Consider the following 46,384-nt stretch of genomic DNA (forward strand, 5'->3'; position numbering starts at 1 on the left):
GGTGGTGGAGCTGGGACGGGCGGTGAAGCTGGCGCGCGGCGCGGCGGGCGGCGCTTCAGGGATGTAAGCAAGCGTAACAACTTTTGTGCCGCGGGTTTGCTCGCGGTATTGTTTAGTTGACACTTGGAAATAATTTGTACACACTGCACATTAGGCGGGGGCAAATGGGCTACTTTACAACGGAATTGTTATATAATTAACTTTAACCGTTAATTAAAAGTGCGCACAGGCAGCTTAGCACAGAACTCGGTGTATAATTCTCACACAATGTTGCAGTCGGACAACAATACCCTGCGGGAAGCAGTTTTTTTTATTGCTGCTGAGTATTAGATCACGGAGTGTTGTACAATTGTGTATATATTATGAAACTTGTTATCCTGGAACCCGTGTCCGTGTGTGAGTCTCCTGGTAAGGATGGACATTGACGCAGCAAAGCCCCGAGTGTTGTACTTTGCAGGACAACTTTACAGAAGGAAAAGACGACATGACAAACCAAGTCGGCATAGACATGAACAACGATGCGGATGGCGATGATCTGCTGCAATACAATCCCAACCGCCTGCTCGACACCCTGATCGAGAACCTGCGCCTGAAAAACGACGCCGCGCTGTCGCGCGCGCTGGAAGTGGCGCCGCCGGTGATCAGCAAGATCCGTCACCACCGCCTGCCGGTCGGCGCCTCGCTGCTGATCCGCATGCACGAGGTGAGCGACCTGAGCATCCGCGACCTGCGTTACCTGATGGGCGACCGCCGCAACAAGTTCCGCATCAGCGACAAGCAGTTCAAACCGAAGGAAGGCGAGACCCCGGGCGGCGGCACCAGCAGCAACCAGGGCTGATCCGCCCACCGTCCCGCACGTGAAAATGCCCCCGTCCCCGCGCAAGGGACGGGGGCATTTTGCTTGGGGCGCTTACGCCGGGAACACGCCGGTCGACAGGTAGCGGTCGCCGCGGTCGCAGACGATGAACACGATGGTGGCGTTCTCCACCGTGCTGGAGAGGCGCAGCGCGATCTCGCAGGCGCCGGCGGCGGAGATGCCGCAGAAGATGCCCTCCTCGGCCGCCAGGCGGCGCGCCATGCGCTCGGCCGCCGCCTGCGACACCGCCTCCACGCGGTCCACGCGCGAGCGGTCATAAATTTTCGGCAGGTAGGCCTCGGGCCACTTGCGGATGCCGGGGATGGACGAGCCCTCCTCCGGCTCGGCGCCGATGATCTGGATCGCCGGATTCTGCTCCTTCAGGTAGCGCGAGGTGCCCATGATGGTGCCGGTGGTGCCCATGGCGCTGACGAAGTGGGTGACGCGGCCGTCGGTGTCGCGCCAGATCTCCGGACCGGTGCTCTCATAATGCGCGCGGGCGTTGTCCTGGTTGGCGAACTGGTCGAGGATGATGCCCTTGCCGTCCTTCTGCAATTGCTCGGCCATGTCGCGCGCGTACTCCATGCCGCCGGTCTTGGGCGTGAGCATGATCTGGGCGCCGTAGGCGGCCATGCTCTGGCGCCGCTCGACGCTCAGGTTCTCCGGCATCAGCAGCAGCATCTTGTAGCCGCGGATGGCGGCCGCCATGGCCAGCGCGATGCCGGTGTTGCCGCTGGTGGCCTCGATCAGGGTGTCGCCCGGCTTGATGTCGCCGCGCTCCTCGGCGCGCCTCAGCATCGACATGGCGGCGCGGTCCTTGACCGAGCCGGCCGGGTTGTTGCCCTCCAGCTTGCCGAGGATGATGTTGTTGCGGGCGGCCGCCTCGGCGCCGGGCAGGCGCACCAGCTGCACCAGCGGCGTGTTGCCGATCGTATCTTGCAAAGTCTTGTAAGCCATCGTCTTGTTGTTGGAGTTCGCGAAAACGACCATTTTAGCCGAGTTGACAGAAAGCAGCCGACTACCCCTTAAGACTTTGGACGGCGGGCACGCCATACGCTAGACTGGCAGCACTCCCGCAACCCGCTTCATATTTGGAACCGTCATGGCCACCACCCCCTTCGAACTGCTGCCCGAACTCACCCCGGACGACCCGGCGCCGATCACCGCGCACAACCTCGACCAGCGCCAGCACCAGATGTTCCCCACGCTGAGCGCGGCCGACGTGCGCCACATGCACCGCTTCGGCCACGTGATGTGCTTCCGGGATGGCGACATGATCTTCGAGGCCGGCAAGACCAGCTTCGGCCTGATGCTGGTGCTCAAGGGCGGCATCCGGGTCGACCGCTACGACGGCCTGGGCAACACCTCCTACGTGACCACCCACCAGGTCGGCCAGTTCAGCGGCGAGGTGGCGCAGCTGTCGGGCCGCCCGTCGCTGGGCAACGGCCACGCGGTGGGCGACGTCGAGGTGCTGGTGGTGCCGTCCGAATCGCTGCGCGCGCTGCTGGTGGCGCACGCCGACCTGGGCGAGCGCATCGTGCGCGCGCTGATCCTGCGCCGCGTCGGCCTGATCGAGCAGGCCTCGGGCGGGCCGGTGATCGTCGGCCCGCGCGGCCACGGCCGCATCCACACGCTGCAAACCTTCCTGCAGGCCAACGGCCATCCGCACGTGGTGCTCGATCCCGAGCACGACCGCCAGGCCGCCGACCTGATGGAACACTACCGCCCGCGTCCGGAGGAGCTGCCGCTGGTGGTGTGCCCGGACGGCGTGGTCAAGAAAAACCCGAGCGTGGTCGACATCGGCCGCTGCCTCGGCATGCTGCCCGAGCTCGACACCGACAAGGTGTGGGACGTGATCGTGGTCGGCGCCGGTCCTGCCGGCCTGGCGACGGCGGTGTACGCGGCGTCGGAAGGCTTGTCGGTGCTGGCGCTGGAGACGCGCGCCTACGGCGGCCAGGCCGGCGCCAGCGCGCGCATCGAGAACTACCTGGGCTTTCCGACCGGGGTGTCGGGCCGCGCGCTGGCCGGCCGCGCCTACGTGCAGGCGCAGAAGTTCGGCGTCGAGGTGGCGATTCCGGCGCCGGCCGGCCGGCTGATCTGCGACACCTATCCGCTCGAGGTGGAGATGTGCGGCAGCCTGCAGCGCCTGAAGGCCAAGTCGGTGGTGCTGTCGTGCGGCGCGCGCTACCGCCGTCCGTCGCTGGCCAACCTCAAGCAGTTCGAGGGCAAGGGCGTGTACTACTGGGCTTCGCCGGTCGAGGCCAAGCTGTGCAAGACCGAGGAGATCGTGCTGGTCGGCGGCGGCAACTCGGCCGGGCAGGCGGCGGTGTTCCTGTCGGGCTACGCGTCCAAGGTCCACATGCTGATCCGCAAGGACAGCCTGTCGTCCACCATGTCGAGCTACCTGATCGAGCGCATCCAGGCCACCCCGAACATCGAGCTGCACACCTGCACCGAGATCGTCGCGCTGGAGGGCGACGAGGACGGCCTCAAGCAGGTGCGCATCCGCAACAGCAAGACCGGGGATGAGTGCGATTACGACGTGTGCCGCGTGTTCCTGTTCATCGGCGCCGATCCCAACACCGGTTGGCTCAGCGACTGCGGCGTGGACGTCGACGCCAACGGTTTCATCCGCACCGGCTTCGACGTCATCAAGGCGCAGTGCAAGGCCAACTTCGCCAACGGCGTGTATCCGAAGGACCTGCCCACGCGCGCGGCGCTGGAGACCAGCGTGCCGGGCGTGTTCGCCATCGGCGACGTGCGCGCCACCTCCACCAAGCGCGTGGCCGCCGCCGTCGGCGAAGGCGCGGCCGTGGTGTCCCAGATCCACCAGTTCCTGGCCAACCTCCCGCTGGACAAGCTGAAGGTTTAAGCAGCGCTAGGCGCGTAGTGATCGAGATGCCGCCGCAGCGCCGTCAGGCGTTGCGGGTGGCGCGCGAGGAGTTGCTCAAAGAATTGGGTGACGGGCTTGGATAGCAGCAACTGCGCCTGCTCCTTGGCGGGCTGTTCATACCATTCCGTGGAAGCGAGCCAGCCACCTAACGCATCATCCAATCCCAGCCGGCGCGCTTCATCGACGCCGCGCCGCAAGCCCAGCCGCGCAACGCACTCCAGCCAGTTCCACCGATTGTTTTCCACCAACCGCAAAAGCGACGTGGCATCACCGCCCTCTTCAAGCCGGGCGCGCAGCGTGGCGAACGGGATGTATGCGCCATGCTTCCACACCAACCGGACCGCGAATTTGCGCGGGCCGACGGCTGGATCGTTCATGGCCGCCAACGCGATATCGTCCTTATCCGATTCCACCAGTTTGAACCAGGCGGCACGCGCAGCCAGCCTTACGCTCGGATAGGCGCTGGACTGGAACAAGCGCACCAACTCCACATCCGCCCCATCGCGCAAGGCGGCCAGGGCGATCAGGCAAATGCGCGTGCGGCGCACCGCCTGCATGTCTTGCCGCAGAAGGCTGCGATAGTGCGAGCGTACGTCAAAACCTCTCGCCAGCAGATAATTCGCCGCCACCTCACGCACCGATGCCTGAACGTCCAGCAAGGCAGCGACGGCGAACTCTTTCACGGATTCGCTGTCCATCGCCAGCAAGGCCCGGATTGCCACGATTCGCACCGGGCCAAAATGTGACTGCGCCGCAGCTTGGTAGCACGCGGCTTGCTGCGCTGGCGGCAGCTCCGCGCACAACAGCAGGGCACGCTGGGCAAGCACGATGTCATCGTTTCGCTCCAGAATCAGCGCAAGCAAAGCCGGGGGTTCGAGCAGGTGATGCTGGTCGAGCAAATGCACCGCCGCGCGCGCCGCCTGCATGTCCGGCCCGCGCGCGGCGGTGCAAAGATCATCGACCTTGACAAACCGCATCACCGCGCGCTCGAAGTTGATCAGCCAGTCGGCATAATCCCTTCTGCCGGGGCTATGCAAACGCAAGATCACCGGCATCACGGCTAACAACTTTGAGGCAGGAACGAATGGCAGCAACGTCATCAAGGCGATCCTTGCCGCGCGCTGCACCTCGGGCACCCAATCATTCAGGCGCCCAGCTACGGCCGGCAACAACTCAGGGTGCGCCAATTCCACGCATCGCTTGAGCACTGCCTCACGCACATAACCCGAACCATGCACCGCGTATTGGCTTAGCAGTTCCACCGAATCCGTGGCGCCCACTAACTGAAGGTGGTGCTCGTAATAATGCGCGCCCACATGAGCAGAGCTTCTTGGGCTAAACAAGGTTTTGAGTATCGTCATGTTCAAAGCATAACATCAGTCCTGCAGTTGCAAGAATGCAATGCGAGGATGTGGGGTGGTGCTATAGCTGCCGCGCCCTTGTGGGAGGTTTTCTCTTTTGCCGTTCTCTTTTTGTCTCTTTTTGTCTCTTTTGAACTCCTCCCGCTGATCGAGGTCTAAGAGACAGAAAGAGATAAAAAGAGAACGAAAGAGAAAGGAGAAAGAGAATGTGTCCCGCAAGCCCTGAGCAACTACCACCCCCACCTATACTCCCGGCAACGGTTTTTACCGAGCTGTGCAGCTATCTGCGCGAGAGCGGCAGCACGCTGTCGCCGAGCGAGGCCCTGATCAAGGCCGTGCAACTCTGGATCGCCAAGGGACGGGCGGACGCCATTCCGGCACAAGGCTATCAGTGGAAGCAGCTATTCCTGCCCGAGGGCACGCGGCTCCGCATGCAGGTCCGGGAATGCTGGCATACCGCCGCCATTGTTGGCGACGAGCTGATCTACAAAGGCAACCCGACTTCGCCGCATCAAATGGCCCGGCAAGCCGCCGGCGACGGCCGCAACGCGTGGCGCGAAATCTGGGTACTGATGCCGGGCCACAAACAATGGGCCAATGCCGACCGCCTGCGGGCGCAGTTGGTCAAGGAACGGGCGGCCATACCGCCCACGCCGGCCGAGTCGATGAAGATCGCGGCCAAGGCCATGAGCGACGCGCTGAGCACTGCCCTCACGCTGGTGGCGCACGCCAACGACCAGGCGCAGAACACACTCGAACGCCGGCTGCCCAAATACCGCCGCGCTTGGGACATGCTGGAGGACGTCGATTAAATAATCCTCCTGTTTTACAAGGGCGGCGTGGCGCGCGCTTTGATGCGCGCCAGCTGGGCGGCCTGGTAGGCGGCGAAGGCGTTGTCGAACAAGGTGCGGATCAGCGGGTCGTCGACGATGTCGGCGTCGGCCGGGGCACCGTCGATGCGCATGTACATCGAGGTCAGGGACTCGCCCAAGGCCAGCCCGGCATACAGTTTGGCTGCCGGGATTTCGGTCATCCAGGTCGGCGCTTCCTCGTCACCGCATGGCGCGATGCTGTCGCCGTGGATGCGGTAGCGGTAGTGCCGGGCGGCGCCTTCGTGATCGTACACCGACAACTGCCATACGCACGGCGTGGCGAAGTAGCTGTCTTCCGGCAGTTCCATCTCTTCATAGCGCGCCTGCAGGCCGCCCTGGCAGAACGCCCGCACCGATGCGGCTTGCTCCGCCGTCAGCGCGGCGAAGTGGCGCGCAATGTCGGCGGTGGGCGGCGGCACGATGTCGGGATCGTATTCGTAGTCGACATCCTGCTCGCCCACCGGCAGCACCCAAGGCAGCGGCGCCGCCGGCGCGAGCGCGGTCGCGCTCAATGCCACCGACACCGATGGATTCAGGCGCACCACCTGCGCGGCCGGCAGCCATTCCCTCACGGCTTGCGCGAACTGGCGATAGGTGATCGGGAACAGCGCGTGGTTGTACCACGACCACGGCTCCTGCCGGAACTGGCAGGAACTCGGCACCACGTAGCGCGGCGCCAGCGCCCGCAGCTGTTCCGGCCACTCCTCCGGCAAGACCACCGGGCCGCGTTCCGCGCGCGACGGCGCGATCACGTCCACCTCGCGCATGGTCTGGAATGGCCACAACACCATGTCCCACGGCGCGTAAGGCTTGAGCAGTTCCAGCGTCTCCGGGTCCATCCACGAATCGACCACGTTCAGCACGTTCAGCCCTTCCGCGCGGATCTGGAACATGGAATCGACGTCGGCCTCCAGCGCCCGCCGCGCGATCACCTCGAACGCACCCACCGTCACCACCGCGTCCAGTGCCAGCGGGCGCACGTCGGCGAAGCCCAGTTCGCGGATCATGGCGAACAGTTCATCGAACAGGCAATACAGGTAAATCGGCGTGGCGCGATCCAGCAGATCCAGGCTTTCCAGCGAACAGTGGTCGTCGTGGAAGTGCGAGATGAACACCGCGTCCGGCCGCAACGCCCTCACCTGCGCCAGATCGAAGCGCACGTCCGGATAGGCGTGGCAATTCCTGCTGAACGGGTTCTCGAACACCGGATCGAACACGATCCGCGTGGCGCCGCTCTCGAACACGTAGCCGGCGTGGAGGATGCGCGAGATTTTCATCTATGCCCCGTCATCAGCGCAGCGGCGCCGGATAGCTGGCCGGGCTGACGTTGCCGTCCACGTCCACCGCCTGCACGCCGAAGTAGACGTTGTCCTTCGACAGCGGCATGGTGAACTCGGTCACCTTGCCGACGAATCTGGCGTGCTGCCAGTCCGCCGCCGTGGTGTCGCGCCAGACGATGCGATAGCCCGCCAGATCCGGTTCGCTGTTGGCCTGCCAAACCAGCTCGGTATCGTTCTGCAGCTTGGCCGTGCGCACCTGCACCTTCTGCGGCGCGGCCGGCGCCAGCGCCAGCGACGACAAGGCCGCCGCGTTCACGCGCGCCACCTTGGCGATGTAGTCGTAGTCGTTGTACTGCGGCAGATCGCCTATCAGCACGCCGTTCTCGGTGCGGATGTTCTGGTGCTGGTGATTGAAATCCTCGGCCGGCTCGGTGAAGCGCAAGGCCGCATAGCCGCGCTCCAGGAACGGCATGTGATCGCCGCCGCGCAGATAGCGATCGCGCCGCTGGATGATGTTCACCTTGAACTTCGGCACATAGCGCTCGCCGGCCTCCTTCACCGCGCGCGCCAGCTGGCGCGACAGCGAATCGTTCTCGCCGCCGGTCTGGATCAGCGTGCGCACCGTCTCACTGTTCTCCTTCTGCACCGGCAGGCCTTCCGCGAACAGGCGCACCTGCGTGTCGTCCTTGCGGCCATGCTCGTCGCGCGAGCTGCCGATGATGTCGTTGGTGAACATGCCGGCGATGTTCCAGTTCTTCTGCTTCGCCTGCTCGGCCCAGTGCGCGGCGCCCAGCAAGCCCTGCTCCTCGGCCGCCACCGTCATGAACACCAGCGTGGCGTCGAATTTGTACTTGGCCATCACGCAGGCCATCTCCATCACCGCCGCCGTACCCGAGGCATCGTCGTTGGCGCCGGGCGCGTCGCCCACCGCGTCCATCACATCGGTATTGCGCGAATCATAGTGGCCGCTGACCACGTACATGCGGTCGACCGAGGCCGGCTGCGAGCCAGGCAAGGTCGCCACCACGTTGACGATCTCGGTCGGGCGGCTGATGCGCGCGGACACCGGCGCCACATGGCTGTCAAAGCTCACCTGCAGCGGCGTGCCGGCGCCGCAGCGCTCCAGCTCCGCCTTGATCCAGCGCCGCGCCGCGCCGATGCCTTCGGTCTCCGACACCGTGTCCGACATGGTGTGGCGCGTGCGGAAGCTGACCAGCTTGCGGATGGTGGCCTCGATCCGCGCCGGCGAAATCTCTTTGACGATTTGATCGATCTGCGCCTGGCGCCGGGCGGCGCCAGGTTCCGCCGCAACGGCAGGCAATGCCGCCAGGGCGGCGGCGAGGAGTACATACTGGTGTCGCATACGGCGTCTCCGATGAAAAGATGCAGTATCTTCTCACGGATCGGCCGGGGTGTGGACGGCGACTACTTGCCAGACTTGGCCGGTTTTTCGGCCGCCATCGGCGCGCCGTCTTTCGACTTGCCGTTCACCTGCAACCCGGCCTGGGACAGCCTCAGCGCACTTTTCTCGCCGATGCCCTTGACCCGCTGCTCCAGGTCCGCCCAGTCCTTGAATTCGCCCTTCTTGCGCTCTTCCAGTATCAGCTTGGTCTTGGCCGGCCCCAGGCCGCGGATGCTGTCCAGCGCGGCCGCGTCGGCCTTGTTGACATCCACCTGGGCCCAGGCCATGGTCATGCTTGCCGCCAGCGCGGCAATTGCCAGCAATAGTTTCTTCATCTTGGTCTCCATTAAGGTTAGGCAAGGGCGACAGTCGCACCTTGAACCACCTTAACGGCGCCCGCCGGCGGCGCGGTTGACGCCGCCGGTTTGAGCCAGATCAAGCGCCGAACAATTCCTCGCGCGTGACGGTGGCCGTGCCCAGCTTGCCGACCACGATGCCGCCGGCGCGGTTGGCGGTCTCCACCGCCTCCCGCCAGCCGGCGCCCGCGCCCAGCATGCAGGCCATGGTGGCGATCACCGTGTCGCCGGCGCCGGACACGTCGAACACCTCGCGCGCCTGCGCCGGCATGTGGAATTGCGCGCCGTCGGTGTACAGCGTCATGCCCTCCTCCGAGCGGGTCAGTAGCAGCGCGTCGAGTTTCAGTTCGGCGCGCAGGGCCTGCGCCTTGGCGGTCAGCTGCTCCTCGCTGTGCCACGAACCGACGATGCGCTTCAGCTCCGACTTGTTCGGCGTCAGCACGGTGGCGCCGGCGTAACGGGTGAAATCGTCGCCCTTCGGATCGACCATCACCACCTTGCCGGCCGCGCGCGCGGCGGCGATCATGTCGGCCACCGCCACCAGGCTGCCCTTGGCGTAGTCCGACAGCACGATCACGTCGTAATCGGCCAGCAGCGCCTTGAACTGTTCCAGCTTGTCGCGCAGGACCGTGTCGGTCGGCGCCTCCTCGAAATCGATGCGCACCATCTGCTGCTGGCGCCCGATCACGCGCAGCTTGATGATGGTGGAAATGGCTTCGTCGCGTTTCAGGTAGCTGCGGATGCCGCCCCCTTCCAGCAGCGAGGCCACCTCGTCGCCGGCCTCGTCGTTGCCGACGATGCCCAGCAGGCCGGCCTGCGCGCCCAGCGCCGCCGCGTTGCGCGACACGTTGGCGGCGCCGCCCAGGCGCGCCTCGCGCTTCTCGATGCGCACCACCGGCACCGGCGCCTCCGGCGAAATGCGGCTGACCTCACCGAACCAGTAACGGTCCAGCATCACGTCGCCCACCACCAGTATGCGTACTTTATCCAGATTGGTCGTCACGGTGCGGCCTCGTCAAGTGCGGGTCAGGATGGAACGGCCGATGCCGTGGTATTCGAACGCCGCCTCGGCCATCACCTGCGGCTCGAACAGATTGCGGCCGTCGAAGATCACCGCCTGCTTCAGCGCGGCGCGAATGCGTTCGAAGTCCGGGCTGCGGAAGGCCTTCCATTCGGTGACGATCACCAGCGCCTCGGCGCCGCTCAGCGCATCCATCGGGCTGTCGGCAAAGCGCACGCGCGCCAGTTCGTCGGCCGTCAGGTCCAACGCCAGCACGCGTTTGGCTTCCGTCATCGCGACCGGATCGTACACGGCCACCGTGGCGCCGGCGTCGATCAACTGGCGCAGCAGCACGCGCGACGGCGCCTCGCGCATGTCGTCGGTATTCGGCTTGAAGGCCAGGCCCCATACGGCGAAATGCTTGCCACGCAAGTCCTCGCCAAAGCGCTTGATCACCTTCTGGCCCAGCACCAGCTTTTGCTTGTCATTGACCGCTTCCACCGCGCGCAGGATCAGCAAGTCCTGGTCGTACTGGCGCGCGGTGCGCTCCAGCGCCTGCACGTCTTTCGGGAAGCACGAGCCGCCGTAGCCGGCGCCGGCGTACAGGAAGCTGTGGCCGATGCGCGGATCGGAGCCGATGCCATGCCGTACCGCCTCGATGTCCACGCCCACGCGGTCGGCCAGGTTGGCCAGTTCGTTCATGAACGAGATGCGGGTGGCCAGCATGGAGTTGGCGGCGTACTTGGTGAACTCGGCCGAGCGCACGTCCATCCAGAAGGTGCGCTCGTGATTGCGGTTGAACGGCGCGTACAGCTTCTTCATCATGGCGGCGGCCTTCTGCCCTTCCGCCGTGCTGTCATGGCCGATGACGATGCGGTCCGGGCGCATGAAGTCCTCGACCGCCGCGCCCTCTTTCAGGAATTCCGGATTCGACACCACCGAGAAGCTGGCATGGGCGCCACGCGCGGCCAGTTCCTCCTGCAGGGCCGCCTTCACGCGGTCGCCGGTGCCGACCGGCACGGTGGACTTGTCGACGACGACCTTGAAGCCGGTCATGTGCTTGCCGATGTTGCGGGCGGCGGCCAGCACGTACTGCAGGTCGGCCGAGCCATCTTCATCGGGCGGGGTGCCGACCGCGATGAACTGCACGTCGCCGTGCGCCACCGAGGCCGCGACGTCGGTCGAGAACTGGATGCGGCCGGCGGCGCGGTTGCGCGCCACCACCTCCTCCAGGCCCGGCTCGTGGATCGGGATGCCGCCGTTGTTCAGCAGATCGATCTTGCGCTGGTCGAGGTCGAGGCAGAACACGTCGTTGCCCAGTTCCGCCAGGCAGGCGCCGGTGACCAGGCCGACGTAGCCGGTGCCGATGATGGTGATTTTCATAGCTATTGCCTTTAATACCACCACCGTCGTCCCGGCGAAGGCCGGGACGACGGCGGAGTTGGTTAATTCATGACATTCAATTCTTCCGTGCGGCGCGGCGGGTAAGTCTCCCAGCGGCTGCAACCAGGACACTGCCAGTAAAACTGGCGCGCCTTGAAACCACAATGGCTGCACTGATAGCGCGCCAGCTTCTGCGTGTAGCCATGCACCAGATTCTTCACCATCGACAGCTCCGGCACCACGGCCGCCGGCGCGTCCATCAGGCGCGCCTCCAGGAACTTGTCCAGTCCCAGCAGGGTCGGCGTGCGGCGCAGCTGCTCGCTGACCAGCTGCTTGGCCGCCTCCACCCCATCCAGCTCCAGCACCGCCTTGTACACCACCTCCACCAGATCGATGGACGACGCCTGCTCAAGGTAGGATTTCAACAGATTGACGCCTTCCTGCGGCCGGCCCACCTTGCGGTAGCCATCCATCAGGCGCTGCGCCACCAGCGCCACGTGCGGCACGCTGATCTGCTCGACGCGGCGCCAGGTCAGCAGCGCGGCCTCGACGTCGCCCTGGGCCAGCTGCGCGTCGCCGGTCAGCATGGTGGCGCGCACGTTGACGCGGTCGGCCTGCAGCGACTTCTCCAGCAGCTCCAGCGCCTGCTCCGGATGCAGATGCACCAGCGCGTCCTGCGCCAGCTCGCAGTAAAACTGCGCGATCTCCTTCTGGCGCGACCCCGCGCCCGACTCCTGCAGGCCGATGGCCGCCTCGATCGCGCGCGGCCACTCCTTCTCGCGCTGGAAAATCTCCAGCAGCGCGCGCCGCGCCTGCGCCGAATACTGGCCGTTCAGCAGCGTGTTAAAGGTCTCCTCGGCGCGGTCCAGCAGGCCGGCCTTGAGATAATCCATGCCCAGCTCATACTGCGCCTGGTCCTTCTGCTCGGGCGGCAGGTCCGGGCGCGCCAGCAGGTTCTGGTGCACGCGGATGGCGCGCTCGGTCTCGCCGCGGCGGCGGAACAGATTGCCCAGCGCGAAGTGCATCTCGGCCGATTCCGGGTCCAGCCGCACGATCTCGATGAAGGCGTCGACCGCCTTGTCCGGCTGGTCGTTCAGCAGATGGTTCAAGCCCTTGTAATAGCCGCGCGGCAGGGTGCGCGACTCCGACAGCAGCTGACGGATGTCGACCCGCGCCGCGACCCATCCCAGGCCAAAGAAAACCGGGATGCCCAGTAACCACCAGAGTTCAAATTCCATGCTGTGTGCTTGTCGTTATTGTGTATTGACGCTGTCCGGCTGCGGCTGGCGGTTGGCCTGCTGCGCCGACGCCTGCAGCGTGTGGATGGTCGTCTTGTGCTTGTTGGCCTCGCGGCGATGACGGAACACCGTCGGCGTCAGCGCCAGCACGCCCAGCACGGCGCCGGCCACGAAAAAGCCCAGCAGCATCAGCACCAGCGGGCCGCGCAGCTCGTAGTGCAGGAACAGCTGCAGATCGACCTCCTGCGAGTTTTTCAGCGCGAAGCCGAAAAACAAGACGAAGATGATGAAGCCTATGAGGGTGGAGATGAATTTCATCAGCCAAGGTCCTGTGGTCTAGTTCCGAGGACGCCAGTATCGCACCTCGGGCAACAAAAAAAAAGCGGCACCCCGAAGGACGCCGCTTTGTTTTAACTATTGAATGCTTCAGTCCTCGATGATCGGTTGCCCGACCATCGCGTCAACCCGCTCGCGCAACTGCTTGCCCGGCTTGAAGTGCGGCACCCGTTTTTCCGGCACCATCACCTTGTCGCCCGACTTCGGGTTGCGCCCGATGCGCGGCGGCCGGCTGTTGAGGGCAAAGCTGCCAAAACCGCGGATCTCGATGCGCTGACCGGTCGCCAGGGCGTTGGTCATCGCATCCAGAATGGTCTTGACGGCGTATTCCGCATCTTTGGCCACCAGCTGAGAGTAACGCTCAGCCAGGCGGTTGATCAGTTCGGACTTAGTCATCGACTAGTTCTTAGTTTTTGTTGTCCAGCTTGGCTTTCAGCAGCGCGCCCAGGCTGGTGGTGCCCGAAGCGGCGTTGCTGTCGGCGGCGATGTTTTTCATCGCTTCAGCGGTGTCGGCCGAGTCTTTGGCCTTGATCGACAGCTGGATCGAACGTGCTTTGCGGTCGATGTTGATCACCAGAGCCTCGACGGTGTCGCCGACTTTCAGGTGGGTGCCAGCATCTTCCACGCGGTCACGCGAGATTTCCGAAGCGCGCAGGTAGCCTTCCACTTCTTCCGACAGCTGGATCACGGCGCCTTTAGGCTCCACCGATTTCACGGTGCCGGTGACCAGCGAACCCTTGTCGTTCATGGCGGCGAAGTTGTTGAACGGATCACCTTCCAGTTGCTTCACGCCCAGCGAAACGCGCTCGCGCTCCACGTCGATGGCCAGAACCACGGCTTCCAGCTCGTCGCCTTTCTTGAACTTGCGCACGGCTTCTTCGCCGGACTCGGTCCACGACAGGTCGGACAGGTGCACCAGGCCGTCGATGTTGCCAGCCAGGCCGATGAACACGCCGAAGTCGGTGATCGACTTGATCGCGCCCTTGACCTTGTCACCCTTCTTGTGGGTCACGCCGAAGTCGTCCCATGGGTTGGCCTTGCACTGTTTCATGCCCAGCGAGATACGGCGACGCTCTTCGTCGATCTCCAGCACCATCACTTCCACTTCGTCGCCCAGCTGGACAACCTTGTTAGGAGCGACGTTCTTGTTGGTCCAGTCCATTTCCGACACGTGCACCAGGCCTTCGATGCCTTGTTCAACTTCAACGAACGCGCCGTAGTCGGTCAGGTTGGTCACTTTACCGAACAGGCGGGTGCCTTGTGGGTAGCGACGCGACAGGCCGGTCCATGGATCGTCGCCCAGTTGCTTCACGCCCAGCGAAACACGGTTCTTCTCTTGATCGTACTTCAGGACTTTCGCGGTGATCTCCTGGCCAACGGTCAGCACTTCCGATGGGTGACGCACACGACGCCATGCCAGGTCGGTGATGTGCAGCAGGCCGTCGATGCCGCCCAGGTCCACGAACGCGCCGTAGTCGGTGATGTTCTTCACAACGCCGGTCACCACGGTGCCTTCTTTCAGGGTTTCCATCAGCTTCTGACGCTCTTCGCCCATCGACGCTTCGATGACGGCGCGGCGCGACAGCACAACGTTGTTACGCTTGCGGTCCAGCTTGATAACTTTGAACTCGAGGGTCTTGCCTTCGAACGGGGTGGTGTCCTTGACCGGACGGGTGTCCACCAGCGAACCTGGCAGGAAGGCGCGGATGCCGTTGGTCAGCACGGTCAGGCCGCCCTTGACTTTGCCGTTCACGGTGCCGACGACGATCTCGCCCGACTCCATTGCTTTTTCCAGAGCCAGCCACGACGCCAGACGCTTGGCCTTGTCGCGCGACAGGATGGTATCGCCGAAACCATTTTCCAGCGATTCGATGGCCACGGAAACGAAGTCGCCTACTTTGACTTCCAGTTCGCCCTGGTCATTCTTGAATTCTTCAACAGGGATGAAAGCTTCCGATTTCAGGCCTGCGTTGACGATCACGAAGTTGTGATCCAGACGAACGACTTCAGCCGAAATTACTTCGCCCGAGCGCATATCTTGACGCGACAGGGATTCTTCGAAGAGGGCTGCAAAACTTTCCATAATAATAAAACTTCCAGGTTAGCCAGTAAGGCCCGCACAATGCGGCTTCAACTGGGTTAGGGTTGATAAAGGTGTTACTTGGTGATGCCGGCGTACCATTGCAAGACCTGATCGACCGCTTGGTCAGCGTTCATATTCGAGGTATCCAGCACGAAAGCGCCCTCTGCTGGCGCGAGCGGGGCGATGGCCCGTTTTGTATCCCGGTCGTCGCGCGCCTGTAAATCCACCAGTAGGTCTTGCATATTAGCAGAAAATCCCTTGTCTATCAATTGCTTATAACGCCGCCCGGCGCGCGCCTCGACCGAGGCCGTCAAAAACACCTTGAGCGCGGCGTGCGGGAAGATCACCGAGCCCATGTCGCGGCCGTCCGCCACCAGGCCCGGGGCCTTGCGAAAACCCAGCTGCAGCCCCACCAGCGCGTGGCGCACGGCCGGGAAAGTGGCGATCCTGGAGGCGGTGTTGCCGACCTCCTCCGCGCGGATGGCGTCGCTGACGTTTTCCTGCGACAACACGATGTCGCCGCCCTGGAAACTGCACTGCAGGTGCTCGGCCAACTTGGCCAGCGCGTGCTCGTCGGTCAGATCGGTGCCGCGGCGCAACGCCGACAGCGCCGTCAAGCGGTACAGGGCGCCCGAGTCCAGGTAATGGAAGCCGAGCTTATCGGCAACGCGGTGTGCGACCGTGCCCTTGCCGGATGCGGTGGGGCCGTCGATGGTGATGACTGGAATCTGGGAAGTTGGCATATCAGTTACTTTGCAATTTTCGCAAATGCGTTGAAATAGTCAGGGAAGGTCTTGTTCACGCATTTCGGGTCGTTGATGCGCGTGACGGCGCCCTTGCGCAGCGCGCCGTCCAGCGACACCAGCGAGAAGCACATCGCCATGCGGTGATCGTCGTAGGTATCGATGGTAGCAGGTGCGATCACGGCCGGCGGCGTCACCTTGATGAAATCCGGGCCCTCCTCCACCGTGGCGCCGACCTTGCGCAGCTCGGTGGCCATGGCGGCGATGCGGTCGGTCTCCTTGACGCGCCAGCTGGCGATGTTGCGCAGCGTGCTGGTGCCGTCGGCGTACAGCGCGGCCACGGCGATGGTCATGGCGGCGTCGGGAATGTGGTTGAAATCGGCGTCGATGGCCTTCAGCGGGCCGTTGGCGCGCGCCTCGATCCAGTTGTCGCCCATGGTGATCTGCGCGCCCATCCGCTCCAGCGCGGCGGCGAAGCGCACGTCGCCCTGGATCGAATTATTGCCCACGCCCTCCACGCGCACGGGACCGCCGCCAATGGCGCCGGCGGCCAGGAAGTAGGACGCCGACGAAGCGTCGCCCTCGACGTGGATGGTGCCCGGAGACTGGTAGACCTGGCCCGGCTGGATGGTGAACGACTCCCAGCCATTCTGCTCGACCTTGACGCCGAAGCGGCGGATCAGATTCAGCGTGATTTCAATGTACGGCTTGGAGATCAATTCGCCAACGACGTCGATGGTGATGGCGTGCTCCCTGGCCATCAGCGGCGCCACCATCAGCAGCGCGGTCAGGAACTGGCTGGACACGTCGCCGCGCACCGACAGGCGGTCGGTGGTGATCCTGCCCTGCTTGATGTGCAGCGGCGGATAGCCCTTGTTGCCGGTGTACTCGACATTGGTGCCGGCGGCGTTGAGGGCGTCGACCAGATCGCCGATCGGGCGCTCATGCATGCGCGGCACGCCGTGCAGCGTGTAATCGCCGCCGATGACGGCCAGCGCGGCGGTCAGCGGGCGGATCGCGGTGCCGGCGTTGCCCATGAAGAGGTCGGCCGATTTATTCGGCAGCACGCCGGCCACGCCGGTGACGTGGTGGATGGTGCCGGTGGCGGTTTTCTCCTCGGTCCACTCCACGCCGAGGGAGCGCAGCGCGGCCAGCATCACGGCCGTGTCGTCGGAGGCCAGCAGGTCGACGATGGCGACCTGGCCCTGCGACAGCGCGGACAGCAGCAGGATACGGTTGGAGATGGACTTGGAGCCCGGCAGGCGCACCGCGCCCTCCACGTGAGGGACCGTTTGCAGGTCGAGGTATTCGTGAGTCATAAAATTTATCCTTTCGCCCTCCCCCGCCCCCCCGTCATTCCGGCGAAAGCCGGAATCCATGCTGAGTGTCCCGGCTTCGGCTGTCGGGTTATGGATTCCGGCTTTCGCCGGAATGACGGCGGAGGGGAGTCAACTAATCTGCTTTATCTTGCGACGCCGGCGCTTCGGCCGTTTCGATCGCGCTTATCCATTGGTGGCGGGCCTGCTGAGCGTTGCTATAGATCCGCTCCAGCCCCGCCCCATCCCCGGCCGCAAGTTGCGCGCGCAGCGTCGTCAGCTGCGCCATATAGGCATCCAGCTCCGTCAACAACGCCGACTGATTGGCCAGGCTGATATCCCGCCACATCTCCGGCGACGAGCCGGCGATGCGCGTGAAATCGCGGAAGCCGCTGGCCGCATACTGAAACAGCAAATCCGCATGCGGCTTCCTGGCGATATCATCCACCAGCGCGTACGCCAGCAAGTGCGGCAAATGGCTCACCGCCGCGAACACCTTGTCATGCTCCTCCGGCGTCAGCCGATGGATGATGGCATCGCAGGCGCGCCATGCGGCCGCCACGCGCTCCACGTCAGCCTCCGTATTCTCGGCCAGCGCGGTGATCACCACCTTCTTGCCGACATACAGATTGTCGATGGCCGCATCCGGCCCGTTGGTCTCGCGGCCCGCGATCGGATGGCCGGGCACAAACTGCGCCACCTTGCCGCCCAGCGCGCGCCGCGCGGCGGCCACCACGTCCGACTTGGTACTGCCCGCGTCCGTAACCACGGTGCCGGCCTGCAGATGCGGCACAATCGCCGCCAGAATCGCCTCCGTCTGCGCGACCGGCGCGGCCAGCAGCACGAGGTCCGCGCCGTGCAGCGCTTCCGCCAGCGAGGCCGGCTCGCTCGCCGCGCCGACCGCATCGACGATGCCCAGCTCCAGCGCGCGCGCCATCGAGGCGGCCGAGCGGCCGACGCCGACGATGCTGCGCACCGCGCCCGCCTTCTTCAGCGAACGCGCGAACGAGCCGCCGATCAGGCCTACGCCAAAAATAACGACCTTGTTCAGCATTTACTCCGCCAATGCTTTCGCCAGCGCTGCGATGAACACCGCGTTTTCCTGCGGCAGGCCAATCGAAATACGCAGCCACTCCGGCAGACCGTAGTTGCCGACCGGGCGCACGATCACGCCCTGCTTGAGCAGCGCCAGATTCACGCGCGCACCGGCGCCCGCGTCATTGCCCACCTTGACCAGCACGAAGTTGCCATACGAAGGCACATACTCCAACCCCATCTGCTCAAACGCCTCGACAAACTGCCGATAGCCAGCCGCGTTGTTGGCCGCGCTCTGCTTGAGGAACGCCTTGTCGTTCAACGCCGCGATGGCCGCCGCCTGCGCCAGCGAATTCACATTGAACGGCTGGCGGATACGGTTCATCAAATCCGTCAACGCCGGCTGCGCGATCGCAAAGCCCACGCGCAGACCCGCCAAACCATACGCCTTGGAGAAGGTACGCGACACCAGCAGGTTGGGATACTTCTTCACCCACTCCGCCGACTCAAACTGATTCTCTTCCGCCAGGAACTCGTTGTAAGCCTCATCCAGCACCACCACCACGTGCGAAGGCACCTTGGCCAGGAACGCCTCGATCTCCGCCGCCGGAATGAAGGTGCCGGTCGGGTTATTCGGATTGGCGATGAACACCAGACGCGTATCATCGCGGACCGCCGCCAGCATGGCCGGCAGATCGTGACCGTAAGCCTTGGCCGGCACCACGATATGCTGCGCGCCCACGCCCTGCGTCGCCAGCGCGTACACCGCGAACGAATACTGCGAATACACGATCGACTGGCCGCGCTCCACGAACGCATGCGCGGCGATTTCCAGGATGTCGTTGGAGCCGTTGCCCAGCGTGATCCATTCCGCCGGCACATCGTAGCGCTTCGACAGCGCGCCCTTCAGATCAAAACCGTTGGCGTCCGGATAGCGCCCCAGCTCCGCCACCGCGGCGGACATGGCCTGCTGCGCCGACGCCGGCACGCCAAACGGATTTTCATTCGACGCCAGCTTGACGATGGAAGCCTCATCGAGGCCGAATTCACGCGCCACTTCCGAAATCGGTTTGCCGGCCTGGTAAGGGGCGATGGCGCGGACGTACTCCGGGCCGTAGTTCTTGCTCATGTTGTCTCTCTTCGAAATCAGGTCAGGCTGACCGGGTAGGAACCCAGCACCTTGAAGAATGCGGCATTGCCTTGCAGCTCATCGAGCGCCTTGGCGACGGCGGGGTCCTGCACATGGCCTTCCACGTCGACGTAGAAGTAGTATTCCCACGTGCCGGTGCGCGCCGGACGCGACTCGAAGCGCGTCATCGACACGTTGTGCGCGGCCAGCGAACCAAGCAGGCGATAAATCGACCCCGCCTTGTGCGGCGCCGCCAGCGCCAGCGAGGTGCGGTCCTCGCCCGACGGGCCGGCCTGCAGCGAGCCAATCACCGCGAAGCGCGTGCGGTTGTGCGGATCGTCCTGGATATTGGCCTTGACCGTGCCCAGGCCATAGCGAACGCCGGCGCGCTCGCCGGCAATCGCGGCGATGCCATGGTCGTCGCGCGCCATGCGCGCCGCCTCGGCGTTGGACGAGACGGCGCGCCGCTCGATGTCCGGGTAGTTGTTGTTCAACCAGATCTGGCACTGCGCCAGCGCCTGCGCATGCGCGCAGATGGCGGTGATGCCGTCCATGGTGCCGGTCGCGGTCAGCAGGCTGTGACGCACGGCGATCGACACCTCGCCGCTGATGGTCAGCGGCGTATGCAGCAGCAGGTCCAGCGTGCGGCCGATGGCGCCCTCGGTCGAATTCTCGACCGGCACCACGCCGAATTCCGCCGTCCCCGCCTCGGTGGCGCGGAACACCTCATCGATCGACGAGCAAGGCAGCACGTCGACGGCGGTGCCGAACTGCTGGTACACCGCCTGCTCGCTGTAGGTGCCGGCCGGGCCGAGGAAGGCCACCGTCACGCGCTTCTCCAGCGCGCGGCAGGCGGACATGATTTCGCGCCAGATGGTCTGCAGCTCGCTGTTGCCCATCGGGCCGGGATTGCGTTCGGCCACGCCGCGCAGCACCTGCGCCTCGCGCTCCGGACGGAACACCGGGGCGCCGGTTTCCGCCTTCACATGGCCGACTTCCTGCGCCACCTTGGCGCGCTGGTTCAGCAAGTCCAGGATCTGCGCGTCGATCGAATCGATCCGCTCGCGCAAGGGTTTGAGTTTATCGTTCATTACAGGCCTGCGAATTCGTTCAAGTAGTCTACGAGCGCTTGCACGCCCTCGATAGGCATCGCGTTATAGATCGATGCGCGCATACCGCCGACGGACTTGTGGCCCTTCAGTTGCAGCAGGCCGCGCGCTTTGGCGCCGGCCAGGAATGCTTCGTTCTTGCTTTCGTCCTTCAGGTAGAAGGGGACGTTCATGCGCGAGCGGTTGGCCGGCGCAACCCGGGTTTCGTAAAAATCGCTGGCGTCCAGCGCGTTGTACAGCAGCTCGGCCTTGGCGATGGCGCGGCGCTCCATCTCGGCCACGCCGCCCTGCTTTTTCAGCCACTGGAACACCAGGCCGGCGATGTAGATGCCGTAGGTCGGCGGCGTGTTGTACATCGATTCGTTGTCCGCCACCAGCTTGAAGTCGAACGCCGAGGGGCAGATCGGCAGCGCCCTGCCCAGCAGGTCGTCGCGGATGATGACGATGGTGACGCCGGCCGGGCCGATGTTCTTCTGCGCGCCGGCGAAGATCACGCCGTATTTCGCCACGTCGATCCGGCGCGACAGGATGTGCGACGACATGTCCGCCACCAGCACCAGATCCTTGAAGCGCGGATCATTGAAGTCCGGCTGGTACTCGACACCGCCGATGGTCTCGTTGGTGCACATGTGCAGATACGCCGCGCCGGGCGTCAGCCGCCATTCCGCCTGCGGCGGCACTTGCGTCGCCGACGAGGCGGCGACGTTCACGTTGGCGTATTTGCGGGCCTCCTTGATGGATTTGTCCGACCACGAACCGGTGTGGATGAAATCGATGGTTGCGCCCTCGGGCTTGTGGCCCAGCAGGTTCAACGGGATCAGGGCGTTCTGCGACAGTCCGCCGCCCTGCATGAACAAAATCTTGTAATTGTCCGGTACCGCCAGCAGCTCGCGCAGATCGCGCTCGGCCGCCTTGTAAATCGACATAAACTCCGGTCCGCGGTGGCTCATCTCCATGACCGACATGCCGCTGCCATGCCAGTCCAGCATTTCAGCGGCGGCCTGCGCCAGCACTTCCTTCGGCAGCACCGCGGGGCCGGCGGAAAAGTTATAGATGTGAGTCACGTTGCGTTCCTTCTGATAGAGGTGTTACTTGGCTTGTTCCTGCTGCAGCTTCTGGATCATCGGGCCGATGCGGCGCTGCACGATCTGCTGGCCCAGCTGCATGCCCTCGCCCATCAGCTTGGGCATCGAGTTCAGCATCTTGGCGCCCACCGGCGTGCGGTAGAAGGCGGTGATCTGCTTGAGCTCATCGGCGCTGAAGGTGCGCGCGTACAGCGGCACCGTCTCGGCCAGGATCTCGTCCACCAGCGTCGGGTCGCTCATCATGTCCTGCAGGGTCTTGATCACGCGCGGCAGCTCGGCCTCCATCTTGGCCAGCGCCTTCTGCTTGTCCTCGGCGCTCAGCTTGGGATTGTTCTTGATGCCGGCCTCGGCGCCGGCGCGCATCGACACGCCCAGGCTCTGCGACATCTGCTGCATCGCGCCCGCCATCATCTGGCGGTAGTTCATCGAATCGAACAGTTCCTTGGCGGCGGCGGTGGCGGCCGGATCGGCCGCCGCGGCCTGCGCCTGCGCGTGGGACGGGGCGGCGCCGATCAGGGCCAGGGAGGTCACCAGTGTAGCTACGATTTTTTTCATCAGTACGCACCTTAAAATAAATACGGGGCCAGTCCCCGTCGCAGTGTGCCGCGACAGACCTGGCCCCGCTGGAGTGGGACTCGCGTCCCGCCTGTCAGCCTGTTACTCGGCTGCCGAATCCGGGCCCGGTTCCAGCTCGACCTCGTCGATGTCGGTCTCCACCACGCGCTGCAGGCCGGACAGCTTGGTGCCGTCCTCCACCGCGATCAGGGTCACGCCCTGGGTGGCGCGGCCCATCTCGCGGATCTCCGACACGCGGGTGCGGATCAGCACGCCGCCGGTGGTGATCAGCATGATCTCGTCGGTCGAATCGACCAGCGTGGCCGCCACCACCTTGCCGTTACGCTCGGAGGTCTGGATCGCGATCATGCCCTTGGTGCCGCGGCCGTGGCGGGTGTACTCGGTGATCGGGGTGCGCTTGCCGAAGCCGTTCTCGGTGGCGGTCAGCACCGACTGCTGCTCGTTCTCGGCCACCAGCAGCGCGATCACGCGCTGGCCCTCGTCGAGGTTCATGCCGCGCACGCCGCGGGCGTTGCGGCCCATCGGACGCACGTCGTTCTCGTCGAAGCGCACCGCCTTGCCGGCGTCGGAGAACAGCATCACATCGTGCTCGCCATCGGTCAGCGCGGCGCCGATCAGGAAGTCGCCCTCGTCCAGGTCGACCGCGATGATGCCGGCCTTGCGTGGATTGCTGAAGTCCTTCAGCGGCGTCTTCTTCACGGTGCCCAGGCTGGTGGACATGAACACGTAGTGGTCCTCAGGGAAGGTGCGGTTCTCGCCCGACAGCGGCAGGATCACGGTGATCTTCTCGTTGTCCGCCAGCGGGAACATGTTGACGATCGGCTTGCCGCGCGAGTTGCGCGAGCCCTGCGGCACCTCCCACACCTTCAGCCAGTACATGCGGCCGCGGTTGGAGAAGCACAGGATGTAGTCGTGGGTGTTGGCGATGAACAGCTGGTCGATCCAGTCCTCGTCCTTGGTGGCCATGGCCTGCTTGCCGCGGCCGCCGCGCTTCTGCGCGCGGTACTCGGTGATCGGCTGCGCCTTCATGTAGCCGGTGTGCGACAGGGTCACCACCATGTCCTGCGGCGTGATCAGGTCCTCGGTGTTCAGGTCGCTGGCGTTGTGCTCGATGTTGGAACGGCGCGGATCCTTGGCCGGATCGCCGAACTCGCCCACCATCGAGGTCATCTCGTCGGTGATGATGGTGGTCACGCGGGCCGGCTTGGCCAGGATGTCCAGCAGGTCGGCGATTTCCGCCATCACGTCCTTGTACTCGTTGACGATCTTGTCCTGCTCCAGGCCGGTCAGGCGCTGCAGGCGCATCTGCAGGATTTCCTGCGCCTGGTCGTCGGACAGCTTGTACAGGCCGTCGGCCTGCATGCCGTAGTGCTTGGGCAGGTGCTCGGGGCGGAAGGCGTCGATGCCGCCGACGGTGTCGCCCTCGCCGGTGCGCGCCAGCATCTCGCGCACCAGCGACGAATCCCACGATTTCTCCATCAGGGCGGTCTTGGCCACCGGCGGCGTCGGCGCCGCCTTGATGATGGCGATGAACTCATCGATGTTGGCCAGCGCCACGGCCAGGCCCTCCAGCACGTGGCCGCGTTCGCGCGCCTTGCGCAGCTCGAACACGGTGCGCCGCGTCACCACCTCGCGGCGGTGCGACAGGAAGCACTGCAGCATCTCCTTCAGGTTCAGCAGGCGCGGCTGGCCGTCGACCAGCGCCACCATGTTCATGCCGAAGGTGTCCTGAAGCTGGGTTTGCTTGTACAGGTTGTTCAGCACCACTTCCGGCACTTCACCGCGCTTGAGCTCGATGACCACGCGCATGCCCGACTTGTCGGACTCGTCGCGGATGTCGGAAATGCCCTCGAGCTTCTTGTCGCGCACGTTCTCGGCGATGCGCTCCAGCAGCGACTTCTTGTTGACCTGGTACGGCAGCTCGTCGACGATGATGGCGGTGCGGCCGCCATCCTTGCCGTATTCCTCGTAGTGGGTCTTGGCGCGCATCACCACGCGGCCGCGGCCGGTGCGGTAGCCGTCGCGCACGCCCGAGACGCCGTAGATGGTGCCGCCGGTCGGGAAGTCGGGCGCCGGGATCAGCTCGATCAGCTCGTCGATCGAGCAGTCCGGGTTGTTCAGCACGTGCAGCGCGCCGGCGATCACCTCGTGCAGGTTGTGCGGCGGGATGTTGGTGGCCATGCCCACCGCGATGCCGGACGAACCGTTGATCAGCAGGTTGGGGATGCGGGTCGGCAGGACGGTCGGTTCCTTTTCCTTGCCGTCGTAGTTGGGCTGGAAGTCGACCGTGTCCTTGTCGATGTCGGCCAGCAGTTCGCTGGAAATCTTGTCGAGGCGGCACTCGGTGTAACGCATGGCCGCCGCGCCGTCGCCGTCGACCGAGCCGAAGTTGCCCTGGCCGTCCACCAGCATGTAGCGCAGCGAGAAGTCCTGCGCCATGCGCACCAGCGTGTCGTAGATCGAGGCGTCGCCGTGCGGGTGGTACTTACCCATGGTCTCGCCCACCACACGGGCGCATTTCACGTACGGACGGTTCCACACGTTGTTCATTTCGTGCATCGAGTACAGGACGCGGCGGTGCACAGGCTTCAGGCCGTCACGCACGTCCGGCAAGGCGCGGCCGACGATCACGCTCATGGCGTAATCGAGGTAGCTCTTGCGCATCTCTTCTTCGAGGGAAATAGGGATTGTTTCTTTTGCGAATTGATCCATTGGCCGGTCGTTTTACTGTGGTTTGTTAAGCCTCTCCCAAGAGACAGGCAAGCGTACGATTTTAGCATGGGCGCAAGGCAACTAGCGGAAATCCGCGGCGGCCCTGCAATCATGCGGTGTGGCGGCATGCCGCACGGAGTAACAAGTTGTAATATTCATGACACATTACTCAATTATTATCGACAATCACGTTGCAACAAAACAACATTTTGGTTGAACGCGGAATAGCGCCGTGTTGGCGCTATTTAAACGACTTTCATCGAATGTGGCAAAATGGACGAGAAGTCAATTGCTTGAATCACAAGCGGAAAACGAGCCTGACGCCCCTGCGTGGTAGAATTCGCCCCACGCAAAGAACTACGTCACGCAGTTTTCTGCAGATATCACCCCCGAAAGGAACAAAAATATGAAAAAACTGATTTCGATGCTGGCCATCTCGGCTGCATTCGCTGGCTCTGCCATCGCCCAGACCGCACCAACCGCGCCACCGTACGCGCCCGTCACCCAGGACATCAAGGCCCCGACGCCGAAAAGCGCCTACGTGCAGGACGCCCGCGGCGTGATCGCGCGCGACCCGTTCGGCCTGTGCTGGCGCACCGGCTACTGGACCCCGGCCGACGCCGTGCCAGGTTGCGACCTGCCGATCTGCGTTGAGCCAGAGAAGCTGGAAAACGGCAAGTGCGTAGCACCGCCGCCACCACCGGTCGCGCCAGCCCCGGCACCGGCGCCAGCCCCGGCCCCGGCACCGACCCCGGCACCAGTGCCAACCGCGCAAAAAGTGAGCTTCGCCGCCGACGCCTTCTTCGACTTCGACAAGGCCGTGCTGAAACCGGAAGGCAAAGCCAAGCTGGACGACGTGACCTCGAAACTGGGTTCGATCAACCTGGAAGTCATCATCGCCGTGGGCCACACCGACTCCGTGGGCACCGACGAGTACAACCAGAAGCTGTCGGTACGCCGCGCTGAAGCCGTCAAGGCCTACATCGTCTCGAAAGGCGTTGAAGCCAACCGCGTGTACACCGAAGGCAAGGGCGAGAAACAACCTGTGGCGGACAACAAAACCGCCGAAGGCCGCGCCAAGAACCGTCGCGTGGAAATCGAAGTGGTCGGCACCAGCAAGTAATTGCTGACGCTCCACTGAAGAGCCCCGCTTCGGCGGGGCTTTTTTATGGCCGCTGCATTAAAATAGCGGAATTAGTCTTTTTCAATCGTTGCCATGAACGCCGATCCATTAGAACTGCAAAAATTCTCCGAACTCGCGCACCGCTGGTGGGACCCGACCTCGGAATTCCGCCCGCTGCACGAAATTAACCCGCTGCGGCTGGAATGGATCAACGCCCGCGCGCCGCTGGCCGGCAGGAATGTGATCGACATCGGCTGCGGCGGCGGCATCCTGTCCGAGTCGATGGCGCGCAAGGGCGCCACCGTCACCGGCATCGACCTCGGCGAAAAGGCGCTGAAGGTGGCCGACCTGCATTCGCTGGAGTCGGGCGTGCAGGTGCGCTACAAGCTGATCGCCGCCGAGGACATGGCCGCGCAGGAGCCCGGCCAGTACGACGTGGTCACCTGCATGGAGATGCTGGAGCACGTGCCCGATCCGGCCGCCATCGTGCGCGCCGCCGCCGCCCTGGTCAAGCCGGGCGGCCATGTGTTCTTCTCCACCCTGAACCGCAACCCCAAGTCCTACCTGTTCGCCGTGATCGGCGCCGAGTACATCCTGCGCATGCTGCCCAAGGGCACGCACGACTATGAGAAGTTCATCACCCCGGCCGAGCTGTCGCAGTTCATCCGCGGCGCCGGGCTGGAGGTGCAGGGCTTCAAGGGCATGGGCTACAACCCGCTGACCAAGATTTATTCGCTCAACGACGACACCAGCGTCAACTACCTGGTGGCCGCGCGCCGCCCACTGTGATCATGACCGCCACCCCACGCGCCATCCTGTTCGACCTCGATGGCACCCTGGCCGACACCGCCCCCGACCTGGCCGCCGCCGTCAACCTGCTGCGCACCGCGCGCGGGCTGGAGCCGACCGCCTACGACATCCTGCGCCCGACCGCCTCGGCCGGCGCGCGCGGCATGATCGGCGCCTCCTTCGGCCTCACGCCGGACGACGAGGGCTACGCCGAGCTGCGCGACGGCTTCTTCAGCAACTACGAGGCCGCCATGGCCGTGCACAGCGGCCTGTTCGACGGCATCCGCGAGCTGCTGGACGGGATCGAGGCGGCCGGCCTGCGCTGGGGCATCGTCACCAACAAGCCCATGCGCTTCACCGACCCGCTGCTGCCGCGGATCGGCCTGGCGCACGCGGCCTGCGCCATCTCCGGCGACACCACGGCGCACGCCAAGCCGCACCCGGCGCCGCTGCTGGAGGCGGCCAGCCGCCTGCAACTGGCGCCGGAACAGTGCTGGTACGTGGGCGACGACCTGCGCGACATCCAGGCCGGCAAGGCCGCCGGCATGCTGACCATCGCCTGCGGCTGGGGCTATTGCGGCCCGCTCGAGCCGCTCCACTGGCAGGCCGATCACGTGTGCCAGCAACCATCCGAACTGCTGTCGCTGCTGCGATCGACCCTGCCGGCCGGCGCGCTGGCGGCCTGACCCACCGAGATTCTTGTTGCTGTACGGACAGAGTCGGCGTACTCTAGCCGTACTCAACAATTCAGGTGGATCATGCATATCCCAGCGCCGGGCACGCCCATCCCGCAGCCGCAGGCCGACACCGGCGCCGCGCTGCCGCAACGCACCGGCGCGCCGCAAAGCTGGATGGTGCGCGTGGCCGACGCCAAGTATTACTGGTACGACCCGCTGGTCGAGATCGGCGACAAGCCGGACATCCGCGACCCCGTCGGCCGCTACCTGCGCCGCATGGAATTCGAGCTGGACGCCACCGCCGCCCGCCGTCACCTGTTCCTGGCCGTCAGCCGGCCGCGCGTGCGCTTCGACATCGCCGGCGCGCTGCACTGGGGCTTCTTCTCTCTCAAGCTGAGCTTGCCATTGCTGCTGGGCGCCGAGCGCCGCAAGGACGGCGTCACGGTCGAACTCAAGGCGCCGTTCGGGGCCAAGCTGAAAAAACCGACCATCGCCATGACCGAGAGTTTCCTCACGCTCGACTGGGGCGGCCCGGTGGAGGTGCTGTCGGTGCACGACCTTCTGCGCATCTACGCGCCCGCCGTCCAGCCGCCGGGCACGGTGGCCCTCGTCGGCCAGACGCACGACCCCGAGGCGCGACTCGGCAGGGGCCGGCTGCCGGCCATGCGGCAGCTGCGCGAACAGGCGGGCGCCGCGCACGACACCCTGCTGCTGGTGCTGGGCGTCCAGGTCGAGGTCAACTGCGCCGAGGGGGATCCGGCCGCCCTGCCGTTCAACACCGACCCGCTGGTCGCGGACACCCTGCTGGCCGAGCGCGTGGACCTGATCGAGGCAGCCCTCGCCCGCCACTTCGAGGGCGGTCAGGCGCGCGGCCGCCAGCGCGGCGAGCGCCTGACGGCGGTGCAGCGGGCCAACCAGCTGGCGCAGTACACCATCGACCTGGCGTTGCCGCCGGCGTGCGGCAGCTACAATCAGCTCGGCTCGGCGTCGGCCGGCGCCGCCGCGCGCCACCTGCTGAGCTGCTTCATCGCCGATGGCCAGGCCCAGGTTGCGTCCATGCCACTGCCAACCGTGCTCAAGGCGGGTAAAAGCTGACTGGTGTTACATTGGGTGATATTCTTTGCCGAGGCCGATGTTTCCACATGGAAATATCACACCAGAGGCACTATAATCACATCACGATGAGACACTTGGAGCGCGCAACATGAGCAATGACGACGACGATTACCCAGATCCGTCGCCGGAAGAGCTGGGCATCGGCGCGCTGTTCGAGGAGGCGCCCGAGCCTTTCCACGACCTGCTGGCGCCGCCGCCGGACGCGATGGAGGAACTGCTGCCGCTGATGCCGCAGCGCACCGCCGCGCCCCAGACCTGGGTGGTGACGGTGGCCGACGCCAAATTCCACTGGTACGACCTGATCGCCGGCTTCCCCGAGGTGCCGGACATCCGCGACCCGGTCGGCCGCCACCTGCGCCGCATGCAGTTCGACCTCGAGGCGACCAGCGAGAAGCGCCTGCTCTACTTTGCCGTCACCCGCCCGCGGGTGCGCTTCGACACCGCGCGCGCCACCAGCTGGGGTTTCTTCTCGCTCAAGCTGACCGTGCCGCTGCTGGTGGGGCCGGAGGAAAAGAAGGACACGCTGACGCTGGAACTGACGGTGCCGTTCGCCGCCACGCTGAAAAAACCGTCGGTGGTGCTGACCGACCGCTTCATCACCCTCAACTGGGGCGGCCTGATCGAGGCGCTCTCGATCCACGACGTGCTGCAGCAATACGAGAACAACCTGAACTACAAGACCGAGGTGCAATACGTCGGCCAGACCAAGGACCCGCTGGGCCGGCTGGCGCGCGCGCGCCTGGTGCCGGTGCAGCGCGTGCACCAGAGGTTCAGCGAGGACAACGACATGCTGCTGCTGATCCAGCGCTTCAACGTGGAGGTGCTGTCGGACGACGGCGACCCGGCCGAGCTGGAAGCCAACCAGAACCCGGTGGCGGCCGACATGCTGCTCAAGGACCGCATCGACATCATCGAATGCGCGCTGATCCGCTACTTCGAGGGGCCGGAGATGCACGGCCGCAGCGACAAGGAGGCCGAGGTGCGCAAGCAGCGCCTGCGCGAGGCGCAGGCCGCCAACCAGCTGCAAAGCTTCCGCATCGACCTGCGGCTGGAGGACGCCGGCCAGTACCACGAGCTCACCTCGCGCCACACCGGTTCCTCGCGCAGCCACATCATCGACTGCAGCATCGTCGACGGCGAGGTCCTCGTCACCCGCGTGCCGGACAAGACCGCCAAGCCGTGACTTAGCCCTAAACCGCCGCCAGCGCCTGCTCCAGGTCGGCCAGCAGGTCGTCGCTGTGCTCGATGCCGATCGACAGCCGCACGGTGTCGCCGGTGACGCCGGCCTTGGCCAGCTCCTCCTCGTTGAGCTGGCGGTGGGTGGTGGACGCCGGATGGCAGGCCAGCGACTTGGCGTCGCCGATGTTGACCAGCCGGGTGAACAGCTTGAGCGCGTCCTGGAAGCGCGCGCCGCCGTCGACCCCGCCCTGCACGCCGAAGGTCAGCACGCCGGACGGACGGCCGCCCAGGTATTTGCGCGCCAGCGCGTGGTCCTTGTGGTCCTCCAGCCCGGCGTAATTGACCCACTTGACCTTGGCATGCCGGCCGAGGAACTGCGCCACCTTGCGCGTGTTGTCGACAATCCGCTCCATGCGCAGCGCCAGCGTTTCGATGCCCTGCAAAATCAGGAAGGCGTTGAACGGCGACAGCGCCGCGCCGGTGTTCCGCAGCGGCACCACGCGCGCGCGGCCGATGTAGGCGGCCGCGCCCAGCGCCTCGGTGTAGACCACGCCGTGATAGGACACGTCCGGCTCGTTCAGGCGCTTGAAGCGCTGCTTGTGCCGCTCCCACGGGAACTTGCCGGAATCGACGATCGCGCCGCCGACCGAGTTGCCGTGGCCGCCCAGGTACTTGGTCAGCGAGTGCACCACGATGTCGGCGCCGTGCTCGAACGGGCGCAGCAGGTAAGGCGTGGCCACCGTGTTGTCGACGATCAGCGGCACGCCGTGCTGGTGGGCGACGGCGGCGATCGCCGCGATGTCGGTGATGTTGCCGAGCGGGTTGCCGATCGATTCGATGAACACCGCCTTGGTGCGCTCGTCGATCAGCTGGCCGAAGGAGGCCGGATCGCGCGCGTCGGCGAAGCGGGTGCTGATGCCGTACTGCGGCAGCGTGTGGGCGAACAGGTTGTAGGTGCCGCCGTACAGGGTGGCGGCAGAGACGATGTTGTCGCCGGCCTCGGCGATGGTCTGGATGGCGTAGGTGATGGCGGCCTGGCCCGACGCCAGCGCCAGCGCGCCGACCCCGCCCTCCAGCGCGGCCAGCCGCTCCTCCAGCACGTTCTGCGTCGGGTTCATGATGCGGGTGTAGATATTGCCCTGCACTTTCAGGTCGAACAGGTCGGCGCCATGCTGGGTGTCGTCGAAGGCGTAGGCCACGGTCTGGTAAATCGGCACGGCCACCGCGCGCGTGGTCGGGTCCGGGCTGTAGCCGCCGTGGACGGCGATGGTTTCCAGTTTCATGCGGTCTCCTTGTTGGGTGATGCGTGAAACGGTAGCGGGAAACGAGCGGCACGGCCACGAATGATTCCAAAAAAGCAAATGCGCATTTCGGATAAGGTATGCTGTCACAAACCAGCCAGCTGGCACGTCTGAGTGTCATGATGACCGATACCCCTATTTTTACCGCGCTGCGACCGCGCCTGTTCTCGATCGCCTACCGCATGCTGGGCACCCGTGCCGACGCCGAGGACGTGGTGCAGGACGCCTGGCTGCGCTGGCACGGCAGCGCCCGGGACGCCGTGCAATCGCCCGAGGCCTGGCTGGTGACCATCACCACCCGGCTGGCCATCGACCGCCTGCGCGCCCGCGCCGCCGAGCGCGAATCGTACGTGGGCTGGTGGCTGCCCGAGCCCATCGTCGAACTGGACGAGCACACGCCGGAAAGCCAGGCGGAAATGGCCAGCGAGGTGTCGATGGCGTTCCTGTGGGTGCTGGAGCGGCTGTCGCCAGAGGAGCGCGCGGCCTTTCTGATGCGGCAAGTGTTCGAGCACGATTACGCCGATATCGCCGCCATCCTCGGCAAGAGCGAGGCCGCCTGCCGGCAGATGGTGCACCGCGCGCAGGAACGTGTGCAACAGCAAAAACCGCGCTTTCCGGTGGCGCGCGAGCAGCACCACGCGCTGCTGGGCCGCTTCATCGCGGCGGCGCAGGTGGGCGACCGCGCGGCCATGAAATCCATGCTGGCCGACGACGTGCAGCTGGTGGCCGACGGCGGCGGCAAGGTCAACTCCTACCTGCACATCCTGCGCGGCGCCGGCCGCGTGGCGGGCTCGTTCTGGTCGCTGGAACATCATTTCCCGCGGCAGGTGGTGTACCGTCAGGCGCGCGTCAATGGCCAGCCGGGGCTGGTGCGCTATGTCGACGGCAAACTGGAATCGGCGCAATCGTTCGTGATCGAGGATGAGCGCATCGTGGCCGTGTTCATCGTCCGCAATCCGGACAAATTGACCGGCGTGCCACAAACTATTTCCTGAAAGCTGTCACAAGCGGCGCGGACGGCCCGTCTAACAGGTATGGATGGCGCAATGGTGCGCCTTCCGCTGACACTGAGAGGCAATCATGACCCAAGCTCGCATTCCCTTCTTCCAGCTCGCCCCGGCCAACCTGCAGGCCATGATCGCGCTGTCCGGCTCCGTCAAGAAAAGCTCGCTGGGCGCGCGCCTGGTGGAGCTGATCAACCTGCGCGTGTCGCAGATCAACGGCTGCGGCGTGTGCGTGGACATGCACTGGCGCGACCTGATGAAACAGGAGGTGGCGCCACGCCACCTGAACGCCATCGCCGGCTGGCGCGAAGCCCCGGCCTCCTTCTTCAGCGAGCGCGAGCGCGCCGCGCTGAACTGGGCCGAGGCCGCCAACGCCCTACCCCACAAGCAGCCGAGCGACGCCGATTTCGACCTGCTGAAAGCCCACTTCAGCGACACCGAAATCGCCGAGCTGAGCTACGCCATCGCCACCATCCGCGCGTGGAACCTCATCAACGCCAGCCTGCACAACCAGATCCCGGAAGTGCCGCCGCCAGGCTTCTAATCGAGCTTGGCGAACAGCTCGGCGGCCCAGTCGATGAACACGCGCAGCCGGTTGCTCACGTAGCGGTTGGACGGGAACACCACGTAAAACGGATACGGCGCCGGCTGCCACTGTTCGAGGATGGGCACCAGCGCGCCGCTGGCCAGGTGCGCCGCCGCCGCGTATTTGAAGGTCTGCAGGATGCCGAGGCCGGCCAGGCCGGCGGCCACGTGCGCGCTGCTTTCATTGACGCCCACGCCGCGCGTGCCGTGGATGGCCAGTTTTTCGCCATCCCGCTCGAAATTGAGCGGCATGCCACGGCCGGTGCGCGTGGACAGGTAGTGCGCCACCACATGGCCCTCTTCCAGCTCCGATGGATGCCGCGGCGTGCCATGCGCGCGCAGATACGCCGGCGTGGCGCACGTCACCCACGAAGCGCTGCCGATCTGGCGGCCGACCAGCGACAGGTCGGTCAACTCGCCGCCGCGTATCACGCAATCGACATTGTCGCCGATCAGGTTGACGTGCTTGTCCGACACGCCGAGGTCGACGCGGATGTCGGGATAGCGTTCAAGGAAATCCGGCAAGGCCGGCAGCACCACCAAGCTGGCGGTTGAACTGCCCATGTCGATCCGTAAATGGCCGCGCGGGCGCGACTGTAAAGCGCCAAAGCTGGCATCCACGTCCTCGAGCTCCTTTAGCAGGCGCTGGGTCTTTTCATAATACTGCGCGCCTTCCGGCGTGACCGACACCCGGCGTGTGGTACGCAACAACAGCTTGACGCGCAGATGCGCCTCCAGTTGCTGGATCGCCTTGGTCAGGCTGGCGTTGGGCATGCCCAGCGTATCGGCCGCCTTGGTGAAGCTACCCCCCTCCACCACACGGGCAAACGCGCGTATCGACTGTAATTGATCCATTATTCATCCGCAGAAATAATCTATTTAATTATCACTACTTTATCCAATAGTTCGCGGAGCGTAAAGTGGCCTCCATCAACCACACATTACGAGGAGTTCCATCATGAGCAACGCACACAAACTGGCGGGCAAAGTAGCATTGGTTACCGGCGGCACCACCGGCATCGGGCTGGCGTCGGCGCAAGACTTCGCGGCACAAGGCGCGGTGGTGTACATCACCGGCCGCCGCCAGGCCGAACTGGACGCGGCGGTCGCCACCCTGCGCGAGGGCGGCGCCACCGCCTACGGCATCCGGGGCGACGTCGCCAGCCTGTCCGACCTGGACCGCATCTTCGCTGAAATCGAAAGCCGCTCGGGCCACCTGGACGTGCTGTTCGCCAACGCCGGCGGCGGCGACATGATGGCGCTGCAAGACGTGACCGAGGAGCACTTCGACCGCATCTTTGACAGCAATGTGAAAGGCACCCTGTTCACCGTGCAAAAAGCGCTGCGCCTGCTGAAGGATGGCAGCTCGGTGATCCTGACGGCGTCGACCACCTCGGTGCAGGGCACGGAAAACTTCAGCGTCTACAGCGCCAGCAAGGCGGCCGTGCGCAACTTCGCGCGCAACTGGCTGCTGGACCTGAAACCACGCAACATCCGCGTCAACGCCATCAGCCCCGGCCCGGTGCACACGCCCGGCCTGGCAGGTCTGGTGCCGCAGGAACAGCAAAGCGGCCTGCTGGGCCACCTGGCCTCGCTGGTGCCGATCGGCCGCCTGGGCCAGCCGTCGGAAGTGGCGAAGGCCGTGACCTTCCTGGCCTCCGACGACAGCAGCTTCATCAACGGGATTGAGTTGTTTGTGGACGGTGGTATCGCGCAGATTTAAGGCGCTGGCCTGAGGTGGCGGTGGCGCGTTCCCTGGGGCGGGCACCGCCGAGGGCGCGGCGATCTGGTGGAAGGCGCTCAGCGAAGCGCCCCTGGACGCGCAGATGGCCGGAGACGACTGGCTGCACGGCCGGTAGTGCCCCAGGATGGCTACTCGGCCTATGGGGTCGCTGGCGGCATTGCGCCAGCCGCAGGCGCGGGACCTGTGGGAGCTGCGGCAGCAGTTATGACCGGGGCCGGGGTCCATGTTTTCACCTCGACGCCATTGACGACAGTCTTGGTCCATTTCCCCTGATATGGCGCCACCACCGTGATGCCTGTGCAGTTCTTGAAGTCGCCAGGGTTTCGGGTGAGCAAGATGCGATCTGTGACCACAGCGGTGGCGCCAATGATCGCGTCGGGCAGGTGCTTATTGCCCCGGCCGCGCCAGGTATTCGGGTCTTGGTTGAAGGCGGTGGCCAGCTGTGTGATCTTGGAATTCGTGTCAATAATTTCGACGCCGTTTTCAAGCATCAAGTCGAAGACGGCTTTTTCCGAAGGGGAACAGCCTGACGCGACCTCCATGTATGTGATTGCGCTAATGGCCGCGTCCTCTACGTTCTTGATTGTCGCGGTTGCCTCCGGCGCGCTGCCGAGCCAGTCAATCCAGATATTTGTGTCGATCAGGAATTTCGATCCCATGCGGCACGCATCTTATTCTGGTATTCCACACCATCGACGGGTTCGCCCAAGCGCTTCGCCCAGGCGCCAGCCAGCTTGTCGATCAATTCGTTACGGCGAGCCAGCTTTTTGGCGCGTTCCTCGCTCTGCTGCTTTTCAACTTCGGATGGGGTTTTGACTCGATCGCGCGTGATGACGTTTAGAATGCCGTGGTCGCCGAGCTTGGTGAGGTCAGTGGCAGCCATGTCCGCAACCTGCACCTTGCCAATGTTATACGGCACCGGTCGCGTGGCGCGAGGCAAGTCAGCGTATGGGCCACCTGACACCAAAAGGGGCAGCGCCGTGAGTTGTTTGTGTTCCTTTTCTGTGGCCACGATAGCCTCCATACTCTTTGTGATTGCAGGGCATACAATAGCATTTCCCCGCTAAATATGCACTGCGGTGATTAAATTTTAAGCACTTCATCGAACGATAGGCTTGCGCTACCACTGCGCCCGCTGTTCCAACTCAAAAGCCGGGCATCCACTGCTAAAGCGCGCCTACATGAGATGAATAATCATGTCGTTGAGGAAAGTGTCCCGCTTAGACAGGCACTACTAGAGATGTATATCGCTAAGAGGCCAACTAATTGGAATAGAAAAGAAAACGCCGTCACTTGGACGGCGTTGGATGCTGCCAGATTGTTCGTTGGTGGAGACGGCGGGAATCGAACCCGCGTCCGCAAGCACTCCACAGACAGTTCTACATACTTAGCACTATCATTTAATTTAACCTGTACAACACGGATGTGCACGTTTTGGACAGGCGATTCACCTTAGATTTAGCGCTGCTTCAAGTGACCCGTTACAGCGCGATTCCCTGTAAATGACTCCTTAGCTTTTAACGGCCCGCCCCAGGGAAGAAGCGTTTAGGAGCTAACAGCCCTTAGGCTGCCAGTGCGTACGAGTTATCGTTTGCAGTTATTGATTTCTGGGTGTATTTACGAGGTAACCAGGCCTCGGTATGCCCTGCTCTGCTTTGCAACCCACGTCGAAACCAGGTCGTCCCCACAGACTTCCTATTCTACAGCACTTTGCCCGCCCCCGCCACGTACGTCAAACGCCGGTCATATTCGGGCGTTATGATGCTCACAGTTCTCACATGGAACGACCACTTAGCGCCCCTCGCGGGCGGCTACTACCGGCGCCGGCGGTCGGGAAATATACCGGCACCAACACCCCTTATGGCATTTTGATCAATAGGCCGGCAATGCCCAGCAGACTGGCTGCGAGCAGGCCCACCAGCCAGCGGAACTGCACATCGCCGCGATCCATGCGTTTGCCGCTTTCGCTGAACAAGGTGTCGATCCGGATCGTGGTTTCCCTTGTCAACGCTTCGAGACGCGCGGTGGTTTCCCGCGCCATCGCATCAATACGGGCCGTTGTCTCCCTGTGTGTTTCTGAAATTTTGGCATCCACCAGACGGAAGTTGTCGAGCGACTCCTTGTGCGATTCGACAATTCGCGCTTCAACTGCTCGGAAGTTATCGCTAGTTTCCCTGCGCCCTTCGGCTATCCGCGCCTCGACTGCGCGCAGATTGCCGATGGTTTCCCTGCGCCCTTCGGCTATTCGCGCCTCGACCGCCCGGAAATTGTCGCTGGTTTCCTTGCGAGAATCGACAATTCTGGCTTCGACCGCCTTGAAATTGTCGCTGGTTTCCTTGCGCGAATCGACAATTCGGGCTTCGACCGCCTTGAAATTGTCGCTGGTTTCCCTGCGGGAATCGACAATTCTGGCTTCGACCGCCTTGAAATTCTCTTGCGTTTCGCGCCGGAATTCGCTGATCCGGGCTTCCACCTGCTTGAGATTGTCCTGCGCCTCGCGCCGCGTTTCGGCAATCTTGGCCTCCACCAGACGGTAGTTGTCGTTCGCCTCCTTGCGCGAGTCGGCGATCCGGGCGTTGACTTCGTCGAGCCGGGCGTTCAGGTCTTGCCAGAGCATGTCGATCGCGGTATCCATTTCTTCATCCTCCGCGGCACGATTGAGGTTGTCAAGCTGAGCCGGTGCGTTCATGGTCGTCCCCTTGTCATCCGTCGAGCTTAAGACGACAGCCCGGCTGTGGCATGATCCAGATCAAACGTGCGCTGTTGTTGCGCCGCAGCACACGACTCAGCAGTTTAATGAATTCATGCCAGCCCTGCATTAGAATGAGACTGTCATCATTCCAGCTACCGACCTCGCCATGCACGATGCCGCTGTCCATGCTGTGCCCCCGCCGAAGAAACGCGGACGCCCCCAAAAGGGCGAAGGCGGCGGCCTGCGCGCCGAGTTGATCGAAAAATCCGCCGAGTTGTTCCGCACCAAGGGCTATGACAACACCACTGTGCGCGATATCGCCGCCGCCACCGGCATCCAGGCCGGCAGCTGGTTTTATCACTTCAAGACCAAGCAGGACATCCTGGCCGCCATCATGGAACAGGGCCTGCGGCACGCGCTGGCCGAGATCGAGGAGATCGCCGCCCAGCCGCTGGCCCCCAGCGCCCTGCTGCAGCGCCTGGTCGAGCAGCACCTGCAAGCGCTGCTGGCGCCCGACCGCCATTTCATCGCCGTGCTGCTGTACGAGTGGCGCTCGCTGGACGAGGCCTCGCGCGCGCGCATCGGCGCGCTGAAGGACCGCTACGAGGCCATTTGGGACAATGCGATTGCTGCCCTGCACCATTCGGGCGACTGGAGCATGCCCTCGCAGTTCGACCGCCTGCTGGTGTTCGGCGCGCTCAACTGGACAGTGCAGTGGTACAAGCCCGGCAACGGCGCCGACGTTCAGCAGCTGGCGCAACAGGCCATGCGCTTCATCCTGCGCACGCCGGCCGCAGTTGAGGCACAATAGAGCATCGCCCACTGTCCAGGAATGTCCATGATTTACGAGATCGCCGAGCTGTACATCAAGCCCGAAGCCCACGACGCCTTCCAGGCCGCCGTCGCTGAAGCGGTGCCGATTTTCAAGGCCGCCAAGGGTTGTCTGTCGATGCGACTCGACCGCGATATCGAAACGCCGGACACGTATCACCTGGTGATCCAATGGCAGACGCTGGAAAATCACACGGTCGATTTCCGCGGCAGCAGCGGTTTCCAGGATTGGCGTGGGCTGGTCGGCGGCTATTTCGCGCTGCCGCCGAAGGTAGAGCATTTCCACACCGTGGTGGCCGGCTTCTGACCGCCGCCACGCACATGTGTCTCAGCAGGAGGCCATCATGACCCGCAGCATCCATCGCAACTTCGAGCAGGTGACGGACGCCGAAAGCGCCCGCAGCGCCTTGCTGTCCAACGGTTTCCCGCTATCGAGCGTGAAGCTGACCAAGCACACCTCGCTGCCGCCCAACGTGGCGACCAGCACGGTCGGCAACCTGCTCGACGCGCTCACGCCGGGCGGGCCCGCCGCGGCGGCGGCCGCGCGCCAGCGCAGCGGCGCCATGCTGACCGTCGATATCTACGACGACGACGAACGCGACAAGGCCGATTCCATCATGGGCGGCTACGGCGCGCGCGAAGCCTGAAGCGCGCCGCCGCAAGCTAGCCGGCCAGCGCGGTCTCGTCGTCATCGGCGCCATGCACCTCGCCACGGTTGAACCGACGCCGCAGCCAGCCGCCGGCGTCGGCCACGGTCAGTGGGCGCGCGTAGTAATAGCCTTGTAACGCGTGACATCCAGCGTCACGCGCGGCAATCGCTTGCTCCAGCGTTTCGATGCCCTCGGCCACCACCTGCAAGTCCAGGGCGCCCGCCAGCTGGCAGATCGCCGTCACCACCGCCACCGCGTCGGCCGCCGGCAGCGGCGCGATCAGGCCGCGATCGATCTTGAGTGTGTTCAGCGGCAGCTCGCGCAGCATGCTCAGCGAGGAAAAGCCGGTGCCGAAATCGTCCATCGCCACCTCGATGCCCAAGGCGCGCAATTGCTGCAGCTGGTTTTGCGTGTCCTCGAGGTTTTCCACCGCCGCGCTCTCGGTGATTTCCAAGGTCAGGCAATGCACCGGGATGCCGGTCTCGCGCAGTATGCGCTGCACCAGTTGCGGGAAGCCTTTGTTCAGCAGCTGCATCGGCGAGACGTTGACCGCCACCGGCACGCAGTCGCCCAGCTCGCGGCGCCAGGCGGCGATCTGGCGGCAGGCGCGTTCCAGGAACATGGCGCCCAGTTCGGGAATCTGGCCGGTGCGCTCGGCAATGGCGATGAATTCCACCGGGCTGACCATGCCGATGCCGGGCCGCTGCCAGCGCGCCAGCGCCTCGAAACCCAGCAGCCTGCCGCTGACGGCGTCGATCTTGGGCTGGTAGTCGAGATACAGCTCCTGGTTGCGGATACCCTTGCGCAGCGCCTGTTCGTTTTCCAGCGCGGTGCTGGACATTTGCGCGAAGCGCCGCTCGGCCATCGACAGCGCGGTGCCGGGGATGCGCTTGGCCTGGTACATGGCGGCGTTGGCCGCGCGCAGCAGCGCTTCCGCGTCCACCGCGTGATCGGGGAAGATGGCCAGGCCCATGGAGGCGTCGATCACGTACTCGCCGCCGGCCAGTTTGACCGGCCGCGCGCAGGCCTCCTCCAGCTTGGACGCGAGCTCGCGCGGCGCGCCGCCGTCCGGGTCGACGATGGCGAATTCATCGCCGCCCAGGCGCATCATCTCGGCGCGCGTGCCCAGCACCTCGCGCAGCTGCGCGGCGAAGGCTTTCAGCAGCTGGTCGCCAGCCACCAGCCCCTGGCTCTGGTTGAACAGTTTGAAGCGGTCGATGTTCAACACCACCAGCGTGCACGGCGGCGAGCCGTCGGTCAGGTAGCAGTATTCGTTCAGGCGCTGCATCAGCACCGCGCGGTTGGGCAGGCCGGTCAGCTTGTCGTGGGTGGCCTGGTGCAGCAGCTCGCGCGCGTTGGCGTTGCGCTCGGTATCGTCCGTGATCAGCACTTGCGTGGCGGGCGAGCCATCCCACTCCACGCGCCACGCCTCGAAACGCAACTCCAGCTGGCGCCCATCCGCCACCTGGCGCCGCCCTTCCCAACTGGCGACCTCGGTCTGGCCGCTCTGTATCTGCTGGTGATGGTGCTGCAGCAGATCGGCGCTGAAGGCGGATGGCGGCAGCTCGGCCAGCGCGACCGGGCTGTCGAGGCCAAGCGGCACGCCGTAGATGCGCCGCACGGCCGGATTGGCGTACAGGATGCGCGCGCCATCGGTCACGACCACGCCCTGCTGCGAATGTTCGGTCAACAGCTGGAAACGGGTCGCCATCTTGCTGGCATCGCGCAGCGCGCCATCCAGCGCGGACAGCATGAACACCGAGCCGATCAAGGCCCGCAACATGGTGGCGATGATGATGTTGGGCGCCAGCGCCTGCTCGCCGTAGGCGATCAACAGCAGCTGGTTAAGGCCCAGCGCGATCAGCAATGGTCCGACCAGCCGCACGGCGGCGCCGGTGCGCCACAGCCAGTTGATCGCCAGCGCCCCCATCGTCAGCAGCACGCTCATATTGAACAGCGGCCAGTACAGCAGCTTGTCGTCGCGATGCGGCAGCACCAGCGCGGCCAGCGCCAGCACGATGAGCAGCGCGGCGGCGCCCTGCGGCAGCTTGCGGCCGGACAGTTGCATCACACCGGAGGTCAGGAACAACAAATTGGGAATGGCGCCCAGCACCACCAGCGGCATGCCCAGCGCCTGCCACGGCGCCGGCGCGGCGGTGGCCACCAGGTAGCCGAACGGCAGCAGCGCGGTGAACATGGTCGAACAACCCATGTCGCGCGCGAAGGTCTGGGCGCGATGGCGGCGCCACACCAGCAGCAGCACCAGGCCGATCACCAGGTACATGCCGGTGCTGATCAAGTACAAGTAATTCATGCGGCGGCCGGATGGTTGAACACCTGGCGCAGGTAGGCCAGGAAGGTCTCGTCCTTGCAGACGGTCTTGCCGGGCGAGTCGGACAGCTTGGCCACCGACTGGCCGTTGCAGCACACCAGCTTCATGACGATGTTGAGCGGCGCCAGGCCGACGTCATTGGTCAGATGGGTGCCGATGCCGAAGCCGGTCATGATGCGGTCGGCGAAGTGGCGGTACAGGGCGATGGCGCTGTCCAGGTTCAGGCCGTCCGAGAACACCAGCCGCTTGGTCCCGGCGTCGATGCGCAGCGCCGCGTAGTGGGCGATGGCTTTCTCGCCCCACACCACCGGATCGCCGGAGTCGTGGCGCAGGCCGTCGAACAGCTTGGCGAAGTACAGGTCGAAGTCGTCGAGGAAGGCGTCCATGCCGACCACGTCGGTCAGCGCCACACCGAGGTCGCCGCGATACTCCTGCACCCACGCCTCCAGCGAGGCCTTCTGGAAATCGCGCAGCCGCACGCCAAAGGCCTGGAACGACTGCATGTACTCATGCGCCATGGTGCCGATCGGGATCAGGCCGAACCGCATGGCCTGGTAGACGTTGGACGTGCCCTTGAAATACTCCGGCACCTCGCGCGCCAGGCGCTGCACCACCTCGTCATGCCAGGCGCCGGAAAAGCGGCGGCGCGTGCCGAAGTCGGAAAACTCGAACGGGAAGCGGCGCGCCGGTTCGGCGCTGAAGGCTTTCAGAGCGGCGATCTTGGCGGCCAGCCGCTGGCGTCCCTCGGCCAGCGCGGCCGCCTGGTCGAAACGACGGAAATACAGCTCGTTGACGATGTACAGCACGTAGATTTCAAAGCCCATCACGTGCACTTGCGGCCCGCTGGCGTGGATCACCAGCGTGTCGCCGTCGCTGCGCACCTCGATAAACTTGCGCTGGAAACGGAACACTGTGAGGAAGTCGACGAAGTCGCTTTTCATGTAGCGCAGCGAGCGCAGGTAGTTCAGTTCATCGTCGCGGAAGCTCATCGAGCACAGGTGGTCGAGCTCGCGCTCGACTTCCTCGCGCAAATCGGCCAGCGGGAACGCCGGCGTGTTACGGCAAACGAATTCGTATTCGGTGTGGGAGTTGGGATGACCGTGCAGCAGCGCCTGCCACATGGTGAACTTGTACAGATCCGTCTCCAGCAGGCTACGGATGATGGGCTGATTCATGCACTCTCCACACTGCGGCTGGCATTGTCCAGCAATTCGGGCAACACGTCGGCCGACTGCATCAGTTGCACGCCGCGCGCGCGCATCGCCTGCAGGAAAGCCTGGTATTGCGCCTCGAAGCCGCTCACCGGGCTGATACAGTCGGTGACCAGCACCAGCTTGCTCAGCGATCCGGCGCCGTATTCCCGCGCGAAGTAATCGGCGATGTGTTCGACCGTGGCCTTCACGCAGTGGCTGCCGGCCTCGCCGGCCACGTAGATGCGGTCGGCCTCGGCCAGCGAGCGCACGAATTTGACGTTGAACTGGGTGTCGGGATCGTCGGCGTCCGGCACCTCGGCCTGCACGGCGGAATAGTGCTCGGTCCAGGGATTGGAACCCTTGGCCAGCTTGGCGACGATGCCGAGCGACGCTTCCTCCCAGTGGCTGTAGGCGGCGCGCACGTCGGCATGGACGTTGTGGCCCCAGCTGCCGATCTCGCAGTGCACCGGCCACACCATCAGCTTGTAGCGGCCGGCCGCCTCCAGACGGTCGAGGTAGTTGAGCGCCAGCGGCAGGCCGGCCGGATGGCGCGGCAGGTATTTTTCCGCACGCACGTCGGCGGCGGTGATTTCAGTGAACGGCGCGACCGGGGCGCCGTCGGCGGCGATCCAGAAGGTCGGGTGGGCGATGTCGAAACGGTGATGGGAATCGAGCGTGACGCTCATCGCCGTCAGGCCGGCGCGGCCGCGGTTGATCAGGCTGGCCAGGCGCAGCATGTCCTGGTGGGCGCCCGGCACCGGCAGGGATGGCGCCAGGGGCTGGCGGCTGACCGGATCGAGCGGACGGTAGATTTCCGGCAGGTCGCAAAAATCGTTTTGCGGGTCTATCATCAAGAGATGCAGATTCCGTTTCATGGGGACTCCGTTGCAAAGAGTCCCCATGATACCGCACGGAGCGCGAATTGCTTAGGCGGCGATCGCCTCGATCTGCGCGCGGCTCTTGGCCAGGGCGGCGTTGACCGCCTCTTCGCCCATCGCCACGCCTTCGGCCACCACGAAGGTGACGTCGGTCATGCCCAGGAAGCCCAGCACCGAGCGCAGATAGGTGGTGGTGTGGTCGTAGGCGGCGGCCGGGCCTTCGCTGTAGGCGCCGCCGGTGGCCACGAACACGATCACTTTCTTGCCGTGCACCAGGCCTTCAGGGCCGTTGGCGCCGTACTTGAAGGTGCGGCCGGCACGGGCCACGTGGTCGATCCAGGCCTTCAGGCCCGAGGTGACCGAGAAGTTGTACATCGGCGCGCCGATGACGATGGTGTCGGCGGCCAGCAGTTCATCGACCAGGGTGTCCGAGGTCTTGATGGTGAAGGCTTGCTCGGCGTTGCGCTGCTCGGCCGGGGTAAAGTAGGCGCCCAGCATTTGCTCGGTCAGGTGCGGCACCGGGCTGGCGGCCAGGTCGCGCGTGACCACAGTGGTCGATGGGTCGGCCGCCTTCAGCTTGGCGATGAATTCGGCGCCCAGCTGGCGGGTCAGGGAACCAGTGCTACGCACGCTGCTGTCGATGTGAAGTACTTTTGCCATGATGCGGTGTCCTTTCGGTGAGGGAATGGCCGCATCATAAAACGATTATAATATCGAGGAAATACAGTTTATTTCTATTTTACTTATCGATAAAATCGATCATGAGAGATCCCGGCCTCCCCTCGCTCGACCAGCTGCGCGTATTCATCGCCGTCATCGACCATGGCGGCTTCGCCCACGCGGCGCGGGCCCTGCACCGCACCCAGTCGGTCATCAGCTACACCATCGCCAACCTTGAAGAACAGCTCAACGTCGCGCTGCTCGACCGCAGCAAGCGCAAGCCCACGCTCACCGAGGCCGGCAAGGCCTTGCTGGCCGACGCGCGCGCGGTCTCGCTCAAGGTGGACGGCATGCGCGCCCGCGCCAAGGCGCTGTCGGCCGGGCTGGAGGCGGAGGTGTCGCTGGTGGTCGACGTGATGTTCTCCACCTGCAAGCTGGTGCGCATCCTGCACGCCTTTCAGAAGGAATTTCCAACCGTCTCCATGCGCCTGCGCACCGAGGCGCTGGGCGCCGTGACCCAGCTGGTGATGGACGGCACCTGCCGCATCGGCATCAGCGGCTGGGTGCCGGGCACGCCGGACGTGATCGAGCGCCAGGCCTGCGGCTTCGTCACCATGGTGCCGGTGGTGGCGCCTGACCATCCGCTGGCGCAGATCGAGGGCATCGTGCCGAGCGCCGTCCTGCGCGAGCACACCCAGCTGGTGCTGACCGACCGCAGCACCCTGACCCAAGGCCAGGACTTCGGCGTGCTGGCCCTGCGCGACTGGCGCCTGGGCGACCTCAGCTCCAAGCATGCGCTGCTGCGCAACGGCATCGGCTGGGGCAATATGCCGGTGGAATTCGTGCAATGGGATCTGGACGCGGGCCGCCTGGTGCAGCTGCAGATCGCCGAGGGCAGCTCGTTCAGCTTCCCGCTGTACGTGATCCGCCGTGGCGACGAGGAGCCGGGACCGGCCACGCGCTGGCTGATGCAGCAATTCCTCGACCTGGAACAGGGCGCTGGCGACGCCCCGCTCAAAGAGCGCGAGACCTGCGAATTGCAGGCCCACGCGGCGCAAGCCTACCACCAGCCGACCGAGCGCGACCGCCGCGCCATGCCAACCCCGCCGCACGCCGACGCGCCGGCCGGGCTGGCGGTGGCCCCGGCTATTTCACTCCGGCCGCGTTGAGCTTGCCGCGCAGGCGGCGGATCTCCTCCGACAGGTCGACCACCAGCGCGGCCACGTCGTCATTGGCTTCGAAGTCGCGCTCGATCTGGCACAGGCGGCGCGCCCGCACCAGGTCGGCGCTGGTGAAGCGCCAGCCGGCGCTGTGCTCGGGCGCATCGTCGAGCAAGATGCCGGTGCGCACATGCTGCACCACCCATTCCGGTTCCACCGCGCACGCCTGCGCCAGTTCCTCCAGCGTCAGCGCGGCCTCGTCCACCAGTACGGCAGTTACGATCGCTTGTCCCATGCTCATCCTCCCGCGCGCGGATTGAAGGCCATCTCGCGCGCCATCGTTTGATACAGTTCGCGCTGCTTGTCGGTGGCGGCCGGCGGCAGCACCACTTCCAGCAGCAGATACAGGTCGCCGGCCTCCTTGCCGGGAATGCCGCGTCCGCGCAGGCGCAACTTGCGCCCGCTTTGCGAACCGGCCGGCACCGTCACGTTCACCTTGCCCGAGGGCGTGGCCACCTCGATCTCGCCGCCCAGCGCCATCTCCCATGGCGCCACCGGCACCGTCTGGTAGACGTCGCGGCCGTCGACGCGGTAGCGCGCATGCGGGCGGAACTGGATTTCCAGGTACAAATCGCCCGGTCCGGCCGCGCCCGGCTGGCCCTGGCCCGACAGCCGCAGTTGCTGGCCGGCCGTCACGCCCTTCGGAATGTTGACGCTGAGATTGCGCTCGCGCGTGACGATGCGGTCCTGCGCGTCGCGCTCGGCCACCATCAGGCTGATGGTGCGGGTGGCGCCGGTGTAGCTGTCGGCCAGATCGATGGTGATGCTGGCGTGGCTGTCCTCGCCGCGCCGCGGCGCCTGACGCCGGCGCCCGCCGCCCAGGTTGGCGAACAGGTCGGCAAAAAAATCGCTGCCGGGATCGCCGCCGCCGAAGCCGCCGGCGCCACCGAAACCGCCGCCGGCGCCGCCGCCGAAGCCACGCCCCCAGTCCGGCGGCGGACGGAACTCCTGGCCGGCGCGGTATTGCTGGCCGCGACCGAGGTCGTCATAAGCGGCGCGTTTCTCCGCGTCGCCCAGCACGCCGTACGCTTCGTTGATTTCCTGGGTTTTCTTTTGCGCGTCCGCCTCCTTGCTGACGTCCGGATGGTATTTGCGGACCAGCTTGCGGTAAGCCTTCTTGATTTCCTCGTCGCTGGCCGTCTTGGCCACGCCCAAGGTCTGGTAGTAATCCTTGTATTCCACGTTGCCCGCTCCCGTATGCTATGACTATCAGTCTACCGAAAAAGCTCGAAACGTGTAGGCAGATACTGTCACCCTTAAGTCGTGGCCAAGACGTCCAGCAAGGATGAGATCAGGCAGGCTACCGCAAGCTGTCAACTTCTAAGTTAATTCGATTTTTCCAACTTTGTCGGGCAGGGGCAGCTTTACGAGCTCTCACAGTTGAGTAACATCATTCTTTTGTTGATTAAAAATCAACTAGAATGCATCCTCCACGGCCTCCGCAATACTGTTTTTGTATGCGGCTGCTACTGCTTTTTGTACGTATTTTGTACGCAGCCGTAAAGCACAAAGGTCACGATTAAATGGCATTGGAATTTCGCAACGGCTCCTTGTAATGACCCAGTGAATTCCTGCTCAGGTGATAATACTGAAAGGACATCACGTGAGCATGGTTATGGAAGAGGAAGTTAAACGTTGGACTGCA

Annotated in this window: 47 protein-coding genes and 1 other RNA gene (1 of these 48 only partly in view); 16 read left to right on the plus strand and 32 right to left on the minus strand. The window is 64.6% G+C overall.

Annotated elements, in window-relative coordinates; genetic code table 11:
* Positions 1 to 67: the end of a lytic murein transglycosylase B gene (mltB, locus tag FHW83_RS23060; protein WP_176648695.1), read on the plus strand. The gene continues 1,079 nt to the left of window position 1, outside the view; 67 of the gene's 1,146 nt are visible here — the last part of the coding sequence; the start codon falls outside the window, past its left edge; the stop codon is at positions 65 to 67.
* 417 nt (positions 68 to 484) lie between these two features.
* On the plus strand, positions 485 to 838 hold the full coding sequence (locus tag FHW83_RS23065; protein ID WP_176648696.1) for a hypothetical protein: 354 nt from the start codon (positions 485 to 487) through the stop codon (positions 836 to 838).
* 72 nt (positions 839 to 910) lie between these two features.
* Here the strand turns inward: FHW83_RS23065 and cysM are convergent, their stop codons facing one another.
* On the minus strand, positions 911 to 1,813 hold the full coding sequence (gene cysM, locus FHW83_RS23070; RefSeq protein WP_176648697.1) for a cysteine synthase CysM: 903 nt from the start codon (positions 1,811 to 1,813) through the stop codon (positions 911 to 913).
* A 145-nt stretch (positions 1,814 to 1,958) separates the two neighbouring features.
* Here cysM and FHW83_RS23075 point away from each other — a divergent pair, with 145 nt between their 5' ends.
* Positions 1,959 to 3,728 carry a cyclic nucleotide-binding domain-containing thioredoxin-disulfide reductase gene (locus FHW83_RS23075; protein WP_176648698.1) on the plus strand — a complete coding sequence of 590 codons (1,770 nt, stop codon included), beginning with the start codon at positions 1,959 to 1,961 and terminating at the stop codon, positions 3,726 to 3,728.
* Here FHW83_RS23075 and FHW83_RS23080 read toward each other — a convergent pair.
* Positions 3,725 to 5,110, minus strand: a complete 1,386-nt coding sequence (locus FHW83_RS23080) for a hypothetical protein (RefSeq protein WP_176648699.1) — start codon at positions 5,108 to 5,110, stop codon at positions 3,725 to 3,727. The two genes, FHW83_RS23075 and FHW83_RS23080, sit on opposite strands and share 4 nt — an antisense overlap.
* A gap of 206 nt (positions 5,111 to 5,316) precedes the next feature.
* Here FHW83_RS23080 and FHW83_RS23085 point away from each other — a divergent pair, with 206 nt between their 5' ends.
* Complete coding sequence (locus tag FHW83_RS23085) at positions 5,317 to 5,922, plus strand: hypothetical protein (protein WP_176648700.1); 606 nt, start codon at positions 5,317 to 5,319, stop codon at positions 5,920 to 5,922.
* A gap of 14 nt (positions 5,923 to 5,936) precedes the next feature.
* Here FHW83_RS23085 and FHW83_RS23090 read toward each other — a convergent pair whose 3' ends face one another.
* The 17 genes from FHW83_RS23090 to gyrA form a co-directional block, all read right to left on the minus strand.
* Complete coding sequence (locus tag FHW83_RS23090; RefSeq protein WP_176648701.1) at positions 5,937 to 7,259, minus strand: MBL fold metallo-hydrolase; 1,323 nt, start codon at positions 7,257 to 7,259, stop codon at positions 5,937 to 5,939.
* A 13-nt stretch (positions 7,260 to 7,272) separates the two neighbouring features.
* Positions 7,273 to 8,625: a M20/M25/M40 family metallo-hydrolase gene (locus FHW83_RS23095; protein WP_176648702.1), complete on the minus strand. Its 1,353-nt coding sequence runs from the start codon at positions 8,623 to 8,625 to the stop codon at positions 7,273 to 7,275.
* A 62-nt stretch (positions 8,626 to 8,687) separates the two neighbouring features.
* Positions 8,688 to 8,999, minus strand: a complete 312-nt coding sequence (locus tag FHW83_RS23100; protein WP_176648703.1) for a helix-hairpin-helix domain-containing protein — start codon at positions 8,997 to 8,999, stop codon at positions 8,688 to 8,690.
* 100 nt (positions 9,000 to 9,099) lie between these two features.
* Positions 9,100 to 10,023 (minus strand): D-glycero-beta-D-manno-heptose-7-phosphate kinase, encoded by a 924-nt coding sequence (rfaE1, locus tag FHW83_RS23105; RefSeq protein WP_176648704.1) that lies wholly within the window; start codon positions 10,021 to 10,023, stop codon positions 9,100 to 9,102.
* A gap of 12 nt (positions 10,024 to 10,035) precedes the next feature.
* The gene (locus FHW83_RS23110) at positions 10,036 to 11,403 is read right to left on the minus strand and encodes a UDP-glucose/GDP-mannose dehydrogenase family protein (protein ID WP_176648705.1); all 1,368 of its coding nucleotides are present in this window, start codon (positions 11,401 to 11,403) and stop codon (positions 10,036 to 10,038) included.
* Positions 11,404 to 11,465: 62 nt separating this feature from the next.
* On the minus strand, positions 11,466 to 12,641 hold the full coding sequence (gene lapB, locus FHW83_RS23115) for a lipopolysaccharide assembly protein LapB (protein ID WP_176648706.1): 1,176 nt from the start codon (positions 12,639 to 12,641) through the stop codon (positions 11,466 to 11,468).
* A 15-nt stretch (positions 12,642 to 12,656) separates the two neighbouring features.
* The gene (locus FHW83_RS23120; protein WP_176648707.1) at positions 12,657 to 12,959 is read right to left on the minus strand and encodes a lipopolysaccharide assembly LapA domain-containing protein; all 303 of its coding nucleotides are present in this window, start codon (positions 12,957 to 12,959) and stop codon (positions 12,657 to 12,659) included.
* Positions 12,960 to 13,067: 108 nt separating this feature from the next.
* Positions 13,068 to 13,373 (minus strand): integration host factor subunit beta, encoded by a 306-nt coding sequence (locus FHW83_RS23125; RefSeq protein WP_008446215.1) that lies wholly within the window; start codon positions 13,371 to 13,373, stop codon positions 13,068 to 13,070.
* Between the two features lie 10 nt (positions 13,374 to 13,383).
* Positions 13,384 to 15,060: a 30S ribosomal protein S1 gene (gene rpsA, locus FHW83_RS23130; RefSeq protein WP_176648708.1), complete on the minus strand. Its 1,677-nt coding sequence runs from the start codon at positions 15,058 to 15,060 to the stop codon at positions 13,384 to 13,386.
* 74 nt (positions 15,061 to 15,134) lie between these two features.
* Positions 15,135 to 15,803 (minus strand): (d)CMP kinase, encoded by a 669-nt coding sequence (gene cmk / locus FHW83_RS23135; protein ID WP_176648709.1) that lies wholly within the window; start codon positions 15,801 to 15,803, stop codon positions 15,135 to 15,137.
* A 5-nt stretch (positions 15,804 to 15,808) separates the two neighbouring features.
* The gene (aroA, locus tag FHW83_RS23140) at positions 15,809 to 17,122 is read right to left on the minus strand and encodes a 3-phosphoshikimate 1-carboxyvinyltransferase (RefSeq protein ID WP_176648710.1); all 1,314 of its coding nucleotides are present in this window, start codon (positions 17,120 to 17,122) and stop codon (positions 15,809 to 15,811) included.
* Between the two features lie 133 nt (positions 17,123 to 17,255).
* Complete coding sequence (locus FHW83_RS23145; protein ID WP_176648711.1) at positions 17,256 to 18,173, minus strand: prephenate dehydrogenase/arogenate dehydrogenase family protein; 918 nt, start codon at positions 18,171 to 18,173, stop codon at positions 17,256 to 17,258.
* Complete coding sequence (gene hisC / locus FHW83_RS23150; protein ID WP_176648712.1) at positions 18,174 to 19,283, minus strand: histidinol-phosphate transaminase; 1,110 nt, start codon at positions 19,281 to 19,283, stop codon at positions 18,174 to 18,176.
* 17 nt (positions 19,284 to 19,300) lie between these two features.
* A complete protein-coding gene (gene pheA, locus FHW83_RS23155; protein WP_176648713.1) occupies positions 19,301 to 20,374 on the minus strand; it encodes a prephenate dehydratase in 1,074 nt (357 codons plus the stop codon).
* Positions 20,374 to 21,456, minus strand: a complete 1,083-nt coding sequence (gene serC, locus FHW83_RS23160) for a 3-phosphoserine/phosphohydroxythreonine transaminase (RefSeq protein WP_176648714.1) — start codon at positions 21,454 to 21,456, stop codon at positions 20,374 to 20,376. The genes pheA and serC overlap by 1 nt, the downstream gene beginning before the upstream one ends.
* 24 nt (positions 21,457 to 21,480) lie before the next feature.
* On the minus strand, positions 21,481 to 22,032 hold the full coding sequence (locus FHW83_RS23165; RefSeq protein ID WP_176648715.1) for a DUF2059 domain-containing protein: 552 nt from the start codon (positions 22,030 to 22,032) through the stop codon (positions 21,481 to 21,483).
* 102 nt (positions 22,033 to 22,134) lie between these two features.
* On the minus strand, positions 22,135 to 24,765 hold the full coding sequence (gene gyrA, locus FHW83_RS23170) for a DNA gyrase subunit A (RefSeq protein ID WP_176648716.1): 2,631 nt from the start codon (positions 24,763 to 24,765) through the stop codon (positions 22,135 to 22,137).
* A 406-nt stretch (positions 24,766 to 25,171) separates the two neighbouring features.
* Here gyrA and ompA point away from each other — a divergent pair, with 406 nt between their 5' ends.
* The 5 genes from ompA to FHW83_RS23195 all read left to right on the plus strand — a co-directional run bounded on the left by ompA (position 25,172) and on the right by FHW83_RS23195 (position 29,653).
* Positions 25,172 to 25,888 carry an outer membrane protein OmpA gene (ompA, locus tag FHW83_RS23175; protein ID WP_176648717.1) on the plus strand — a complete coding sequence of 239 codons (717 nt, stop codon included), beginning with the start codon at positions 25,172 to 25,174 and terminating at the stop codon, positions 25,886 to 25,888.
* A 93-nt stretch (positions 25,889 to 25,981) separates the two neighbouring features.
* The gene (ubiG, locus tag FHW83_RS23180; protein WP_176648718.1) at positions 25,982 to 26,677 is read left to right on the plus strand and encodes a bifunctional 2-polyprenyl-6-hydroxyphenol methylase/3-demethylubiquinol 3-O-methyltransferase UbiG; all 696 of its coding nucleotides are present in this window, start codon (positions 25,982 to 25,984) and stop codon (positions 26,675 to 26,677) included.
* A gap of 2 nt (positions 26,678 to 26,679) precedes the next feature.
* Positions 26,680 to 27,363 carry an HAD family hydrolase gene (locus FHW83_RS23185; protein WP_176648719.1) on the plus strand — a complete coding sequence of 228 codons (684 nt, stop codon included), beginning with the start codon at positions 26,680 to 26,682 and terminating at the stop codon, positions 27,361 to 27,363.
* 72 nt (positions 27,364 to 27,435) lie between these two features.
* Positions 27,436 to 28,449, plus strand: coding sequence for a hypothetical protein (locus FHW83_RS23190; RefSeq protein WP_229224320.1), 1,014 nt, complete (start codon positions 27,436 to 27,438; stop codon positions 28,447 to 28,449).
* Between the two features lie 109 nt (positions 28,450 to 28,558).
* Positions 28,559 to 29,653, plus strand: coding sequence for a hypothetical protein (locus FHW83_RS23195; protein ID WP_176648720.1), 1,095 nt, complete (start codon positions 28,559 to 28,561; stop codon positions 29,651 to 29,653).
* 7 nt (positions 29,654 to 29,660) lie between these two features.
* On the opposite strand, the gene FHW83_RS23200 is transcribed toward FHW83_RS23195, so the two are convergent.
* Positions 29,661 to 30,932, minus strand: coding sequence for an O-acetylhomoserine aminocarboxypropyltransferase/cysteine synthase family protein (locus FHW83_RS23200; protein ID WP_176648721.1), 1,272 nt, complete (start codon positions 30,930 to 30,932; stop codon positions 29,661 to 29,663).
* 140 nt (positions 30,933 to 31,072) lie between these two features.
* Between FHW83_RS23200 and FHW83_RS23205 the strand changes: the two genes are divergently transcribed.
* Both FHW83_RS23205 and FHW83_RS23210 read left to right on the plus strand, forming a co-directional pair.
* The gene (locus FHW83_RS23205) at positions 31,073 to 31,945 is read left to right on the plus strand and encodes an RNA polymerase sigma-70 factor (RefSeq protein ID WP_176648754.1); all 873 of its coding nucleotides are present in this window, start codon (positions 31,073 to 31,075) and stop codon (positions 31,943 to 31,945) included.
* Positions 31,946 to 32,030: 85 nt separating this feature from the next.
* Positions 32,031 to 32,498: a carboxymuconolactone decarboxylase family protein gene (locus FHW83_RS23210; protein ID WP_176648722.1), complete on the plus strand. Its 468-nt coding sequence runs from the start codon at positions 32,031 to 32,033 to the stop codon at positions 32,496 to 32,498.
* Here the strand turns inward: FHW83_RS23210 and FHW83_RS23215 are convergent.
* Positions 32,495 to 33,394 (minus strand): LysR family transcriptional regulator, encoded by a 900-nt coding sequence (locus FHW83_RS23215; protein ID WP_176648723.1) that lies wholly within the window; start codon positions 33,392 to 33,394, stop codon positions 32,495 to 32,497. The genes FHW83_RS23210 and FHW83_RS23215 overlap by 4 nt on opposite strands.
* Positions 33,395 to 33,497: 103 nt before the next feature.
* Between FHW83_RS23215 and FHW83_RS23220 the strand changes: the two genes are divergently transcribed.
* Entirely contained in the window at positions 33,498 to 34,262 is a 765-nt protein-coding gene (locus FHW83_RS23220) for an SDR family NAD(P)-dependent oxidoreductase (protein WP_176648724.1), read from the plus strand.
* A 158-nt stretch (positions 34,263 to 34,420) separates the two neighbouring features.
* Here the strand turns inward: FHW83_RS23220 and FHW83_RS23225 are convergent, their stop codons facing one another.
* The 5 genes from FHW83_RS23225 to FHW83_RS23245 form a co-directional block, all read right to left on the minus strand.
* The gene (locus FHW83_RS23225) at positions 34,421 to 34,942 is read right to left on the minus strand and encodes a PIN domain-containing protein (RefSeq protein WP_176648725.1); all 522 of its coding nucleotides are present in this window, start codon (positions 34,940 to 34,942) and stop codon (positions 34,421 to 34,423) included.
* Positions 34,924 to 35,295: a hypothetical protein gene (locus tag FHW83_RS23230; RefSeq protein ID WP_176648726.1), complete on the minus strand. Its 372-nt coding sequence runs from the start codon at positions 35,293 to 35,295 to the stop codon at positions 34,924 to 34,926. Before FHW83_RS23230 ends, FHW83_RS23225 begins: the two co-directional genes overlap by 19 nt.
* Positions 35,296 to 35,609: 314 nt before the next feature.
* Positions 35,610 to 35,969, minus strand: a transfer-messenger RNA (tmRNA) gene (gene ssrA / locus FHW83_RS23235).
* Between the two features lie 172 nt (positions 35,970 to 36,141).
* Positions 36,142 to 36,972, minus strand: a complete 831-nt coding sequence (locus FHW83_RS30885; RefSeq protein ID WP_229224321.1) for a hypothetical protein — start codon at positions 36,970 to 36,972, stop codon at positions 36,142 to 36,144.
* Positions 36,973 to 36,985: 13 nt separating this feature from the next.
* Positions 36,986 to 37,162, minus strand: a complete 177-nt coding sequence (locus FHW83_RS23245; RefSeq protein WP_176648727.1) for a hypothetical protein — start codon at positions 37,160 to 37,162, stop codon at positions 36,986 to 36,988.
* On the opposite strand from FHW83_RS23245, the gene FHW83_RS23250 reads away from it, so the two are divergent.
* The 3 genes from FHW83_RS23250 to FHW83_RS23260 are packed head-to-tail and all read left to right on the plus strand — an operon-like array spanning position 37,142 to position 38,453.
* Positions 37,142 to 37,786, plus strand: coding sequence for a TetR/AcrR family transcriptional regulator (locus FHW83_RS23250; protein ID WP_176648728.1), 645 nt, complete (start codon positions 37,142 to 37,144; stop codon positions 37,784 to 37,786). The two genes, FHW83_RS23245 and FHW83_RS23250, sit on opposite strands and share 21 nt — an antisense overlap.
* 27 nt (positions 37,787 to 37,813) lie before the next feature.
* Entirely contained in the window at positions 37,814 to 38,113 is a 300-nt protein-coding gene (locus FHW83_RS23255; protein WP_176648729.1) for an antibiotic biosynthesis monooxygenase, read from the plus strand.
* 37 nt (positions 38,114 to 38,150) lie between these two features.
* Complete coding sequence (locus FHW83_RS23260) at positions 38,151 to 38,453, plus strand: hypothetical protein (RefSeq protein WP_176648730.1); 303 nt, start codon at positions 38,151 to 38,153, stop codon at positions 38,451 to 38,453.
* A gap of 16 nt (positions 38,454 to 38,469) precedes the next feature.
* Here FHW83_RS23260 and FHW83_RS23265 read toward each other — a convergent pair whose 3' ends face one another.
* The 4 genes from FHW83_RS23265 to FHW83_RS23280 are packed head-to-tail and all read right to left on the minus strand — an operon-like array spanning position 38,470 to position 43,519.
* The gene (locus tag FHW83_RS23265; protein ID WP_176648731.1) at positions 38,470 to 40,770 is read right to left on the minus strand and encodes a bifunctional diguanylate cyclase/phosphodiesterase; all 2,301 of its coding nucleotides are present in this window, start codon (positions 40,768 to 40,770) and stop codon (positions 38,470 to 38,472) included.
* Positions 40,767 to 41,963 (minus strand): nicotinate phosphoribosyltransferase, encoded by a 1,197-nt coding sequence (pncB, locus tag FHW83_RS23270; protein ID WP_176648732.1) that lies wholly within the window; start codon positions 41,961 to 41,963, stop codon positions 40,767 to 40,769. The genes FHW83_RS23265 and pncB overlap by 4 nt, the downstream gene beginning before the upstream one ends.
* Complete coding sequence (locus FHW83_RS23275; RefSeq protein ID WP_176648733.1) at positions 41,960 to 42,856, minus strand: cysteine hydrolase; 897 nt, start codon at positions 42,854 to 42,856, stop codon at positions 41,960 to 41,962. The genes pncB and FHW83_RS23275 overlap by 4 nt, the downstream gene beginning before the upstream one ends.
* A gap of 51 nt (positions 42,857 to 42,907) precedes the next feature.
* Positions 42,908 to 43,519: an FMN-dependent NADH-azoreductase gene (locus FHW83_RS23280; RefSeq protein ID WP_176648734.1), complete on the minus strand. Its 612-nt coding sequence runs from the start codon at positions 43,517 to 43,519 to the stop codon at positions 42,908 to 42,910.
* Positions 43,520 to 43,620: 101 nt separating this feature from the next.
* On the opposite strand from FHW83_RS23280, the gene FHW83_RS23285 reads away from it, so the two are divergent.
* Positions 43,621 to 44,688 (plus strand): LysR family transcriptional regulator, encoded by a 1,068-nt coding sequence (locus FHW83_RS23285; RefSeq protein WP_176648735.1) that lies wholly within the window; start codon positions 43,621 to 43,623, stop codon positions 44,686 to 44,688.
* Here the strand turns inward: FHW83_RS23285 and FHW83_RS23290 are convergent.
* Positions 44,666 to 44,974, minus strand: coding sequence for a chaperone modulator CbpM (locus FHW83_RS23290; protein ID WP_218106415.1), 309 nt, complete (start codon positions 44,972 to 44,974; stop codon positions 44,666 to 44,668). The two genes, FHW83_RS23285 and FHW83_RS23290, sit on opposite strands and share 23 nt — an antisense overlap.
* A 2-nt stretch (positions 44,975 to 44,976) precedes the next feature.
* Positions 44,977 to 45,921: a DnaJ C-terminal domain-containing protein gene (locus tag FHW83_RS23295; RefSeq protein ID WP_176648737.1), complete on the minus strand. Its 945-nt coding sequence runs from the start codon at positions 45,919 to 45,921 to the stop codon at positions 44,977 to 44,979.
* Positions 45,922 to 46,384: the final 463 nt, after the last annotated feature.

Origin of the sequence: Duganella sp. SG902, from assembly GCF_013376005.1 — a bacterium.
Classification (GTDB): Bacteria; Pseudomonadota; Gammaproteobacteria; order Burkholderiales; family Burkholderiaceae_D; genus Rugamonas.

Excerpts from the sequence above, each read along its gene's own strand:
- FHW83_RS23065 (WP_176648696.1), top strand. The coding sequence starts at position 485 with ATGACAAACCAAGTCGGCATAGACATGAACAACGATGCGGATGGCGAT.
- cysM (WP_176648697.1), bottom strand. The coding sequence starts at position 1,813 with ATGGCTTACAAGACTTTGCAAGATACGATCGGCAACACGCCGCTGGTG.
- FHW83_RS23075 (WP_176648698.1), top strand. The coding sequence starts at position 1,959 with ATGGCCACCACCCCCTTCGAACTGCTGCCCGAACTCACCCCGGACGAC.
- FHW83_RS23080 (WP_176648699.1), bottom strand. The coding sequence starts at position 5,110 with ATGACGATACTCAAAACCTTGTTTAGCCCAAGAAGCTCTGCTCATGTG.
- FHW83_RS23085 (WP_176648700.1), top strand. The coding sequence starts at position 5,317 with ATGTGTCCCGCAAGCCCTGAGCAACTACCACCCCCACCTATACTCCCG.
- FHW83_RS23090 (WP_176648701.1), bottom strand. The coding sequence starts at position 7,259 with ATGAAAATCTCGCGCATCCTCCACGCCGGCTACGTGTTCGAGAGCGGC.
- FHW83_RS23095 (WP_176648702.1), bottom strand. The coding sequence starts at position 8,625 with ATGCGACACCAGTATGTACTCCTCGCCGCCGCCCTGGCGGCATTGCCT.
- FHW83_RS23100 (WP_176648703.1), bottom strand. The coding sequence starts at position 8,999 with ATGAAGAAACTATTGCTGGCAATTGCCGCGCTGGCGGCAAGCATGACC.
- FHW83_RS23110 (WP_176648705.1), bottom strand. The coding sequence starts at position 11,403 with ATGAAAATCACCATCATCGGCACCGGCTACGTCGGCCTGGTCACCGGC.
- lapB (WP_176648706.1), bottom strand. The coding sequence starts at position 12,641 with ATGGAATTTGAACTCTGGTGGTTACTGGGCATCCCGGTTTTCTTTGGC.
- FHW83_RS23120 (WP_176648707.1), bottom strand. The coding sequence starts at position 12,959 with ATGAAATTCATCTCCACCCTCATAGGCTTCATCATCTTCGTCTTGTTT.
- FHW83_RS23125 (WP_008446215.1), bottom strand. The coding sequence starts at position 13,373 with ATGACTAAGTCCGAACTGATCAACCGCCTGGCTGAGCGTTACTCTCAG.
- rpsA (WP_176648708.1), bottom strand. The coding sequence starts at position 15,060 with ATGGAAAGTTTTGCAGCCCTCTTCGAAGAATCCCTGTCGCGTCAAGAT.
- cmk (WP_176648709.1), bottom strand. The coding sequence starts at position 15,803 with ATGCCAACTTCCCAGATTCCAGTCATCACCATCGACGGCCCCACCGCA.
- aroA (WP_176648710.1), bottom strand. The coding sequence starts at position 17,122 with ATGACTCACGAATACCTCGACCTGCAAACGGTCCCTCACGTGGAGGGC.
- FHW83_RS23145 (WP_176648711.1), bottom strand. The coding sequence starts at position 18,173 with ATGCTGAACAAGGTCGTTATTTTTGGCGTAGGCCTGATCGGCGGCTCG.
- hisC (WP_176648712.1), bottom strand. The coding sequence starts at position 19,283 with ATGAGCAAGAACTACGGCCCGGAGTACGTCCGCGCCATCGCCCCTTAC.
- pheA (WP_176648713.1), bottom strand. The coding sequence starts at position 20,374 with ATGAACGATAAACTCAAACCCTTGCGCGAGCGGATCGATTCGATCGAC.
- FHW83_RS23165 (WP_176648715.1), bottom strand. The coding sequence starts at position 22,032 with ATGAAAAAAATCGTAGCTACACTGGTGACCTCCCTGGCCCTGATCGGC.
- gyrA (WP_176648716.1), bottom strand. The coding sequence starts at position 24,765 with ATGGATCAATTCGCAAAAGAAACAATCCCTATTTCCCTCGAAGAAGAG.
- ompA (WP_176648717.1), top strand. The coding sequence starts at position 25,172 with ATGAAAAAACTGATTTCGATGCTGGCCATCTCGGCTGCATTCGCTGGC.
- ubiG (WP_176648718.1), top strand. The coding sequence starts at position 25,982 with ATGAACGCCGATCCATTAGAACTGCAAAAATTCTCCGAACTCGCGCAC.
- FHW83_RS23185 (WP_176648719.1), top strand. The coding sequence starts at position 26,680 with ATGACCGCCACCCCACGCGCCATCCTGTTCGACCTCGATGGCACCCTG.
- FHW83_RS23190 (WP_229224320.1), top strand. The coding sequence starts at position 27,436 with ATGCATATCCCAGCGCCGGGCACGCCCATCCCGCAGCCGCAGGCCGAC.
- FHW83_RS23195 (WP_176648720.1), top strand. The coding sequence starts at position 28,559 with ATGAGCAATGACGACGACGATTACCCAGATCCGTCGCCGGAAGAGCTG.
- FHW83_RS23200 (WP_176648721.1), bottom strand. The coding sequence starts at position 30,932 with ATGAAACTGGAAACCATCGCCGTCCACGGCGGCTACAGCCCGGACCCG.
- FHW83_RS23205 (WP_176648754.1), top strand. The coding sequence starts at position 31,073 with ATGACCGATACCCCTATTTTTACCGCGCTGCGACCGCGCCTGTTCTCG.
- FHW83_RS23210 (WP_176648722.1), top strand. The coding sequence starts at position 32,031 with ATGACCCAAGCTCGCATTCCCTTCTTCCAGCTCGCCCCGGCCAACCTG.
- FHW83_RS23215 (WP_176648723.1), bottom strand. The coding sequence starts at position 33,394 with ATGGATCAATTACAGTCGATACGCGCGTTTGCCCGTGTGGTGGAGGGG.
- FHW83_RS23220 (WP_176648724.1), top strand. The coding sequence starts at position 33,498 with ATGAGCAACGCACACAAACTGGCGGGCAAAGTAGCATTGGTTACCGGC.
- FHW83_RS23225 (WP_176648725.1), bottom strand. The coding sequence starts at position 34,942 with ATGGGATCGAAATTCCTGATCGACACAAATATCTGGATTGACTGGCTC.
- FHW83_RS30885 (WP_229224321.1), bottom strand. The coding sequence starts at position 36,972 with ATGAACGCACCGGCTCAGCTTGACAACCTCAATCGTGCCGCGGAGGAT.
- FHW83_RS23250 (WP_176648728.1), top strand. The coding sequence starts at position 37,142 with ATGCACGATGCCGCTGTCCATGCTGTGCCCCCGCCGAAGAAACGCGGA.
- FHW83_RS23245 (WP_176648727.1), bottom strand. The coding sequence starts at position 37,162 with ATGGACAGCGGCATCGTGCATGGCGAGGTCGGTAGCTGGAATGATGAC.
- FHW83_RS23255 (WP_176648729.1), top strand. The coding sequence starts at position 37,814 with ATGATTTACGAGATCGCCGAGCTGTACATCAAGCCCGAAGCCCACGAC.
- FHW83_RS23260 (WP_176648730.1), top strand. The coding sequence starts at position 38,151 with ATGACCCGCAGCATCCATCGCAACTTCGAGCAGGTGACGGACGCCGAA.
- FHW83_RS23265 (WP_176648731.1), bottom strand. The coding sequence starts at position 40,770 with ATGAATTACTTGTACTTGATCAGCACCGGCATGTACCTGGTGATCGGC.
- pncB (WP_176648732.1), bottom strand. The coding sequence starts at position 41,963 with ATGAATCAGCCCATCATCCGTAGCCTGCTGGAGACGGATCTGTACAAG.
- FHW83_RS23275 (WP_176648733.1), bottom strand. The coding sequence starts at position 42,856 with ATGAAACGGAATCTGCATCTCTTGATGATAGACCCGCAAAACGATTTT.
- FHW83_RS23280 (WP_176648734.1), bottom strand. The coding sequence starts at position 43,519 with ATGGCAAAAGTACTTCACATCGACAGCAGCGTGCGTAGCACTGGTTCC.
- FHW83_RS23285 (WP_176648735.1), top strand. The coding sequence starts at position 43,621 with ATGAGAGATCCCGGCCTCCCCTCGCTCGACCAGCTGCGCGTATTCATC.
- FHW83_RS23290 (WP_218106415.1), bottom strand. The coding sequence starts at position 44,974 with ATGGGACAAGCGATCGTAACTGCCGTACTGGTGGACGAGGCCGCGCTG.